Raw genomic sequence first — 55,644 nt, forward strand, 5'->3', positions numbered from 1 at the left:
CGCCCCGTGAGCGGATCCTCGATGAGCGGACGACCGTTCAGCGAGAGCCCGGTCCGCGAATTCCGGGTCGGCCGGTGAGTGGTGAGCGGGCCGCCGCCGGGTCAGTACCCGGATCGGACGGCCCGCTTCCAGCAGGTGGGGCAGCAGCAGGCGGCCGAGCGTGCCGGTGCCGCCGGTGAGCACGATTGGTGTGGTCATACCCGGTCGACCCGCGGGCCGGTCACGATGTGACGTGATTCCGGGTGACGTGAGTCAGGCCACTACCGCCCGTTGAACGCGCGCAGCGTCCAGGCGTCGACCTTGCGCCACGCGGCGCGCAGCAGCTGGCGCGCGGCGGCGGGCTGAACGTAAGGCAGCGGAAGCATGGGCATCTCCTGTTCTCGTGACTTGCTTGTGTCGTGATCACTTGTGTCGTGATCACTTGTGTCGTGATCGCTCTTGTTTGATCGCTTCTGTATCGATCCAGTAACCACACTAGATGACGCTCCGTGATCGTTTCCACCTCTCGGCGTGTGGGGAAAATCGCTGTTACACCGCTGGTCGTGCTGCCCCCGCAGGGCCGTGATCGCCTCGTGCGCCGTTCTGTCCGCGCCGCTCCGAATGCCGTCGAGCCACCGGCACCGCCCGCAGCACCCGAGCCGCCAGCACCGCCCGCACTGCCAGCACCGCCCGCACCGCCCGCACTGCCCGCACTGCCCGCACTGCCCGCACTGCCGGCACCGCCCGAACCGCCCGCACCGCCCGCCTGCACCGCACTGCCCGAGCCGCCGGCCCAGTCGCGGCCCGGCCCGCCACGCCGCAGCCCAGCCCAACGCAACCCGGCCGGCCTACCGCAGCCCGGCCCGGCCGGCCTACCGCAGCGAACTCCGCCCCGTCGCCGACACCGAAGGCGAACCGCTCGAAACCTGCGAGCTCCTCCACTACCGGGACCTCGTCACATTCCGGCGGCTTGGCGGGTCGAGGCGGGAGAGGATCAGTCGTCGACGGGAGTGGTGCGGTGGATGAGCGGGAGTGGCTGAACGGGCAGTTCGAGGTGCACCGGGGGCGGCTGCGGGCGGTGGCGTTCCGGATGCTCGGCTCGGCCGCCGAAGCCGACGACGCCGTGCAGGACGCCTGGCTGCGGGTCGATCGGGCCGGCGCGGACGGTGTGGACAACGTCGGTGCCTGGCTCACCACGATCGTCGCCCGGGTCTGTCTCAATCAGCTGCGTTCGCGCACCCAGCGGCGGGAGGACCCGCTCGATGTGCACGTGCCCGACCCGATCGTCAGCCCGGCGGCCGGTGTCGACCCGGAGCACGAGGCGCTGCTGGCCGACTCGGTCGGTCTGGCGCTGCTCGTCGTGCTCGAAACGCTCACGCCGGCTGAGCGGCTGGCGTTCGTGCTGCACGATATGTTCGCGGTGCCGTTCGAGGAGATCGCGCCGATGCTCGAACGCACACCCGCGGCTGCGCGGCAGCTCGCGAGCCGGGCGCGGCGGCGGGTCCAGGGGCGTCCGACCGCGCCCGATCCGGACGTGGCCCGGCAGCGCGCGGTCGTCGACGCGTTCTTCGCCGCCTCGCGCGGCGGCGACTTCGCGGCGCTGGTCGGACTGCTCGATCCGGACATCATCCTGCGCTCGGACGGCGGCGCGGCGCGCGCGAAGTTCACGTTCACCCTGCACGGTCCTGAGCAGGTCGCGACCCAGGCCCTGGCGTCGTCGCGGTTGTCGCCGTTCGTCTACCCGGCGCTGGTCAACGGCGCCGCGGGCGTGGTCGTCGCCACCGCACCGGACCGCCCGCTGTTCGTGATGGCGTTCACGGTCACCGAAGACCGCATCGTCGCCATCGACGTGCTCGCCGACCCTGACCGGCTGCGCGGACTGGACCTCGCCGCCCTGCGCGCCGGCGGTACCGTCGGGGAATGATCCGAAAGCGGATGCTCATCTCCGGCCGCGTCCAAGGTGTCTACTACCGCGACACCTGCCGTCAGGTCGCGCGGGCGCACGGGGTCGCCGGCTGGGTGCGCAACCTCCCCGACGGCCGCGTCGAGGCCGTCTTCGAGGGCGACGAGGGCCCGGTCGCGGCGCTGCTGACCTGGTGCGGCGACGGCCCGCCGGAGGCGAACGTGACCGGCGTCGAAGCCCGCGACGAGTCGGTCGAAGGCCTCAACAGCTTCGAGATCCGCCGATAGGCACCGCAACCGGCTTCGAAACCGCCGATAGGCACCACAACCGGCTTCGAAACCCGCCGATAGAACGGCAACCGGTCGCGGCGCTGCTGACCTGGTGCTGCGAGGGCCCACCGGAGGCGAACGTGACCGGCGTCGAAGCCCGCGACAAGCCTGTCCAAGGCCTCAACAGCTTCGAGATCCGCCGATAGGCACCGCAAAGTGCCTTCTTCCGGGGGTACCGCCCAATGCCTAGCGTTCCCCACATGACCAGCTACACCGTCCACACCTACACCGCCGCCGAACGTGGCCTGTTCGTCAACAGCTACCTCCTCGAGTCCGCCGACGCCGTCGTCCTCGTCGACGCCGGTCTGCTCGTGCCCGACGCCCGTGCGCTCAAGGCCCGCATCGACGCGCTCGGCAAGCCGCTCGCGGCCGCGTTCGTCACCCACGCCCACCCGGATCACTTCAACGGCCTGCCGTTCGTCGTCCCGGCCGACGTCCCGGTCTACTCGACCGCCGACGTCGCCGCGACGATCGCCGCGATCGCCGAGCCGAAGCGCGCGCAGTGGTCGCCGGTGTACGGCGCCGACTGGCCCGCCGAGCACCGCGTCCCCGAGCGGACCGTCGGCGACGGCGACACCGTGGAGGCCGGCGGCATCGCGTTCACCGTCCACGCCGTGGGCGCCGCCGAGAGCCACGCGGACTCCTACCTCCTGGCCGGCGGCAACGCGTTCATCGGCGACCTGGCGTTCCACGGCGTCCACCCGTACACCGCGGACGGCCACACCGGCGCCTGGCTGTCCACACTGGACGACCTGACCGATCGCCTGGCCGGCACGCTGCTGCACCCCGGCCACGGCCGCCCCGGCACCACCGCGATCCTCGCCGACCAGCGCCGCTACCTGCTCATGTACCGGGAGGCCGTCCAACGCCTGGCCGCCGGCGCACCCACCTTGACCGATGAGGCCAAGGCCGAGCTCACGGCCCTCATGACGAGCTTCCTGCCGAGCGCTCCCCTCGAGTGGATGATCGCCCTGGGCGCGGACGCGGTCGCCGCCGAGCTCACCGGGGTCCCCGCGTAGGGACGATCACCTGGGCGCGGGCGCCGTCGCCGCCGAGCTCACCAGGGTTCCCGCGTGGGAATGATCGCCCTGGGGGCGCGGACGCGGTCGCCGCCGAACTCGCCGGGGTCCCCGCGTAGGGTGCCCGCTCCTGGACGCAGGTCCAACGCCACCGGGGAGTCCGGCGCGCGGTGGTTGAACCCGGGCCGGCCGGCGTACGTGCTGGCTGGTATGCGTCATCTCAGAAGAATCGTGCTCATGCTCGCCGGCGTCGCCGGGCTCGTGGCGGTGGCGGCCGGGCCCGCGGTGGCCGGGACGAGTTTCAACCACGCGTGGCCCGACGAGCGCGGCTGACGCCATGTGGACGCTCGTCCGGCCGGCGTGGCCGGCTCCGGTTCTGATGGCCGTCGGCGCGCCGCGGCGCTCGCTGGTGACCCTCGCGCGGGCGCGGCGGGCGCACCGGCGCGCGCTGCGGCTGGCCAATGCCGAGCGGCACGCGGAGGCGGTGGTCGCGGCGGAGGCGGCGGTGCGGCTGCTCGAGTCGGCGGGCCGGCCGCGGGAGCTGGCGGCGGCCCGGATGACGCTCGGGGACCTGCGCTTCCAGCTCGGTGAGCACGCGGCCGCGGTCGAGGCGTTCTCGGCGGCCGGGGCGGAGGGGCTGCTGCCGCTCGGCAACTGCCTACGGGTGCTGGGGCGGTTCGCGGAGGCCGAGTTCGCCCTCGCGGCCGCGCCGGCCCGGCCCGCGACCCGCAACGCGTTCGGGGTGCTGTGCAAGGACACCGGGCGGTACGAGGAGGCGGCCCGGCATTATGCGGCCGCCCTCGCCGACCCGGCCCTGCACGGGGTCGTCCACCACAACCTGGCCGGGCTCGCCCACGCGCAGGGGCGATACGAGGAGGCCCTCATCGCCGCCCTGACCGCGCTGGTCTGGCACGCGCGGGAGCGCGGCTGCAACTCACCGGAGGTCGCGGCCGACGCGGCGGTGCTGGGCGCGATCCAGCTCGGCCTCGGGCGGCTCGACGACGCGGCCGCCTCGCTGGGCCGCGCTCGGGACATCTGGCAGCGACGGTACGGCCCCGAGCACTACGAGACCCGCATCTGCCGCCGCGGCCTGGCCGCAGTCGAGCGGGCCCGGCAGCGAGCCTGAGGGTCACCCCAGACCGAGCAGACGCGGCAGCGCGCCTGAGGGGTCACCCAAGAACGGAGCCGGGCGTCAGGCCGACTCGAGGACCGCGCGCATCTCCTCGATGCCGACCGACACGCGGGCCTCGACGCCGGGTGCGCGGTCGTGGGGCAGGACGTCGGTCACCCAGACCAGGCGCGACTGCGCGCCGTCGGCGTGGGCGAAGACCTGGAACGCGGCGTGGTGATGGCGCAGCTCCATGCGGCCGGGGCCCTGCACCGAATACGACATGCGCCGTTGCTCGTGATCGACGGCGACGATCAGCTCCCGGACCTCGGTGCCGTCGGGCATCGTGAGGATCCGCTCGTCACCCTCGATCCGCGCGGCCGCGACCCGTCCGGGCAGCAGGCGCCGGTGGACGTTGCCGACGTCCGCGATCGCCGCCCACACCGCGTCCGGGTGCGCCGCCACGATGGTCTCGACCGTCACCGACGCCATGCGCGGCAGTCTACGGCCACCCGACGTGCCGCAGTCTACGGCCACCCGACGTGCGGCGCGGGGGCGGGCGCCGACAGGACCCGGCCGCTGGTGCCGCCGAACGGGTCCTGCGGGTTCCACCGCGCGGCCAGCATGAACAGTGTGCGGCCGTCGTCGCCGCCGAGCATGACCGCGAACGGCGGCCGGTCCAGCTCCACCCGGTCGAGGATCTGGCCGCCCTCCGCGACCCGGATCGCCGCGGTCCCGCCGTCGGACGTCCACACCGCGCCGTCGGCGTCCAGGCAGATCCCGTCCGGGCCGATGCCGTCCGCGAACACCCGCCGGCGGCCGAGCGACCCGTCGGCGGCGATGTCGAACGCGGTGAGGCGGCCGGCGAACGACTCGGAGATGATGAGTGTCCCGTTGTCGGGCGTGACCGCCATGCCGTTGGGGAAGGCGATGTCGTGTCCCTGCTGGTGTACTGTGCCGTCGGGCCTGACCAGCGCGATGAACCCGGGCACATAGCCGGGCCGCTCGGTCAGCGGCCGCGGGTCGTCGGGGTCGAGGTTCCGCATGAACTCGAGCAGGTCGAAGCCGGCCCCGTTGACGTAGATGTTGCCCCGCCCGTCGACGACGAGCTCGTTGAGCCCGGCCGGCAGCCCGGACAGGTCGGCGTGCGGCACCCATGACCCGTCGTCCTCGCGGCGCAGCAGCCGATGCTCCGCGTCCGCGTTCTTCGGGACCACGAGCATGCGGCCGTCCGGCAGCCAGCCGATCGTATGGGGGTCGACGGCGGGCTCGTGCAGTACCACCGCCGCATCGCCTTTGGTCGTGACGGCGATGACCTGTCCGGCTCCCCAGTGGCAGAGCCAGAGCCGGCCGTCGTGCCATCGCGGTGACTCGACCAGGCGCAGGCCGTCGAGCAGCACTCGTGTGTTCGTCATGCCGCCTATACGAACGGGCGGGGCCGCGGATCGACAGCGCGGATCGCGGTCCGGTTGAGCCAGCGGAGGACCTCGTTGGCGTGGGTCGGCGGGGCCGGGATCGGGTGGAAGACGTGCTCGATCCGGCCGTCGGTGACGACCAGGGTCAGGCGGCGGTAGAAGGTGCGGCCGGCGGCCGTGTGCGTCGGGAGGCCCAGGGCGGCGGCCAGGGTCAGGCGCGGGTCGGGGATCAGCGGGTACGGCAGGCGGAGGCGGTGGGCCAGCTCCTGCTGGTAGCCGGCCGACTGGGCGGACAGGCCGAAGACGCGGGCGGCGCCGGCGGTCAGCAGTTCCCCGTGGTGGTCGCGGAACCAGCGGACCTGCTCCGGGTCGCGGGCGCCGGGGATCTCGAGGAGGCCGTCGCGCAGGTCGACGCCGTGGCGGCCGGTCAGCGGGTAGACGAACAGGATCGTGCGGCCGGGGCCGAAGTGGCGGAAGTGCACCGCGTCGCCGTTCGTCGCGAAGACCCGCTCGTCCGGCAGTTCCCGGCCGACCAGGTCGCCCGGCATGACCGCGGCCGACGCCAGGGCCAGCCGCGCCTCCAGAGCGTCGCGCTGGGCGATGAGCTGGCCGATCCGGGTCTGCAAACCCAGAATCGCGCTACGGTACGTCTCCAGGGCCGCCGCCCGCACGTGTGACTCGTCCGCGCCGGCGGCGATGCTCTCGACGAACGGCCTGGTCTCCTCAACGCTCAGGCCGAGGGCGGTCAGTTCGCGGATCTGCACGACGAGTCGTTCGGCGATCGGGTCGTATTCGCGATAGCCGTTGGACAGGCGGCGCGGCACGACGAGACCCACCGACTCGTAGTATCGCAGCGCCCGTATCGTGGTGCCGGAGCGCCGCGCCAGTTCACCCGCGCGCATGCGATCGACCCTAAACCCGGACCCTAGGGTCCGGGTCAAGGTGAGCGTCATCGCGTCGCGCACACCGGCCCTGAGCTGCCAGGATTCCGGCCATGACAACCATCGAAACGGTCACCGCCCGGCAGATCCTGGACAGCCGCGGCAACCCGACGGTCGAGGTCGACGTGCGCCTCGCCGACGGTTCGCTGGGCCGGGCCGCGGTGCCCTCGGGGGCGTCGACCGGGGCCGCGGAGGCCCTGGAGCTGCGCGACGGCGACCCGCGGCGCTTCCACGGCAAGGGGGTGGCGACCGCGGTCGGCAACGCCGCCGGGCCTCTCGCGGACGCCGTGCGCGGACTCGACGCCGAGGATCAGTCAGCGGTCGACGCGGCTTTGATTGCCTGCGATGGTACTGCGACGAAGAGCCGCCTGGGCGCGAACGCGATCCTCGGGGTGTCCCTGGCCACGGCCAAGGCCGCCGCGGCCGCGCGGCGCGTTCCGCTGTACCGCTACCTCAACCCGGCCGCCACCCGGCTACCGCTGCCGATGATCAACATCGTGAACGGCGGTGCGCACGCCGACAACCCGCTCGACTTCCAGGAGTTCATGATCGCGCCGGTGGGGGCGACGACCTTCTTCGAGGCGGTGCGGATCGGCTCCGAGGTCTTCCACACGCTGCGCCGTTCGCTGGCCGCGGCCGGGCACAACACCAACGTCGGCGACGAGGGCGGGTTCGCGCCCCAGTGCACGACGGCCGAGGAGGCCCTCGCGTTCGTCACCGAGGCGATCGCGGCCACCGGCTACGAGCCCGGCACCGATGTGGCCATCTGCCTCGACCCGGCGGCGTCGGAGTTCTTCAAGGGCGGCACCTACGAATACGCGGGCGAGGGGGTGAGCCGGTCCGTCGGCGAGCACGTCGACTACCTGTCCGGGCTGCTGCGGCAATACCCGATCGTCTCCATCGAGGACGGCCTGGCCCAGGACGACCTGGCCGGCTGGCGCACACTCACCGAACGCGAGGGCGCAGCGACGCAGCTGGTCGGCGACGACGTGTTCTGCAGCGACGCCGCGCGGCTGCGGGCCGGGGTCGACGGCGGCTACGCCAACGCGATCCTGGTGAAGGTCAACCAGGTCGGCACCCTCACCGAGGCACTGTCCACCGTGGACGTGGCGCAGCGCGCCGGCTACCGGGTGGTCATGTCGCACCGCTCCGGCGAGACCGAGGACACCACGATCGCCGACCTCGCCGTCGCCACCGGCTGCGGCCAGATCAAGACCGGGTCGGTGTCGCGATCGGACCGCACCGCGAAGTACAACCGGCTGATCCGCATCGAGGAGGAGCTGGCCGGCCGGGCCGAGTTCACGCCGGTCTTCTGAGGTCCCAGTCGAGGTACCAGAGGTGGGCGACGCCGTCCAGGCCGCCGGACAGCGCGTTCCAGTCGGGTGCGAGCAGGTCCACGGCCTGGGCCTCGCCGGTCGGGCCGGACAGCGTACGCACCAGCGTCCCGTCCACAGTGGAGTAGACGCGGAGCCGGGTGTCGCGGCCGGCGGTGATCGCGTAGCGGCCGTCGCCGGTGACGGTGACCGCGTTGACGCCGCCCGGCCGGACGTCGAGCGGGCTGTGCTCGGCCGAGACCGGGGCCCACCGCCGCAACGTGTTGTCGTGGCCGGCCGAGACGAGGAAGTCGGTGCCGAACGCGGCCGAGGTGATCGCACCCCGGTGGCCGGGGTAGGCGTTGACCAGCTCGCCGGCCGGGATCGACCACAGCCGCAGCACCGCGTCGTAGCCGCCGCTGAGCGCGTGCTGCCCGCCGGGGCTGAACGCCACCGTCTTCACCGCGTCCGTGTGCCCGGCGAGCTCGGCGACGACGGTGGCCGTGGCCGGGTCGACGAGGAGCAGGCGGCGGCCGGCGCCGACGAGGGCGAGGCGGCCGTCGGGGCTGAACGCGACCGCCCAGACCGCGTGGCCGAGGCCGTCGAGGACGCCGGTGCACTCGCCGGTGCCGGCCCGCCAGAATCGCGCGGTCCGGTCCTGGCCGCCGGTGAGCACGGTGGTGGAGTCGTGGACGGCGACGGCGTGGACGCGGCCGTCGTGCCCGTCGAGGACCCGGCTGCCGGCGCCGGACCAGACCCGGGCCGTGCCGTCCCAGCTGCCGGTGACCGCGCAGCGCCGGTCCAGGGCGACGGCGACGATCGGCGCGGTGTGGCCGGTCAGCGTCCGGGCCGCCCACGCCGTGCGCAGGCCGGACCGCACGCAGGGGCCGAGCTCCTGCCAGGCGAGGAGGGCCCGCTTGTCCCGCTCGTAGCCGGGGACGGTCCGGGCCGTCCGCAGCGTTTCCAGGGCGTCGGCGCCGGGTCGTCGCGCCGCCTGGAGGAGCTCCTCGAACCGCTGGGCGTCGGCGGCCCGCTCCGCGTCCGTGCGCTCGGGGCTGGGGCGGGCCGGGGCACGGTACACCCCGGGCAGGAACCACCGGCGTTCGATGCCGGTCACGGCGCCGGTCCGGGCGGTGCCGCCGTCGGGGGCGATCCACACGCCGGCGACCTGCCCGCCGGCGGCGTAGGTGCGCAGGCAGCGGCCGGTGAGCTCCCAGTATCGCGCGGTGCCGTCGTAGCCGCCGGTGAGCAGGTGCCGGCCGTCGGGTGCGACCGCCAGGCTGCGCACGCCGCCCCGGTGCCCGCGCAGCGTCCGCACCTCCTGTCCACTGTGGACGTCCCAGACGTGGATCGCCTTGGCGTCGGTACCGATGGCGTATCGGCCGTCCGGTGTGCAGGCGACCGCGTCCGCGCGCAGGTCGGCCGGCCACGCCGCGACGAGCCGGCCGGACCGGGTGTCCCAGAGCCGGAACCCCTCGAACAGGCCGACGAGGGCGAGCCCGTTCGCGGCCGGCGCGACGCAGTTGACGGCCGCGTCCTGCGGCAGCACGGCCGTCACCGCGCGCTCCCGCAGCGACCACACCCGCAGCGTCCGGTCGTAGCCACCGGACAGCAGCGTGTCACCGCCGGGGTCGAGGGCCAGGGCCATGATGTCCCGGTCGTGCCCGTCGAGCACGCCGAGTGACGAGCCGGTCGCCAGGTCCCAGAGCCGGACCACCGCGTCACGGCCCGCGGCCAGCACGCACGATCGTTCTTCATCGATGGCCAGGGCTCGAATCTCACCCTCCGCGCCGGTCAGCTCACGCTCCAGCACCCCGTCCCGCCAGATCCGCAGGACCCGGTCGGCGTGCCCGGTGACGGCGAGGTGACCGTCCGCCGAATAGGCGAGCGCCATGTCCGGAAGGTCTCGGTTGGACCGGGGCGGCGGCAACCACGGGAGGTGCACCTCGGCGGCCGGCGCGGCGTCGGGCCCGCCCCGTTCGCGCTGCACCTCGGCCAGCAGGCCGGCCATCTCCGGCTCGTCGAGCTCGTCGACCAGCTGCTCGTCGGTGATCCGCCCGGCCCGCCACCGCAGCAGCCCGAAGTTGTACACGGCGGCCGGGTGGCGGGGGTCGGCGTCGAGCGCGGCCGCGAACAGCTTCGACGCCGCGGTCGGGTCGCCCGCGTCCAGCGCGGCCAGGGCCAGGTCGTTGAGCTCGTCGGCCGGCATCCGGATATCCTGCCACGCATGGCGTGGTCACCCACGGAGGACCAGAACCGGCGGCTCCTGCGGGCCCGGGACGCGATGGACCGCGACTACGCCCAGCGCCTCGACCTGCCCGCCCTCGCCCGGCTCGCGTACATGTCCGAGGGCCACTTCAGCCGCACGTTCCGGACCACGTTCGGTGAGACCCCGCACCACTACCTGCAACGCCGCCGCATCGAGCGGGCCATGGCCCGGCTGCGCGACCCGGCGAGCTCGGTCACCGACGTCGGCCTCCAGGTCGGGTTCGAGAGCCTGGGCGCGTTCAGCCGCGCGTTCAAGGCCGTCACCGGCGTGTCACCGTCGCACTACCGGGCGCAGCGACGCACCGCGCACGCGCCGGTGTGCTTCGTGAAGACGTGGCTGCGACCGGTCAGTTTCGGCGAAGCCAGGACCGCCGCCCCGCCCGTACGGTGAGGGCATGTTCAACACGATCTCGCTCACCACGGTGCGGGTCCTCGACCAGGACGAGGCCCTCGACTTCTACGTCGGCACGCTCGGCTTCGAGGTGCGCGACGACGTCGACATGGGGTTCATGCGGTGGCTGACCGTCGCGCTGCCGGCCGAACCGGACCGCCGGCTGATCCTGGAGCTGGTCGGCCCGCCGTCGATGAGCGAGGAGACCGCGGCGCAGCTGCGCGACCTGCTCACGAAGGGCGCCCTCGGCGTGGCCGCCATCCTGACCACCGACGACTGCCAGGCCGTCCACGACACCCTCAAGGCGAAGGGCGTCGAGTTCACCCAGGACGTCGAACGGCAGCCCTACGGCATCGACTGCTCCTTCCGCGACCCCTTCGGCAACCACATCCGCGTCACCCAGCCCGTCCAGGGCCCGATCACCGTCACCGACGAGGACATCGCCCGCTGGGCCGGCGACCGCCAGCCGTAGCGCTCGTCACCACGGGAGATCCTTGACGAGCGCCAGCTCCTCGGCCTCGAGCCGGCCGAGGTGTTGTTCGACGAAGGCCAGCCGCTCGGGTGAAAGCCCCTCCGGCCGCTCATCGTCGTAGAGCAGCGCCACGGCCGTTTCGGAGAACTCTTCGCGCGGATGGGTGGCGGCGTATTCGTTCATCGGGTGCTGACCGGCAGCGTAGGTGCGGGCGCACAGGGACTCCCACTCCGCCTGCTCGTCCTTCGTGAGGTGCTTTCCGTAAACCACGTGGGCAACCTCATGGACGAGCGTCCGTCGCAGCAATCGTCGTTCGTCCCCGGCCGGGTGGCCGTCCGGGCTTCCATACAGCTCGATCCTCGGCGGTAGTCCCGGCCGGAACCACGTTGCCCCGACCCAGTTCGGCTTCGGTCGCCGCTCCGGCACGAACCTCACACTGCCGATGCCGGCCAGGACATGCACCGGGAACCGCTGCAGGCCCGGCACCACGAAGCCGGCCGTTTGCGCGTCGAGCCCCTGCAGCTCCATGTGTTGGAGCGCGGCGAAGCGGGCGGTCTCGCGCCGGAGCTTCTCGTCGGCGGCGTCGGCGGCTTTCACGGCCAGGCCGCCGAGGGTGACGGTCCGGGGGCCACCGCCGCCGCAGTTCGCCGACGCGTAGTCGCGGGCCAGCTTGCCGCCGCTCATCAGCTGGGTGGCCGCGCGGGTGCAGGCCCGCGCGGCCGCGTCCAGGGCGGCCGCCGCGGCGTGGCCCGCGGTGCGGTCCCCGGTCCCGGCGATCGTCATCCGCGCGCTCGTCATCGCCAGCTGCCGGGCGTGTTCGTGCAGGGCGGCGGCCAGTCCATCGGTGTTGTCGCCGAGGAACCGCACGGCCTCGCACAACTGCCCCAGCTGGGACTGGCCACCGGTCACAGCGACGCCGCGTAGCGCGCTGCCGCCGCGGCCGCCGCCTGCAGCGCCTGGACGGCCTGGTCCACCTCCTTCTCGGCCGCCTGCAGCGTCGCGATCATGTCCTGGTCGACCCGCTGGGCGCTGCCGCCGATGACGGCGCTGACCTGGCCGACGGCCTGCGAGAACTTGGGTTTGAAGGCGCTCAGGCCCTGTGCCTGGGCGCGGGCCTGCTGGCCGAGCTGGTCGATCTGCTGCTTGAGCTGGTTGAGCTGCGACATGTCGGCTCCAGTTCCTTACCTGATGATGAGTGCGATCACGATCAACGCGACGACCACCAGCACGCCGGCCACCACGGGCCAGGTGTGGCGGTTGCCGCCGCGGTCCGGCGCGGGTGGGGCGGGCGGGGCGGCGACCGGGCGGCTCGCCACGGTCACGAGGTCGGCCACGCTGACCTGCAGCGCCCGCACGGCCTCGGTCACGTCCTGGTCGGTGGCCCGCTCCACCCGGTCCGGCGTCAGCGGCGACGGCAGCAGGCGGGCCCGGTGCGCGGCCGGCAGCGCCGATCGGGCGGTCTCCAGCTGCCGGTCGACCTCCCGGCGGAGGCGGTCGTGGCGGGCGGTCGCCGCCTGCGCCTCGGCCCGCACCCGCTCCAGCTCCCGGCGCCGGCGTTGGGCCTCGGCCTCGGCCTGCTGCTCGGTCCGGGCCGGCAGCGCCGCCAGGTCGCCGATGGCGCGCAGGTAGTCGTCGTAGGCGGTCATCGCTGCTCCCAGTCGACGCGCAGCAGGGTGTTGGCGTCGGCCCGGGTCAACGGGGCCGTCGGCACGATCGTCACCGGGGCCGGGAACTCCTGCCGGTCGTACAGCAGGCCGCGGTTGTCCGTCGGCTGCCAGGTGACTGTGTGCCCCATCAGGTCGACGACGTCGCGCGGGGAGACGCGCAGCGCGAGGACCGCGTCGGTCTCGACGGACGCGTCGAAGCCGAGATGCGTGCGGTACATGCCGACGCTGGTCCACCAGGCGATGAGGTGTGTGCGCCGGGCCGGCCCGTCGCGCAGGACGGCGCGGAGCACCTCGACGTCGCTGACCATGTTCTCGTCGAGGGTCGCGAGGGCGCCGGCCCGGTCCAGCGCCGGAGCCAGGACGTAGTGGGCGTCGCCCGCCCCGGCCGGCTCGGCGAGCCCGGCCGCGATCCGGCGCAGCTCGGCCCCCAGTTCCGTATGGGGCACGACCCGCAGGGGCAGGCCGAGCCGCTCCAGCAGCCAGCCCAGCGCGTCCAGGCCCGGCTCCGCCGCCGCGCCGGGCCGCCCGGGGTCGAGCAGCGTGAACCGGGCGTCTCCGGCCGGGTGCTGCAGCGCGAGGGACACCGCGGCCGCCTGCATCGCCCCGAGCGCGAGGTGCTCGGCCCCGTCGCCGGCCGAGCGGCGGCCGCCGGCGCCGAGGATCGCGAGGTGCCGGCCGGGCTCGGCGGCGAAGACCACGCCCTCGGCCCGCAGCGGGTGGGCGACGGCCAGCCCGAGCAGCCCGATCCGGCCCGCGGCGGGGTCGGCCCGGGCGACCGCCCGCAGGTCGCGCAGCCGCTCCACGGCGTCGACGAGGGTGACCGGGCGGCCGCCCTCGAAGACCTCGGGTGGCGCCGCGCCGGCCGGGCGGGCCAGCCAGCACCGCCGCCGGACGGCGTCGAGGGTGGCGTCGTCGGCCGCGGCGACCGTCACCCGCTGGTTGGCGTCCCGGCGGCCGAACTCGAGGTTCACGATCGCCTCACCCCGGTAGCGCAGCTCGGCCGCGTCGGGGTTGTGCTGGTCGAGGACGGCGCGGGACTCCCCGGCCGAGTTCTTGAACGCGACCCGGATCGGGAACTGGGCGTAGATGCCGTCCTGCTTGGCCAGCAGGGCGGCGATCCCGGAGATGGTCTGGGAGGCCAGCAACAGGTGGATGCCGTAGGCGCGGCCCTGCTTGGCCAGGCGCTCCAGCAGGCCGGCGGCGCGGGTGGTGGTCTCGTCGTCCTCGGCGAACAGGATCTGGAATTCGTCGATCACGACGACGATGCGCGGCATCACCGCGTCGGGCACCCGGGCCCGGTAGGTGGAGAGTTTGTCGCCGTACGGCTTGATGATCGCCGCCCGCCGCCGGAACTCCCCGACCAGGCTCTCGAGGACGGCCACGGCGAACTCCCGGTCGGTCTCGAAGCCGATGACGGCCGCCTGGGGCAGCCAGTCGCGGCTGGCCGGGGTGGACGCCAGCGCGTGGAACGTCACGCCCTCCTTGAGGTCCAGCAGGTACAGCCGCACCTCCTGCGGGCTGTACCGGGCCGCGAGGGCGTGTACGACGACCTTCAGGAAGTTGGACTTGCCCTGGCCGACGGCCCCGGTCACCAGCAGGTTGTGCCGCTGGGTGCGCTCGTCGCCGAGGACGAGCTCCACGGCCTGCGCGCCGGACCGGCCGATGGGCACGCTGATGCCGTCGGCGCTGGAGCGCGGCGGCGTGCCGGGCGGGTCGAGGAGGTCCGCGAGCGGCAGCTCCGGTGCGGCCGCGGCCTCGCCGGCCCGGGCCACCGCCTCGGCCGCCTCGGCGAGCAGCCGCGGCGCGATGGGCGGGTCGAGGTGGACCGCGACCCCGGGCCGCCGGGACCATCGGGGCGACCCGCCGGTCGCGAGCACGTCGACGCCGTGCAGGGCGGCCGCGGCGTCGACCCCGGCCGGGGGTGCGACCGCGGGGTCGTGGTGGATGAGGAAGCTGATCCCGCAGCCGGGGCCGGAGCGCAGCAGCGCGGCGAGGGTCGCGGCCGTCTGCTGGGTGAACCCGGCCGGGAAGTCGGCGATGGCGACGAGCCGGAACTGCTCGATCGGCTGACCGGCGGCGGAGCGCAGCCCGGCGAGGGTCACCGGGCGGCCCTGGCGCAGCTCGTTGATCCGCTGGACCTCGGCGGTCAGCCGCTCCAGCAGCGCGTCGAGGTCGCCGGGCGTCGTCCCGATGTCCCCGAGCAGCCCGCCGCCGGCCCGGCGCAGCGCGGCGAACGGCGCGAACAGGCCGCGCAGCTGCGGGTCGAAGGCGTGCAGGGCCAGCTGGCCGGCGCCGGTGCCGAGCAGCGCCCGCAGGGCGATGGCGTGCAGCGGGCCGAGGTCGCCGCCGCTGCCCTCCAGCACCAGGCCGGCCTGGTCGAGCAGCGGCACCAGCAGCGGGACGGCGGCCTGGCCGGGCACCGTGAGCCCGCCGGCCCGGACGTGGGTGGCGACCGCGAACGGGTCGGCGGACGGCCGCGGCGGGCGGCCCCACGCGTCCGCGGCCGCGCCCGGGGCGAGCGTGCCGACGGCCCGGGTGAGGGCGGCGCGGGCCTGGCCGGCGGCGGCCAGACCCTGTTTCGCGCTGCGCTGCCGGTACCGGCGCAGCTGCTGTTCGATCGCATCCTGACCGGCGGCCACCGCGGCGGCGGTGGCGGCCTCGGCGGCGGCCAGGACGCCGAGGGTCCGGGCGCCGGCCCGGGCGACGCGGCCGGCCGCCGCGGTCAGCGCCGGGACCGGCGTGCTGGTGGGCGTGCCCTGGGTCATGCGGGGGCCGGCCGGGCCTCGTCGGCGCTGCGGTGCCCGACCACGACCTGGGCCGGGCGCAGCACCCGGTTGTCGATCAGGTAGCCGGCCCGCCGCTCGTGCAGGACCCGGCCCTGGTCGGCGTCGGAACGGACCGGCACCCGCTCGACCGCGTCGTGCCGGCCCGGGTCGAACGCCTCACCGAGCGCGGCCATCGGCCGGATGCCGCGCCGGGCCAGCACCTCGCCGATCTCGTCGAGGACGGAAGCGAGCAGGGCGGCCGGGTCGGCGCCGGCCCGGCCGGCCGCGCTGACCCGGTCGGTGACGAGCAGCAGCTCCCGGCACAGCGGCGCGATGAACTGCCCGACCAGCTCGGACCGGGCGAAGTCGAGCTCCTGGCAGAGCCGGTCGTAGAGCTCCTGCCGGCGCCGGTCCTCCAGCAGCCGCCGCTGGAACAGGTCACGCAGCTGCGCGACCTCGTCGGCGAGGGCGGCCACGTCGGCCGTCCCGGTGCTCACTTGCCCCACCGCACGACCTGGCCGGTGAGGTGCTTCGCGGCGTGCTCGTAGGCGGGCTTGCGGTGGCGGGTGACGTAGATCGCCACGACCGCGGCCGCGATGCCCCCGCCGAGGAAGATCCCGCCGGCGACGGCCCCGCCGTCACCGCTGCCGATGCCGCCGCAGAGCCCGCACAGCGAGGCGGCCAGCACGAACGCGTACACCTGCCAGGCGCCGCTGTGCACCCACATCATCTCCCGGCTGGTGTCGGCCAGGCGCTGCAGCTCGGCGACGGCCTCGGCCGCGTCCTTGTCCTTGAGGTTCAGCTTCAGGATCCGCCGCGCGTGCTTCTCGAGCAGGGCCGCCTGCGCCTCCGAGGTCACGATGATCGTGCCGTCGCGGAGCAGGGTGATGGAGGCGCGGGCCGAGGACTCGAGGGCGGCGCCGAGGTAGTACTTGAAGAAGTCGTTGTCCGGGTGCTCCTTGACCACCGCCTCCATGATCTTCAGGGCCTTGTGCGGCTCGTCGGTGGCCAGCTGGACCTGGGCGATGGCGGTGCGGGTCACGGGGTTGCCGGGCGCCTGCCGCAGCGCGATCTCGAACTCGCGCATCGCCTGGGCGTACTTCTCCTGCTGGGCGTAGACCTCGCCGAGGTCCTGGTGGTAGTCGGGCTCCTCCGGGGCGATGCGGATCGCCTCGGCGAACTCGAACTCGGCGTCGGCGGCCTGGCCGAGCAGAAACGACGAGTGCGCGCGGACGAACCACGCGCCGTGGTCGCCGCCGCGCTGGTTGGTGGCCTCGCGGGCGGCCCGGTGCGCGGCGCCGGGGTTGCCCATCTCCAGGTAGGCGCGGGCCCGGTCGAGCCAGTCGGCCTCGCCGTCCGGCGGCGCGGCCTCCGGTGCGGCCTTGCGCTGCTCCGGCAGCCGCCGGTCGTATGCGGTGCGCTGCCCGGCGTTGAGCAGCGTCCGCTCGGCCTCGTCGATGTTGCGGACCCGGGTCTCGGCCTCGCCGCGCCGCTTGGGGTCGGCGCTGGCCTGGCGCTTGATCCAGACCCGCCGCTGCTGGCTCACGGCGGCCTTGATCTGGTCCGTGTCGGCCGTCTCGGGGATCTGCAGGATCTCGTAGTAGTCCACAAACGTTGCGGCAGTCATCAACCCACCTCGGTCGTACGCATCTTGTCGGCCGCCTCGGCGACCTGGTTCTTGGACATGTTGGCGATGTTGGACACCTCGAACGTGCCCAGCGACGTGTGCGCGGTGAGGTCGTTGACCTCGACGAACACGGTCTGGTCGATGTCGTAGGCGTAGATCACTTCGATCGGGGCGCCGGCCGGGTAGGGCGGGATGCGCACCATGAGCGGCTTGTCGCCGGTCGCGTTGCGCACGTAGCCGGGGTCGGTGTCGTCGCCGATCGTGACCTGGATCTCGACCTGGGACTGGTTCTCGTGCACCGTGGAGAAGTAGCTGGGCCGCTTCGCCGGGATCTTCGTGTTGTGCGGGATGATCACGGTGTTCTCCAGCCGGCCGGAGTCCGGGTTGAGCGCGAGCGTGCCCAGGCCGTGCGAGGTGACGTCGCCGATCTCGATGCGGGCGCCGTTCACCGTGAGATCCGGTGCGGCACCGCGCTCGGACTCGATCAGCCGGGCCTGCACCGCGGCGCCGAGCGCGACGATCTCGTCGGGGTGGATGCGCCGCTCGATGGGGCGGCCGATGTCCGTCTCGACCATCCGGCGGACCATCGGCATCCGCGTCGACCCGCCGACCAGCAGGACCCGATCGATGTCGGTCCAGGCCAGCCCGGCGTTGTCGCGGACCATCTCGGCCATCTCCCGGGTCCGGCTCAGCAGTGCCGAGGTGGCCGCCTCGAAGTCGTCCCGGGTCACCTCGAGGGTGATCGGCGCGGCCGACCCGCTCAGCACGACCCGGGCCTTCTCGACGCTGGACAGCGAGTGCTTGGCCAGCACCGCCCGCTCCCGCAGGGCCGCCTCGAGCTCCCCACCGTCGAGCAGGTCCTCCCCGCCGGCCGCCACGAACCGCTCGTTGAGCAGGCGCATCAGCTCGCCGTCCCAGTCGAAGCCGCCGAGGTTGCGGTCGCCGTCGGTGCCGAGGATGTCGAACTGGGCACCGTCGATGCGCAGGATCGTGACGTCGAAGGTGCCGCCGCCGAGGTCGTACACCAGGATCGAGCCGTTGAACCCGGAGGCGAGCCCGTAGGCGATGGCGGCCGCGGTCGGCTCGTTGAGGACCCGCACGACGTCGACCCCGGCGATCCGGCCGGCGTCGCGGGTGGCCTGGCGCTGGGCGTCGTCGAAGTAGGCGGGCACCGTGATGACGGCCTCGGTGACGGGTGCGCCGAGGGCCAGCTCCGCGTCCTCCTTGAGCCGCTTGACGATGAGCGCGGAGACCTCTTCGGGCCGGTAGGTCCGCCCGTCCGTGGCGTCGAACCGCCAGGCCGGGTCGCCCATCGCCCGCTTGACGAACTCGACGACGTCCAGCGGTGCCGTCGTGGCGGCCCGCTTCGCCATGGTGCCGACGAGCGGCACGTCGCCCTGGAACAGCACGACGGAGGGGGTGATGGACTCCCCGTCGCGGTTGGTGAGCACCTCCGGCTGGTCGAACTCGTTGACCACGGCGACCGCCGAGTAGGTGGTTCCCAGATCGATTCCGACAATCTGCGTCAATGTCGTTCTCCAGACTCCAAACGCTGTTTCTGGTACAGCTTGTGCGCGCTTCATCGCCGCCCGACGAAATCGCCGCACGACAATGCACTGGCTCGTTCGGCCGCAATTCGGCGGCTCGGAGCATCGCTCACGGCCGAGCGTGGGTGACGGTGCGATTACAGACAAGGGCCCGCCGCGAGAAAGCGACAATTGCCGACGCGCGGCGCCCGAACCTCCCAACGCGTTCACCCGATCGGACCGCGGCGGCCCGATGACCTGACACGGCGAACGCCCGCCCGGGCAATGCTGGCGGAGGAACCGGTGATGGCCCATCCGAGCTATGGACCCAGGTTTCCCAAAGACTTCGGATCACGTCGATCGAACTGCCGGTAGACCCGCCGGCCCGGAAAGCCGGAATGGATGGGCCATATATTGGTGGTCGCCTCATCCCTTTGCGTGAGCGAGCAGCCCGGCGCCGCCACATATAGTGTTTGGTCGACGTATCGGCGCCGGATGCACAAGGGATGGGTTCGATCATGCAATGTCCGTCGTGCGGCAGTGAGCGGACGCGGGTCAAGGATTCCCGGCCGTGCGGCGGGGAAACGGTGCGCAAACGGGTCTGCGAGGGCTGCGGCCAGCGTTTCTCGACGGCCGAGCGAATCACCGCGGAATATCTCCAGGTGCGCAAGCGGGACGGGCGCACGGAGCCGTTCAGCCGCGCGAAGATCCGCCAGAGCATCATCAAGGCCGCGGCCGGCGTCGACCTGCCGCCCGCGGACGTCAACGCGTTCGTCGACCGGGTCGTGCAGGTGCTCAACCCGGACGCCCCGGACCTGCCGGTCCCGAGCCGCGACATCGGCCGGCTGGTGCTGCAGCAGCTGCACGGCGGCGACGCCCGGATCGAGGTCATCCGGGTCCGGTACGCGATGGTGTTCATGGGGGGCGTCCGCGGTACCGACGGCGGCTTCCAGCGGTTGAGCGACTTCCTGGAGTGGCTCGGCGCGGAGTACGGCCCGGCCCGCCGGCTGCAGCCGGAGTCGACCCCGTGGGCCGTCACGAAACGCGGCGGCCGGGTCGAGCCGTTCCAGGCCGCGAAGCTGTCGCGCAGCATCGGCATCGCCGCCGAGGGCCGGGGGTCCGAGGAGCGCATCCGCAGCATCGCCCTGCACACGACCACCCAGGTGCAGGAAGCGCTGCGCGGGCAGGCGCTGGTGACGTCGCAGCAGATCGCCGCCGAGTCGCTCAAGGCCCTGCGCGGCCTCGACCCCCTCGCCTACCTGCGGTATGCGTCGGCGGTGAAGCAGTACCGCTCGATCGACGACTTCTGGCTCGACGCCTGGGGTGTCATGTTCGCCGACGAGCGCTGATCACGGCCCGTCCGGGGCGGGCGTCCCCATCGTCAGGCCGGCCGCGCGGCCGGCGCGGACGAACTCCTCGCGGGTCGCGTGCATCGCGGCCAGCGCCCGCAGCTTCGTCGCCACGGCCGGCGGCAGCTCGCCCCGCCAGCCGGCCAGCCGGACGAGCGCCTCGGCCCGGAACTCGGCGTCGCCGTGCTCGACGAAGTCGCCGTATTCGCTGATGTAGCGGCCGATCCAGTGCATGAGCCGGCCCAGCTGCCACAGCGCCGAGTCGCGGGCCTCCTCCAGCTTGAGGGCCGCGTGCTCCTCGTCCGGCCACCGCTTGAGCCGCTCGACCGCGATCAGCTCGGCCCGCAGCCCGTAGACGTACTCCCACAGCCGCGACAGCTGCTCCTCCCGCAGCGCGACGTCCGGCGCCGACAGATGCGCGTCGGTCAGGCTGGGGCTGTCGCCGCTGATCTCCGGCCGCACCCGCTGCCCGCCGCGGGGGATGTAGTTCTGGCTGTCCTCGTGCAGCTGGCGGGCGAGCTGCCGGAGGATCTTCGGCACGATGGCCCGGCGGAAGTGGTCGACGTTGTAGCCCGTCACCTCGGCTCCGGCCTGGTATCGCTGCGACAGGTTGTGCCGGCGCGCCTTGCCGCCGACCTTGAACAACACCACCGCCCCCGCGGCCAGGTCGTGCTCGTTGGCCGCCGGCATCTCGGCGATCAGCCGGGCCAGGAGCTCGTTGAGGGCCTTGACCCGGCTCAGCACGTCGTCGGCGTCGATCGACCGGGCCCAGACCCCGCGCAGCCCCAGCAGGTCCTCGTCGGCGCTCTGCTCGGTCGCGGGCAGCCCGTCGCGCATCAGCTTCTCCAGACCCTTGACCAGCTGGTCGAGGGCGGGCGGGCGGTCGTGCGTCAGCAAGGTCATCGCCACTCCGATGTCTGACGGACGGGTGGACCCCCAGTTTGCCCCCACTGGATCACGCTGCCCCGCACGCGGTCCCCGCCGGATGCTCCAAGTCGTTCCGGGACAACGCGTTCCGGCGTCACCGAGGAGCCCCGATCATATGCCCCGCAAGACCCGTCGCGACCTGCTCGGCCCGTGGCCGCAGCGCCGCCAGGAGATCCGCGAGAACGCCCTGCGGGAGCTGGCGCGGCAGCTGCGCGCCGAGCTCCGCGCGGCCCGTGCCTGAGGAGGCCCTGTGACGCCGAATGCGCGCAACGCCTCTCAGCCTGCTCCGGCGCGGTACCGCCGCCTACTGCCGGGCCAATGACCGGCCCGTCGTCCGCTTCGATCCGCGTGCCGTCACCTCCGACGCCCGCACCGGCCGCCGCATCGCCGCGGCCTATCTCGCCGGGCCGGTGGCCGACCCGGCGGCCGTGCCCTCCTACCGGGCGTTGCGGGCCGAGACCGCGGCCCAGTTCGAATTCCTGACCCGGCCCCGCGCCCGCGGTGGTCTCGGCGTCGACGTCCGGGTCGAGCCCGCGGACCCCTACCCGGACGCCGTCGCGATGATGGCCGACCTGCTCGACCGCGGGCGGCTGCGGGTGTACTCCACGGCCGCCGGCGGCAACCCGCACCCGTACCTCAGCGCCGACGACAACGACATGTTCCGCGCGGTGCACGACGCGTTCGGCCACGCGGCGACCGGCCGCGGCTTCGACCGGCACGGCGAGGAGGCGGCGTGGCGCAAGCACGCGACGATGTACTCCCCGCTCGCCCGGCCGGCCATGACGACCGAGACCCGCGGCCAGACCTGCACCTTCATCTACCACTTCCAGGGCGCCCGGTTCCCGGAGCAGAAGATGTTCCTGCTGCCCGCGCGGTTCTGGCGATGACGGCCGGCTGGAGCGCGGTCCGCGCCCTCTACGACCAGTGCCTGCGACCGGCCGGGACCGGCGGCCCGGTGCCGCCGCTCCCGGCCGTCCGGGAGGCGTTCGCCGCGGCGGCGGCCACCGTAGCCGCCCGGTACCGCGGGCACGAGGAGCGGTTCTGCGCGGACGCCCGGGCCGCGCTGGGGACGGGGTCGTTCGCGTGGTACTACCGTGACCCGCGCATCGTGCCCGGACCCGGCCGCCGGGGCACCCGGCCGTTCGAGAGCCTGGTGGAGACTGCGCGGCGGCGCCGGGATGCGGCCGCGTTGCGGCGCCGCCTGGCCGGCCGGGCGACGTCGGCGTGGCTGACCGGTTCGATGAGCTACGGGCCGTTCTGCAGCGTGGGCGGGGCGGTGGCCGGCCGGGCCGGGTCCGACCTCGACGTGCTCGTGGTGACCGCGGACCCGGCCGCGCTGGCCACGACCCCGGCCCGGCTGGCCGGCCTGGCCGGCGTCCACGGCCCGGACCTGGACCACCTCGCGTACCGGATCGCCCGGTACCGGTCCGGGTTCGACCGGCGGGTCACCTGCTTCAGCCACAAGCTGCCCATGTGGTCGTACGGCGGCGACCCGCTCCTGCCGCCGGACGTCGCCGACCCGGCGTATGTGCTCAGCCTCCACGTCGTGCCCGCACCCCTGTGGCGTTGGCTGCTCGCCGGGGACGGGCCGCCGATCCGCGGGCCGGTCGCCTGCCGGCCCGGTGACGTCCACGACTTCCGGGACACCGGTACAACGCGGCCGGAGGCGCACGTGGGGTTCGACGGCTCCGGTCACCGGCGGCCGCTGGCGACGACGGCCGTCGACGGAGGGTATCTGCGGCCGATCATCGCGCACTGCGTCGACGACACGGACCGGTATCACCCCGGGTTCTTCCAGACGATGGTGCGCCCGGAGCCGGTCGTGCTGTGGTCCGGGCCGGCCGGGCCGGCCTCGCCGGCGCGCTATCGGCGGCTGGTGGCGGAGCGGCTCGCCTACGAGCGGCGGGCCCGGCCGGACGAGCTGCTGCGGGGTGCGTTCGCGCACGTGCGCTACCCGTGGCTGCCGGGCCCGGCCGTCGCCGCCCTCGACCGGGATCACGGCAGCGTCCGTCCCGTGCGGAGGCTGATCCGGTGGGTGTGACCGCCGGCCCTGATCACCAGCTCGTCGTCGCCGTGGTCGAGGTGGCCGGCCGGGTTGTCGAGCTGAGCCCGGCCCGCCCGCACCGGCACGGCTTGGAAGTCGGCGCAGTCGGCCCGGGCGGTGAGCATCCCGAGGGCGCCCTGCAGCCCGGCGGCGGTGACCGGGGTCGCGGTCAGGTCCCACCGGGCCAGTTCGGCGGCGAGGGGGCCGGTGCGGGCGGCGACGTGCTCGAGGAGCTTCTGCCGCCACTGCTCCGGCGAGCCTTCCGGGGTGCCACGGTACCGGGGCGGCAACACGGCGACCGGGAACTCCCGGAACACGGTCGGCGCCAGGTGCCCCTGGATTGCTGGTAGTGCAAGGGGTTTCCCTCGGCGGCGGTGGCGGGGACGCCATCGAGCGGTAGGCGGCGCGTGGAGTACAACCGCTGCTTGAAGGGTGTCACGTTGTCGCGGATCGTGCCGCGGGGGTCGAGGCGGTGAACGGTCCGTATCACTTCAGGCCGGTGCCGGCGATGCCGCGGGCGATGTGCCGCTGCAGGAACCGGAACTCGCCGGCGCCGTCGATGCGGGCGGCCTCGATGAGCTCGTCGGGCCGGCCGAGCATGTATTGCCGCAGCAGGAACACGCCGGTCGGGGTCGCGGCCGGCGGGATGATGAGGCCCGCCGCCACGCACCCAGCCCGAGCTCCATGGCGGCGAGCGTAGTTGCACCCTCGGCAGGAATCGAACCTGCGGCCTCCGGCCCCGCATGCCGGCGCTCTGTCCACTGAGCTACGAGGGTTTGGGGTGCCCACCGGGAGTCGAACCCGGACCTTCAGAGTCACAATCTGATGTGCACGAACCCGTACACCATGGCGCACCGTATCCGCGCCAGGGTTCGAACCTGGGCCCTCCGCCGTGTGATGGCGGCGCTCTTCCGACTGAGCCACGCGGACTTGCTGTTCTGTGCCCCGGGCCGGCCTCGAACCGACGACCTCCGTCCTGTCGCGACGGCGCTCCCCCAAGCTGAGCTACCAGGGCCTTACTCCTACGTCGGGCAGGCCGGACTCGAACCGACGGCCTCACGCATCCGAAGCGTGCGCGCTACCTAACTGCGCCACAACCCGATTGCACTTGCTGTTCCGCGCCCCGGACAGGATTCGAACCTGTAACTACCGGCTTCGTAGACCGTCGCTCTATCCGTTGAGCTACCAGGGCTGGCGTCCCGTCGGCCGGAGTCGAACCGGCTGTCTCCTCGTTATCAGCGAGGTGCCTCTACCACGCAGGCCGCGACGGGGCGGTGTTGCGAGCCGAAGGCCGGAGTCGAACCGGCGGCCTCTGTCGTACCAGGACAGCGCTCTGGCCAAAGCTGAGCTACATCGGCGGGTGCGATTGTTGAAGGAACGTCATTCGTCGGAAACCGGGGAGTCGAACCCCGTGCGTCCTGGTCCCAAGCCAGGCCCGGTCACCGTGCCGGTCGTTTCCGCTGGAATGCATTGTTTTTTGCGCAGGATTCAGCCCCGAATGGCGTTTCAGGAATTGCGCACGAAAAAGCCGCCCGGGCCCCGGTCGGGGTGGGCGGCTGAAGGGGAAGCAGGAGTGCTTACCCTCGCCACCGGCCCGTGGGTCGGATCACCGGAATGGTATGCGGTCGGACGGTCGGGATGACGGTCACTCGACGGATGGTGATCGTGGTGGTCATCTCGGCCTCCTTCAGATTCGCTTGCCGGTGCGGTTCGATGAAGACAACAGTACGTCCACAATCGCGGTCCGGCAATAGATTAATTCGGACGATTAGACTGGGGCGCATGTCGGTGCTGGAAACGGCGGAGCAGTATCGGTTCTTCGGTGCGGTGATGGCGCGGGGCAGTTCGCCGCTCTATGAGCGGCTGGCGCTCGCCGCGGCCGAGGACGGTGAGCTGCTGGCGTTGCTGGATGGGTTGCCGCCGGCGAAGCGGCAGCCGAATCTGTTGCTGGCCGCGGTCCGGCTGGTGACGGGGGGCACGCCGGGCGCCTATGCGGCGCTGCGGGCGACGGTGTTCGAGCGGTGGGACGAGCTCGCGGCGGTGATCTCGGCCCGGCGGACGCAGACCAACGAGCCGGGGCGGTGTGCCGGGTTCTATCCGGTGCTGGCCGCGCTGCCGCAGCCCCTCGCTTTGATCGAGGTCGGGGCGTCGGCCGGGCTGTGCCTGCTACCGGACCGGTACTCCTACGAGTACACCGGCACCGACCGCAGCGCCCGGGCCGGGGACGGTGCGCTGGTGCTGCGGTGCCGGGTGGACGGGCCCGCGCCGGCTCTGCCGCACCCGGTGCGTGTGGCCTGGCGGGCCGGGATCGACCTCAATCCGCTCGACGTCGGCGACGACGAGGACGTGCGGTGGCTGGAGGCGCTGATCTGGCCCGAGCAGGACGAGCGGCGGGCCCGGCTCCGGGCGGCGGTCACGCTGGCCCGCCGGGACCCGCCGCGCATCTACGCCGGGGATCTCAACGAGCGGCTCGACGAGGTCGTCGCGCTGGCGCCGGGCGCGGCGACCCTGGTGGTGATGCACACCGCGGTGCTGGACTATGTGCCGGAGCCGGGGCGCAGTGCGTTCGTCGAGCGAGTGCGGGGGCTGCGGGGGCACTGGGTGTCGCAGGAGATGGCGGCGGGTGCGGATGAGGCGGCTTATGTGGTCGCCCTGGACGAGCGGCCCGTGGCGGTCGCCGGCATGCACGGGGCCTGGCGGCGGCCGGTCTGAGGCGCTACAGGGCGATCCAGGTGGCGCGGGCGACGGCTAGAGGTGAGCCGGCTGGACTGTACACAGTGGACAGCGCGTAGGCCTTGCGGCCCTCGCCGCCCAGGTATTGGCCCATGACGACGCATGTGGAGCCGGGGGCGGCCAGGGCGTCGATCCAGACCGCCAGGCGGCCCAGGACGTAGGGGCGGCCCTCGGCGATGACCGACCAGCCGCCGGGGCAGTCGAGGGCGGCCCACATGGTGACCTCGTCGACGTCGGCCGGCACGAGCCAGGGTGTCGCGGTGCGGTCGCCGGAGACGGGGCCGGGGCGCAGGTCGAGGCCGTCGGTGCGGTCGGGGCCGCAGACGTAGCAGGTTGGGAACGGGTGGGCGGACAGGCCGGCGTATCGCTGCGTGGCCGCTTTGGCCTCGTCGAGCGACACTGGCAGTACCACATCCGGCCGTTGCTCTTGGGTCGGTCTTGCCTCGGCTATCAGGTCGGGGCCGTCGAAGCACGAGCCGCCGGCCAGGGTGAGGTCGGTCTCCAGGGGTGGCGGGCGGCGCAGGGTGACCTCGGCCGGGGCCAGGCCGAGAGTGACGGCGAGCAGGCCGGCGCTGTAGCCGCCGTTGCCGGAGCCGGGAGGGCCGTTGTAGCGCGCCGCGATCCGCATGCACCCGGTGTACCAGAAATCTCACTTGAACATTTTGTTGAAAACGTGGCATGCTCAACACATGGAAGAACTCCTGCAGAAGCCGGACCCGGCCGCACGGCGGGCCGAGCGCGTCTACGCGGCCCTGGCCCACCTCACCGCGCGGCACGCGAGCTCGCCCGAGCTGCGCGGCCGGCACGTGCACGCGTCGGTGGCCGCGCCGATCGAGGTGGTGCGGGTGGCCGCGGCGATGGCCGCCGGGTCGGTGCCGCCGGAGCCCGGCGAGCCCCCGCTGGACGACTCCGACCTCGTCGCGGCGCTGACGCTGCTGCCGGACGTGCGGGCCGAGCTCGACACGACGGAGCTGTACCTGCTCCGGCGGGCCCGGGCCGGGGGCATGACCTGGCAGGACATCGCGCTGAGCCTGGGGCTGGGCACACCCCAGGCGGCCCGGCAGCGCTTCGAGCGGCTGGAGGCCAGAGCCCTGTAGACCGCTAAGGAAAAACGGTGGGACGCTGCCGTGGTACCGGGTGCAGGCCGTGCTTCGCCTCATACATCTTCTTGTCCGCCTGGGCGATCAGGGCGTCCGCGTCCAGGCCGCCCGGTGCGGTCCAGGCCGTGCCGATGCTCGCGCGGACGTGCAGGACCGAGCCGCCGAGCTCGAGCGGGGCGGTCTCCAGGGCGGTGCCGAACACGGCCGCCAGTGCGAGGGCGTCCTCGGACCGCGGCACGTCGGCGCAGACGACCACGAACTCGTCGCCGCCGAGGCGCCCGACCACGGCCTCGTCGCCGACCGCGGCCCGCAGGACCCGGGCGACGTGGACCAGGACCCGGTCCCCGGCGGCGTGACCGTAGCGGTCGTTGACAAGCTTGAAGTCGTTCAGATCGACAAAGACGGCGGCGGTACCCCTCCGCGCCGACGCCAGCGCATCGCCCAGCACGGCCAGGGTCGCCGACCGGTTGCGGCAGCCGGTGAGGTCGTCGAGGGTGGCGCGGCGGCGCAGCTCCTCCCGCAGCCGCACGTCGTCGGTCACGTCGGCCAGGCAGATGACGGCTCCGGCGACGCGGCCGTCGGCGGTCGTCAGGGCGCGGGCCTTGGCGCTGGCCCGGCGCAGGCCGAGCTGCGGGTCGCGGTAGCCGTACTCGATGTCGGCGTCGACACCGTCGCGCAGGACGCCGCTCAGGGCCGCGTCGACGGCCGCCCGGTCGCCGGGGATGACGGTCGCCAGCTGCGCCTCGCCCAGCACCTCGCCGACGACGGTGCCGACCATGTGGCCGCCGCGGGCGTTCTGGTACACGACCGTGCGGTCGGCGTCGATCTGGATGACGCTCATCGGCAGCGCCTCGGTGAGCCGGCGCAGCAGCTGCTCGCTGGCCCGCAGCGCCTCCTCCGCGGCCATCTCGTCGGTGATGTCGAGCATCTCGGCCAGGACGCACGGGTCGGCGCCGTGCAGCAGGTTGTGGTTGGTGATCTCGAACCAGACCACGTGGCCGTCGCGGTGCAGGTGGCGCAGGCGGATGCGGCGGGCCTCTCCGGGCGGCACACCGAGGAGGTCCATCCAGGCGGCGATCGCGCGCTGGTGGTCGTCGGGGTGCACGAGCTCCAGGGAGCGGCGCCCGGCGAGCTCACCGGCGCTCCAGCCGAGCACGCGGTGGATCTGCGGGTCGGCCTCGATGACGACCGCGGCCTGATCCTTGCGCATGGTGACCAGGCGCGGCCGGATGTCCTCGTGCTCCAGGACGGTGACGCCGTCGAGGTCGGTGATGATGAGCACGATCACGCCGTACCGGTGGGTCACGTCGATCATGTGCATCCAGGCCGGCCGGTCCGCGGCCGACCGGGGCCGGAACCGGCAGGTGGCCCCGCCCTCGGCGAGCAGCCGGTGCCAGGCCTCGATGATCTCGGCGTGGTCCGCGGGCAGCGCCAGCCCGAGCGCCGAGGCCGGCCCGGCGATCGGCCGCAGCCCGGTGGCTCGCAGCTCCTCGGGCAGGTTAACGAACAGCCCGGTGGGCCCGACCGCGCCGATGAACGCGCCGGGGTGGTGCGCGATCGTCGCCTGGAGCACCGCGTCGCGGTCCGCGGGCTCGACCCTGGTGTCGGCCATGACCCGACATCGGCACGGCCCGGGCGGACTCAAGCCATCGGACTGTGCCGCCGGTCACGTCGGGCTCTGGGGCAGACTCCAGCGCGTGAGACGTGCGACGACGCTGCTGGTGGTGCTGGTGCTGGCCGCCGCCTGCCGGGACGGGTCCCGGCCGGTGCCTGAGCCCTCGATCGGGCTCACGCCGTTGACCGGGCCGGTGGTGCGGATCATGCCCCTCGGCGACTCGATCACCGAGGGGCGCACGGCGAACGGTGCCGGCGCCTACCGGGTCGCGCTGTGGAAGCGGCTCACCGCGGCCGGGGTGCGGGTCGACTTCGTCGGGTCGCTGCAGTACGGCCCGGACGACCTGCCGGACCGCGACCACGAGGGACACTCCGGGTATCGCATCGACGAGGACGACGCCCGCGCGACGGAGTGGGTGCGGGCGGCCGACCCGCGGATCGTGCTCATCCACCTCGGCACCAACGACGTGCTGCAGGACTACGACCTGCCCGGGGCGCCGCAGCGGATGGCCCGCCTGATCGACCACGTGCTGGCGGCCGCGCCCGGCGCCGACGTCTTCGTCGCGTCGCTGCTGCCGCTGAAGGACCGGGCGGACCAGACGCGGGCGAACACGTTCAACGCGGCGCTGCCCGGCGTCGTGCGCGACAAAGGCCCCCGGGTCCACTTCGTCGACATGAGCGCGGCCGGCATCACCCTCGACGACCTGCCCGACGGCATCCACCCGGCGGCGGCCGGGTTCACGAAGATGGCCGCGGTCTGGGCCCGCGCGCTCACGCCGATGCCCCGGGGCTGAGCTCCCCGGGGCATCGACATCATCTACCGCAGCCGCAGCCGGCGCGGTCGGACCAGGGCCACCCCGGCCACCAGCATCACCAGGCCGGCCAGCGCCAGGGGCCCCGCCGGGGCGCCGGTGACGGCCAGACCGGTCGGCGACGCCGCGCGCGGGGCGACGGTGACAGTCAGCTTCATCGCCCGCGGGTTGCCCGACGGTGCGACACCCTGCGCGACGAGCGTGTGCACACCGGCGGCGAGGCCGGCCGGCACCGTCACCGGCTTGCTGAAGTCGCCGTTACCGTCGGTGACGACCGTACCCAGCGTCAACGGCACCGAGTACAGCGTGATCGTCGCCGTCGAATGGGCGGCGAACCCGGTGCCGATCACCACGATCTGCTGACCGGGCGCGGCCGTGTTGATCCGCCCCTGGTCCGTGGTCAGGTTGAGCGGCGTGTCCGGCGGCGCCGACGGCACGACCGGGGCGGCCGGGGTGACCGGGTCGCTCGTCGCCGGTTCGGAGGCACCCGCGGCCGAGTTGGCCACGACCGACACGGTGTACTGCACGCCGGCCGTCGCCCCCAGCACGCAGCTGAGCGGGTCGGCGTCGGTGACCAGCGTCGTGCACGTGGCCGGTCCGGGCGAGGCGGTGACCGTGTACCCGGTGACCGCCGAGTCGTGCGGCGTGGCCGTCGTCCAGCTCACGTTGATCGACGACGTTCCGGGCGTGGCCGTCACCGGCGCCGGTGCGCTCGGCGGGGCCGGGCACACGACGGGCATCTGGTAGAAGACCTTCCGCAGGCTCCTCACGCCCCGGACGCCTTGCTGGCCCCGCACGCCTTGCTGGGCCTGCTGGCTCTGCTGGGCCTGCACGCCTTGCCGGGCCTGCTGGCTCTGCTGGCCCCGCACGCCTTGCCGGGCCTGCTGGCTCTGCTGGCTCTGCTGGGTCTCCGCCTGGGCGGTGGGGTCGGTGTACGTGTACCCGCTCGGGATCGACGTCGAGCCGGACCCGGTCGTCAGCGAGACCGTCACGGCGCCGGCGGCGTGCGCCGGGGTGACCGCGGTGACCTGGGTATCGCTGACGACAGTGACCGAGGTCGCCGGGTCGCCACCGAACGTCACGGCCGAGGTGCCGGTCAGGAACGCCCCGGTGATCGTCACCGCGGTACCACCGAGCGTGACCCCGGACGTCGGCGCGATCGACGACGCGATCGGCGGCAGGACGATCACCGGGATGCTCGGCAGGACCGGAATGCTTGGCAGGACCGGGATGCTCGGCAGGACGATCGGCGCTGTGTAGGTGAACGAACCGCCGCTCGCCGACGACACACACGCGCCGATCGCGACCCGGACGAGCACCGGCCCGGCCGTACCCGCGGGGGTGACCGCGGAGATCTGGGTCGGGCTGTCCACGGTGAACGACGTCGCGTCGGTGCCGTTGAACGTCACCGCGGTGGCGCCGGTGAACCCGGTGCCCGTGATCGTCACCGACGTGCCGCCGGTCGACGGCCCGGTGAGCGGGCTGATGGTGGTGACCACCGGCTGCCCGGTGACGCTGGCGAGCGCGGGTGCGACGCCGGGCGTGTGCGGGTGCGGCGCGGCCAGGACGGCGGCGAAGCCGGCCGCCAGGAGGCCGGCCAGCATGAGACTGGGCAGCGGCGACCCCCGCCGCCGAAACACCTTGATCAACGAAAATCCCCCGTATGTACGACCCTGACAGTGTGAGGCGACCGTACTCGTCCGTACTGTTGCTTACGCGCAAATATCCGAAAAATACGCATAAAAGGGACGAGACCCCAACGAACGCGCACCACCCAACCGCGCACCAAACCCCCGCACCGCGACCGCCGAGCGACGAGCGAACGTAAAGCACCGGGCAAGCAGACGCGCGCGACAAGCAAACGCACGGCGAGCAGACACGCAGCCAAACAGCCGCACAATGAGCGAACGCACGGTCAGCGAGCGCGCAGCAAGCAGACGCACGACGAGCGAACGCACGACGAGCAGATACACAGCCAAACAGCCGCACGGTCAGCGAGCGCACGCTCAGCGCGGTGAGCGAGCGCACGGTGGGCGGTGAGCGAGCGCACGGTCAGCGTGGTGAGCGAACGCGCAGTCAACCAAACGCACGGGTGAACAGATGCGCAGTGAGCGAACGCGCAGCCAACCAAACGCACGGGTGAACAGATGCGCAGTTAGCCAACGTGCGGCCGAGCAAACGTGCGGTGAGCAAATGCGCGATGAGCAAACGCGCAGCCGAGCCGCCGCCCAAGCAAGCAAGCAGACGAGGGGCAAGCAAACGTGCGGCAAACGGACGCGCGGGGGAACAGACTTGCGCGCTCGCGGGCGGGCATGGGGGCGGCGTCGTACGGGGATTCAGTGGCCGCAGACGGTGTTGAGGATTGTGTTCCAGTTGTCCGGGACCGTGTCGTCGCGCCAGGCTACGTGTTGGTCGGGGCGGATCAGTACCAGGCGGCGGCCCCAGCTGGCTCGGACCGCCGGGTCGTCCAGTTTCAGGTAGCTGATCGGTAGGCCGCTTGATTCGGCGGCCTCGACCAAGGACTTACCGTCGCCGCCGGCTGTCAGGTCGACCAAGGTCAGCTGCGGGCCCAGGCGGTCGAAGAGTTGGCTGCCGTCGGCCAAGCGGACGGCCGGAGGGCGGCCGCCCGGCCAGGTGCTGGGCGTGATCTCCGGGCCGTGCGGCGGGGGTGGGGTGCCGAGTTCGGGCCACACGATCGGGGAGGCGGCGTAGCGGCCGCTGTAGCCCAGGCCCAGGTCGTCGGTGAGGGCCGGTTCGCCGCGCAGGAAGCCGGCCAGGTAGTCCTGCGGCGCGCCCGCGGCCGACAGGCGGCCGAAACGGCGGCGGGTTTCCAAGGCGCGGGCCAGCAGTTCGCGGTCCATGAGGGCGTGCGGGCGGCGCTCGGCCTCGTAGCTGTCGAGCAAGGCCGGGCCGGCCCAGCCGTTGACCGCGGCGGCCAGTTTCCAGCCCAGGTTGACGGCGTCGCCGATGCCCGTGTCGGGGGCGTCGCCGGCCGGGCGGAAGCCGTGCGCGGCCTCACCGGCGAGGAAGATCGGGCCGCGACGGTACGCCCGGGCCACCGGCAACGTGTCGGCCCACTCCTGCACGCCCAGCACCTCCGCCGCCGAACCCAGCAGCTCAGGCAGATCGTCGGAGCCGCGCGGCAGATGGGCGGCCCACAGGTGGCGTTCGGGCCGCGACAGCAGCGTCGCGCCGCCTACGACCAGCGTGGACAGGCCCGGGCCGCGCGAGTGAAGAGCCAGATCCGAACTGCGGAAAGCGATCGCACGGTACTCCACGTGCGCCCCCGGCATCGCGTCGAACTCAATGCCCGCCAACCGCCGCACCGTGCTTTCGGCACCGTCGCAGCCGACGACATACCGCGCCCGGATCGTGCACCGGGAACCGTCGCTCGCGCACAAAGCCGTCACAATCGCACCGTCCACGCCGACCCGCGCACGAACACCATCCACGTCCGCCCGCACACCACCACCGTCCACGTCCGCCCGCACACCGGCACCGTCCACGCTGGCACGCACACCAGCGCCGGCACGCACACCAGCGCCGGCACGCACATCAGCGCCGTGCGCGTCCATGCGCACATCAGCACCGTTCACGCGGACACGCACATCAGCACCGTCCACGTCCGGGCGCACACCGGCACCGCCAGCATCCCCACGCACACCAGTGCCGGCCCGCACACCAGCGCCGTCAGCATCCGCCCGCGAACCGGTACCGGCCTGCGAATCGGTACCAGCTCGCGAACCGGTACCGGCCCGCGAATCGGTGCTGGCCCGTACGTCGATGCAGGTCCAGCCCTCCCGCAGGTCGACCAGCGGCGACGCCGCCAAAGCCATACGCAACTGCTGCCGCAGCCGGGACTCGGCGATCGGCTGGTGGTGTTCGGCGGGGGCGCTGCCGTCGTTGACCGTGGCGTACCGCTGCCGCAGTTGATTCACCGACGGCCGCTGCGCGATGAGCACCGGTGGGCGGTCGAGGCGCTGCCGCCACACCAGGTCGGTGGCCGCGTCGGCGTCGAGGCCGGCCGCGCGGATGCCCGCCGTGAGCCCCAAGCGCCGCAAAAGCTCCATGCTGCGACCGCCGAGGTGCGCGAGTCTGTCCGGTTCGGGGGCGCCGCCCGAGTCGAGGATCATGCTGGCGACGCCGTGGTGTGCCAGTTCGAGGGCGAGCACGGCCCCGGCCGTTCCCGCACCGACGATCAGCACGGGCGTCTGCAGTACCGTTGCCGCAACCACTCGCAGATTGTGCGACCTGCAAAGATCGTGCAGTACAGCCGTTCGGCCGACCGGTTCCGCTCCCATACTTTCGACCGGTACGCGCAAGAAGCCGGTTCCGTAGCCTGGAGCCGGTGAAGGCCTGGGACCGGACGGTGGACGCGGCGCTCGTGTGCGGCGGCGGTGTGCTGCTCGCGGGCACGGCGGTGGCACTCGGGGCCAGCTGGGGCGGGCTCTACTGGCTGCCGGGCCTGCTCGCCGGGGCCGCCGTCGTCGTGGCCGCGCTGTTCCGGCGCCGCCGGCCGTTCGGAGCGACCGTCATAGGGCTGATTTCGGGGGTACTGGCGGTGGCCGGGGCGCGCATCGGCGGGTTCCCGGTCGAGCCGCAGCCGGGCCTCGCCCTCGGCCTGGCCGTGCTGGTCGGTGGCGCGGTCCGGCGCCTGGACCCGAGACGCGCGGCGGTGCTGGCCGGCGCGGCCCTGATCGTGCTCGCGGCGGGCCCCCTGATCTCGGCCCGGGCCTCCTCCGGCGGCTCCACCGTCGTCGCCGTGGCCGACGTGCTCGTCTGGGTCGCCGGCGCGGGCGGCGGCCTGTGGCTGCGACTGCTCGCCCTCCACAGACAGGAGCTGGCTTCGGGGGTACGGCGGGAAGAGCGCCTCGCCCTCGCCCGTGAACTGCACGACGTCGTCGCCCATCACGTCACCGGCATCGTCGTGCAGGCGCAGGCGGCCCGGGTCGTGGCCCGGCGGCACCCGGAGCGCCTGGAGGAGTCGATCAACGGTATCGAGGCGGCCGGCTCCGAGGCCCTGACGGCGATGCGCAGGATCGTGGGCCTGCTGCGTGACACCGCCGACGCCGCACCGGCGAGCGGGGCGACCGAGCGGCTGGACGACCTCGTCCGGCGCTTCGAGTCCGGGCGGGCGCGGGCAGTACACCTGGAGCTTCCGGAGGCCACGACGACCTGGCCGCCCGAACTGACCAGTACGGTCTACCGGATCGTGCAGGAGTCCCTCACGAACGTCGCCCGGCACGCACCCCAGGCCGGCACCGTCAGCGTCCGCGTCACCCAGTCCGCCGCGGACGTGACCGTGGCCGTCACCGACGACGCCCGCCCGCCCCGCCACGCGTCCCCGGGCGGTTTCGGCCTGATCGGCATGCGCGAACGCGTCGAAGCGCTCGGCGGCCACCTGCACGCCGGCCCGCACACCCCGCACGGCTGGACGGTCGTCGCGAGGCTGCCCAAATGAACACCCAGGAGCCGAACGACATGCGCGAACGCGTCGAAGCGCTCAGCCGCCACCGGCACGCCGGCCCGCAGACTCCGCACGGCTGGACGGTCGTCGCGAGGCTGCCCAAATGAACACCCAGGAGCTGAACGACATGCGCGAACGCGTCGAAGCGCTCAGCCGCCACCGGCACGCCGGCCCGCACACCCCGCACGGCTGGACGGTCGTGGCGAGGCGGCCGCGATGACCATCCGGGTGCTGATCGCCGACGACCAGGCGATGGTCCGCGGCGGGCTGCGGCTGATCCTGGAGGACCAGGACGACATCGAGGTGGTGGCCGAGGCCGCCGACGGGGTCGAGGCGATCGAGGCGGCGCGGCGGCTGCGGCCCGACGTGTGCCTGGTCGACATCCGGATGCCGCGCCTGGACGGCCTGGAGGTGACCCGGGCCCTGGCCGGGCCGGCGGTGCCGGCCCCGCTGCGGGTGATCGTGGTGACGACGTTCGACCTGGACGAGTACGTCTATGCGGCCCTGTCCGGCGGCGCGGCCGGCTTCATCCTGAAGGACGCCGGGCCGGCGCTGCTGATCGAGGCGGTGCGGGCCGCGCACGCCGGCGACGCGCTGGTCTCCCCCACGATCACGGTCCGGCTGCTGCGGCACCTGAAACCGCCGCCCAGCAAGGTGCTGTCCGCGCACCGCCTGTCCGACCGCGAGACCGAGGTCGTCCGCCTGATCGCCCGCGGCCGCACGAACCAGGAGCTCGGCGCCGCCCTCTTCATCTCGATCAGCACCGTGAAGAGCCACGTGTCGACGATCCAGACGAAGCTGGGCCTGCGCAACCGCGTGGAGATCGCCGCGTGGGCCTGGGCGCACGGGGTCGCGTCCGACACCTGACGTTGCCAAGCCGCTCCCACGAGGCCTAGATTGCATACAATTTGGGCTGGCGGTGGGACGGAGTGAGCTGATGCGGATCGACATTGTCGAGGTGGGGCCGCGTGATGGGCTGCAGAACGAGGCGGCGATGGTACCCACCGACACGAAGATTGCGTTCATTCGTCGACTGGCGGCGGCGGGCGCCCGGCGGATCGAGGTCACCAGCTTCGTGCGGCCGGACCGGGTACCGCAGCTGGCCGACGCCGAGGATGTGCTCGCCGGCATCAAGGACCTGCAGGACGTCACCGTCAGCGCGCTGGTCTTCAACGAGCGGGGGCTGCAACGGGCCCGCGCGGCCGGGGTCGACGAGATCAACCTGGTACTGGTCGCCACCGACAGCTTCTCGCTGCGCAACCAGGGCGCACCGGTCGCCGCGGCCGTCGCCTCGTCACGCAAACTGGCCGCGCAGGCGCACGATCTCGGCATGCGCGTGACGCTGACCGTCGGCGCGGCGTGGGGCTGCCCGTTCGAGGGCGAGGTCGAGCCCGCGCAGGTGCTGCGGATCATCGAGGCGTTCTCCGGCGGTGCGGGCTTCGGCGGAGCCGGCTTGGGCGACGGCGCGAGCCTCCACGGCGCAGGTCTCCACGACGCAGGCCTCCGCGACGCAGGCCTCCGCGACGCGGGTCTCGGCGGCGCGAGCCTCGGCGACGCCGCGAGCCTCCGCCACGGCGCGAGCCTCCACGACGCAAGCCTCCGCGACGCGGGTCTCCACGGCGCGAGCCTCCGCGACGCAGGCCTCCGCGGCGCGAGTCTCGGCGGCGCGAGCCTCGGCGGGGGCGCGAGCGGCGGCGGGGGCGCGAGCGGCGGCGGTGGCGGGGGCTTCGGGGGCGTGGACGAGGTGTGCTTGGCCGACACGATCGGTGTCGGGACGCCGGGGCGGATCGCCGCGCTCATCGGGGCCGTGCGCGAGGTGACCGACCGGCCGATCCGTTGCCACTTCCACAACACGCGCAACAGCGGGTACGCCAACGCCTACGCCGCCATCGCCGCCGGGGCCGTGGCACTGGACGCGAGCGCGGGCGGCATCGGCGGGTGTCCGTTCGCGCCGCGGGCCACCGGCAACATCGCCACCGAGGACCTGGCGTGGGCGCTGCACCGGGACGGGTATGAGACCGGGCTGTCCGTCAAAGGGTTGATGGACGCCACCGCACTGGTGGAACGTACGCTCGGCAAGCAGGTACCCGCACAACTGGGTCGCACCGACCCGTTCCCACCGGAGGCGGCAAGCTGAACGCGGTCGAACACGCCTACGCGGCGCTGCGCCGGGGCATCCTGGACGGCACCTATCCCCCCGGCGCCCAGCTCGGCGAGGTCGAGCTGGCAGGCCACCTGGCCGTCTCCCGCACCCCCGTCCGCGAGGCGATCCGGCGCCTGCACTCCGAGGGCCTGATCGAGGTCTTCCCCAACCGCGGCGCCTACGTGCGCACCTGGACCCGGGCCCAGCTCGACGAGCTGTTCTCGGTCCGCGCCCTGCTCGAGGGCCACGCCGCCGGCCTGGCCGCCGACCACGCCACCGATGACCAGCGTGACGCGATGGCGAAGCTGTGCGACGAGATGGACGCGGCCGCCGCCACCGAGCCGGCCGACATCCAGGCGGTGGCCGCGCTCAATGACCGGTTTCACGCCCTGGTCCACGAAGCGTCGGCCAACTCCCTGCTGCCCGGCATGATCCGCACCCTGATCCAGGTCCCGGTCGTGGTCCGCACGTTCATCGGCTACTCGCCGTCGCGGCTGCGGATCAGCCTGCAGCAGCACCGCGAAATCCTGTCCGCCGTCCGCCGCCACGACGCCCCGTGGGCCGAGTCCGCGATGCGCACCCACATCCTCTCCGCCCGCCACGAACTGGACTCAGCGCTGGAGTAGCGAGCGACCGGCCCAGGACTTGACATAGTTGGTAACACGAACCATCCTAAGATGGTTGGTGATACGAACTACGTCTTTTGGAGGGCACTGTCATGCACGCCGCTGTCGTCACCTCGTTCGGCACCCCGCCCCGCTACCAGGAGCACCCCGAGCCCGTCGCCCGCGGCCGGGACGAGATGGTCGTCGACGTCCTCGCCGCCGCCCTGCACCCGCGGACCCGGTCACAGGCCGACGGCTCGCACTACACCAGCACCGGCGAGCTGCCGCTGATCCCCGGCATCGACGCGGTCGTCCGCGACCCGAAGGGCAAGATCCGCTACACCGTGCTCGACGACACGACCCTCGGCACCCTCGCCGACCGGACCGTCATCGAGGCCGACCGCAGCGTCGTGCTCCCCGACGGCATCGACCCGGTCCTGGTCGCGGCGGCGATGAACCCCGTGATGTCGTCGTGGGTGGCGTTGCAGCGGCGCACCGAGTTCCACCGGCGGCAGAAGGTCCTGATCCTCGGCGCGACCGGGAACGCCGGGCGGATGGCCATCCAGGTCGCCAAGCGGTTCGGCGCCGGGCAGGTCATCGCGGCCGGGCGGGACACGGCCCGGCTGGAGCGGCTGCGGGCCCTCGGCGCCGACGTCGTCTGCACGTTCGACGAGCTGACCCGGGCCGCCGACGTCGACGTGGTCATCGACTACGTGTGGGGCGAGCCGGCCGCGCGGGCCATGGTCGACATGCTCACCGCCCGGGCCGACCGCGCCGCCCAGCTCACCTGGATTCAGATCGGCTCGGTCGCCGGCCAGGACGCGCCGATCCCGTCGGCGGCGCTGCGCTCGGCGCGACTGCAGATCGTCGGCAGCGGCATCGGCTCCGTCCCCGGCCGGGACTTCCTGAAGGAGATGCCCAAGATGGTCGCGGCCGTCACCGCCGGCGGTTTCGACGTGCGGGCCCGGGCCGTGCCGCTGGCCGAGGTCGAGCAGGCGTGGACGGCCACAGCCAGCACCCCCGACCGCATTGTCTTTGTCCCTTAAACCGACTCCGGGCCCAGCATCGTCCGCAGGTGCTGCCGCAGCTGGCGGCGCTCGGCCGGTTGCAGCGCCGCGAGGGGCGGGGCCAGCAGCTCGACCAGGCGCGCGTAGGCCGGGACAGCGAGGGCCTCCCCCGCCGGCGTGATGAACACGTCGACGGCCCGGCCGTCCGTCGCGTTCGGCGCCCGGGTCAGCAGCCCCCGCTTCTCGGCCCGGTCGACCAGCCCGGTGATCGTGGACTTCTCCAGCCCGAGGTACTCGGCGAGCTCCGAGATCCGCATCCGCCGGTCCCGCAGGATGCCGAGCACCCGCAGCTGCGTGAGCGACAGGTCATACTCCGCGCCGACCCGGTTGAGGGCCGCCATGACGGCGAACGCGGTCTGCGCGAGTGCATCGATGAGTTCGTCGTCGTCCATGTTTCCCTTTGGAGTGACCATCAGCCGTGCCGCCGTCGAGATTCCCTGAACCGGAGCGTACGGCGTCCCGCACCACCGGACCCGCACCCCCACCCACGCTCCCCCGGGAACTCGAGCGGCGGCCTCATGAACCGACCGGCAATCAACGACGAATCGCAATCTTTTCTTTCGCCGCCGGCGCCACGACCCGTTACCACCGAATAGCGACCACGACGAACCGCGCAGCAAACCACGGACCCTGCCACCGATCGGGTAACCAAACAACGGTCGTAACCAAAGCTACTCCGGTATTTTCCCACCGGCCGAGCTCACATCGCGGTGCCCCTACGACCGAAGTAATGAGCGCCACATATGCCACACGAAATAGGTGGATGTACATGATCTCCGGGTCTGGGAGAATGGGGGCATGCGGGGGCAGATGAGCTTTTTCAACCAGAGCGAGACGGCGACAATGCGCGACCGGACCCGATCGCGGAAATACAGCCCGATGGTTGAGGAGTTCCGGCGCGTGCACAAAGAACAACGCGACTGGGGCCTCGAGCGGCGGCACGAGGCGAAACTCCGCCGGATCTATGGCGACAACGTGCCCGTGACCAAGGAGGAGTGGATTCAGGCCCGGGCTGCCCGGCTCGCGCCGGTTGCTGAGCCGCCGGAGCCGGTCGCTGAGCTGCCGGAGCCGGTCGTGGAAGTGTCGGAGCAGGTCGACGAGCCGGTGGCCGCACCCGATGTCGAGAACGTTCGTGACGTCCAGCCGGACGCCGTCGTCGTCGCCGAGCCGCGGCGGATAGTCCGCTTGGAGCGGCACCGCGATGTGAGCTCGGCCGATGGGAACTACCGGAGTAATTTTGGTTACGACCGATGGTTGTTTGCCCGATCGGTGGCCGGGGTTCGTGGTTTGCCGGCGGGTGCGTCGTGGTCGGCACTCGGTGGTGGCGGCGCGGGGGCGCCTGCGGCGACAAGGACAGAATTCGGTTCGTTGTTGGTTCCGTTCGAGCGCCTTTGGTGCGGCGGGATCTTCAGCTGCGAATAGTGATCACTTCGGCCACCGATCGGGCGGCCAGACTCGGCCGAGCTCACATCGCGGTGCCCCTCGAAGCGGTGCCCGTCGAAGCGGAACAGTTGCCCTGCTCCGGTAGGTGGCACCGCGGCGGCCGGGCCACCTACCGGAAAGGTGTTATGCGGTGTAGGCCTTGACCTCCAGGAGGCCTACCGAGTTGGTGCCGTTGGATTGCAGGAGTACTCGTAGGCGGGTCGTCGACACCGTGGTGAAGGTGACGGTGTTGTACGTGTTCGCATTGATCGAGTAGGCGGAGGCGCCGGGGACGTCGGCGTAGGTGGTGCCCGTCCAGTACTGGAGTTTCCAGGAGCTGGGGACGTCGATGCCCTGGTTGTCGTCGAAGAGGTACACCTGGGCCTTGTTCAGGGATTGGGCGCTTGACCACTGGAGTTCGGCCCACTGCTGGCCGCTGTTGGGCCAGGTGCCCCACCTCGGGTTCACGGTGTCGTTCGAGGAGGTCGGGTCGATGCCGTCGTTGATGGCGTTCACCGACTCCCACGACGAGGTGTAGGACGCGGACGGGGTCGCCTGGCCGGCCACGTTGACGCCGGAGGTCGGGGGTGGGGTGGTGGTGCCGCCGCCGATGGCCAGGTCGGCGCTGGCGAACGTGGTGAAGGACGGGTTGATGTCGGTCTCGCCCCCGCCGCCGTCGCACTTGCGGTCCGGGTTGAAGGCGAGGTAGGTGCCGGAGCCGCAGGCGATCGCGAACTCGGCGTCGCCGCCGACCACGATGTTGCCGGAGAGGTTGGCGCCGTTCTGGATCAGGGCGTTGTCCTTCACGATGGCGTTGCCGCCGACCGTGCCGCCGTTCACCCAGCCCAGGCCCTCGATGCGCGCGTTGCCGGTCACCGTGCCGGCGTAGACGGCGGCCTTCGGGCCCACGTAGGCGGTCGATGCGACGCTGGCGTTGCCCGCCACCCAGCCGCCGCCGTTGGCGTGCCAGTGGCCGCCGTTGGTCGCGGCCGGCTTCACGTAGCCGGGTTCGAAGCCGGACGGGGTGGCACCGGAGACCCGGAACTCGTAGGGGAAGCGGCGGGCCTTGTTGTAGCCGTCCAGGAACGCGTAGTGCGGCACCGCGTTGGGCGTGGCCGTGACGACCAGCCAGACGTCCTTCTCACCGGACTGCAGCTGGAAGTCGATCTGGCCGTCGGTGCCGACGACCAGGCTCGAGTACCGTGGCGTCCCGTTCTTCACCGCGACCAGGCCGAACGTCCAGCCGCTGGCGCCCGTCTCGCTGTGGCCCTTGAGGCGGAGCTTCACCAGCCCGCCGTCGGTCGCCGGGACCAGCTTGATCTTGTTGAAGCCGTAGTCGCTGGGGGCGACGCGGGAGTTGATGCGGAAATGGCCCAGGGAGGCGTCGACCGCTTCGACATTGCCGCCGTTGTAGGCGTTGTTGAGGAAGCCGGCGCCGTAGACGTTGTTGATGAACGGCATCAGCGTCGACTTATTGCCGAAGTCGTACGTCACGGTGCGGGTCGCGTACTCACCCACCCGGCGGTTGAGCTCGGCCTGGGTGATGCCCGTGATCCGGCGGTACACCTCGAGCGGATGTTCGTTGCTCTTCGCCTCGTTCCAGATGCGGTTGAACATCGCGAGGCCGTCGCGGTCCTTGATGTATTGGGCCAGCATCCAGTTGCCGTAATGGTGGCGGCTGGAACTGTAGTAGAGGTTCTCCGAGCGCAGCCAGCGGCTCAGGTCACCGGCGGCCGTCGTGGGCAGCGCCTGCATGGCCATGAACTCGGCGCTGGTCTCCCAGAACGTGCCCGCGCCGGCGTCGGTGAAACCGTATCCGGAGCGGCCCAGGAACGTGTAGTTCTGGAACACGTGCCCGAGCTCGTGGGCGAGACCCCACGATCCCGGCAGCGCCGCTTTCGGATCGATGTTGATGACGCCGACCTTGCCGTCGACGGAGCCACCCGTGGCCCACGCGTTGAGTTCGGTGCGGTTCCACGTGTTCGTGACAATGACGATGATTTTGTACTGTGCGAGCAGCCCCTGTTCGGGCGTGAACTGCATCTGGTTCACGTAGAAGGAGTACAGGTTCTCCAGCTGCGTGACGATGCTGTTCGGGTCGAAGTTGTAGGGCGACGGCGCCGACGTGGGCGTAGTGCCCGACTTCTCACCCCAGAGCAGGATGAAGTTGTTCGACTCCTTGGTGCGGTTCTGCGCCCACGGCACTTCGCCGGTCTGGGTCCAGCGGGCCGGGATGTAGACGGACTTCGTGGCGGCCGCGGCGGGCCGGGTCTGCAGGGCGACGAGGGCGCCGGCGATCACCAGGAGCGCGATCACCGGCGCCAGCCAGACCCGCCGACGTAGACGGGGGTGAATGGGGGTCATAAGCCACAACCTGGCCCGAAAACCTTTTCGGCGCAAGAACGGCCTGGGAGCACGCGGGAAGCAGGCCCCCAGGCCCGAAAATTACATCAGTAGGCGGCGGTGAACTCGGCGGTCGCGCCCTGGCCGGTCGCCCTGACCGTGACGGTGCCGGCCGGGATGGACGCGGCGCGGGTGTTGAACGACTGGTAGGCCGACTTCCCGGGGGCCACGCCGGTCACCGTCCGCGAGCCGTACGAGGTGATCAGCTCCAGGGTCAGGGGTACGTCGCTGTCGTTGCGGGCGTTCACGGACACGTACATCGTCGTGCCGATCTTCTGGGTCCGCGCGGTCACCTCCACCGCGAAGGTGGCGAGCTCGGCCCGGGCCGCGTTGGCCGCCGCCACCACGGTGTCCTGCTCGGCCGCGCTGAGCAGGGTGGACGCGAGGGCGGTGACCGCGTCCACGAACTGGCTGTGCGAGGCGAACGGCGCCTGGTCCCACAGCAGGTCCAGGAACGTCGGGCCGTCCGTGCCGGGCGACGTGACCCCGCTGACGGGGACGTCGTAGTTGGGCAGGCCGTCGTCGCGTTTGCGGTTGGGGACGCCGGAGTCGACGGAGCCGAAGACGATCGTCGGCTCGACCCGGCGGAAATAGGACGACGTGGCCTGGTTGTCGCTGATGTAGTACGGCCGCAGCGTGAACCCGCCGGCGGTGAACGTCCGGTCCCCGGCCGCCGTGACCGTGCCCGCCGTGACGGCCGCGCGGCTGTAGTCGCCGTCGCGCTTCAGGAACCTGTACAGCGTCAGGTCCCGGCTCGCGGCGCCGAGGATCTGCAGGAGCACCGGGCCCCAGAACAGGTTCTGCGACTCGGGCCGGTCGATGGCCCGCTCGACGTGGATGACGAACGGGATCCGCACGTCGACCACGTCGCCGGGGGTCCAGCTGCGGCTCAGCGTCACGTAGGTGCCGGGCCGGGCGTCGAGGTTCTGGACGACGCCGTTGACGGCGACCGTGAACCCGCGCCGGCACCAGCCGGGGACCCGCAGTTTCAGGTCGAGCGGGCCGGTGCCGTCGACGGTCAGCTTCGTGCGGTCCTCCCGCGGGTACGCGGTGGCCTGCGTGACCGTGAAGCCCCGCTCGGCCCACGTCAGCGTCGAGGGTGCGTAGAGGTTGACCCACAGTGCCGAGCCGTCGTCGGACTTGAGGTAGATGGTCTCCTGATACTTGGTGTGGTTCTCCAGGCCGGTGCCGCCGCAGCAGGTGCCGGTGTTGCCGTAGCTGCGCACCGTCCCGGCCGCGAGGGGCTGGAAGTAGGTCACCTGCGGGTCGCCGGTGGACGTGCTGTCGTTGCGCGAGCCCGGGATCATGTTGAGCAGGCCGCGCTCGTAGTAGTCCATGTACGCCGGGTCGTGCTCGTGCAGGAACAGGTTGCGGGCCAGCTTCATGACGTTGTAGGTGGTGCAGGTCTCGGCGCCGCTGGTCGCGACCGCGTTGGCGACGTTGTCGCGGTTCTGGAACAGCTCGAGGTTGTTGTTGGAGCCCGGGTAGTTGCCGCTGGTGCCGCCGTGGGCGAACATCCGGTGCGGCACGATCATGCCGTAGAAGTGCTTGGCCGCGGTGAAGTAGTCCTGGCCGCCGCCGTGCTCGAAGATGCGCAGGTAGCCGATGAACTGCGGCACGTGCGTGTTGGCGTGCAGGCGCTCGGCACGGCGGCGGCCGGGCCGGTTCTGCGGCGTGACGACGAGGATGTCGCGGTTCTCGACGCAGGCGCCGAACAGCGACTCGCGGTTGTCGAAGCACTTGGCGGTGTCCAGGTGCCTGGCGTCGCCGGTGAGCGCGGCGATCTCGGGGAAGACCTCGTTGGCGCCGCCGAACTCGCCGCCGATGTACAGGTCCCACATGTAGTTGAGGTCGGCGCGGGTCAGCGGGCCGGTGTAGCCGGGGTGGTTCTTGTCGCCGATGGTCAGCGCCAGGTGGGCCCAGTCGGCCATCTTCGTGACGACGTCGAGGGCCTGGGCGTTGCCGGTGTGGTAGTAGGCGTCCAGCAGCCCCCGCATGATCTTGTGCTGGGTGTACCAGGGCGCCCACGTGTTGGTGTCGGCGTTGCCGCCGTAGACCGCCCAGCGCGGCGGGCCGAGGCGCAGCACCGCGTCCTCCGGGATCGCGCCGAGGTAGCCGGGGTAGGTCGGGACCCAGTCGGCGGCGCCGGCGGTGGAGGCGGCCACGATGCCGGCGTCGCGGCCGTTGGGCGAGGCGTCCTTGAGCGCGGTCCCGTCCGTCTCGTCGAAGCGGTACCAGGCGATGTTCCCGCCGCCCGTGGAGCCGGCCGGCGAGTCGAGCAGGGTGAGCAGCTCGGTCTGGGTCAGGGCCCGGTCGAAGATGTGGAACTCGTCGACGGTAGCGTCGAGGAACGGGTCGCCGTACTGCGAGCGGCCGATCCACCGGTTGCCCGGGTTGCCGAGCCGGGACGGGTTGAGCGTCATGGCGGTGTTGGTGCCGACCGGCTGCGCGTTGACGTACATCGTGCCGGTGCCGCCGCTCAGGGTGACCGCGATGTGCACCCACTGGTTGACGGGCAGCGCGGCCGTGCCGTTGATCTGCTGCTCGCCGCCGGAGCCGCCGACGGTGATGGCGAAGCGCGGGACGTTGCCGGTCACGCCGGCCCGCGGGGTCAGGAACATGTTGATCGCGGTGCTCTGGCCGAAGTCGAACAGCCGGGTCCAGCTGCCCGTGGAGGCCAGGTTGAGCCAGGTCGCGATCGTGAAGTCGGTGAGCTGGTTGATCGCCTCCTGGGGCAGGGTGCAGTACTGCGCCTTGCTGGTGCCGTTGAGCTTGAGCGCGTTGCCGAACCGGCCCGGCACCCGGCCGATCGCGGGCGCCGGCTGCTCACCCCCGCCGCCGGGCGTGGTGCCCATCCGCGCGGTGATCGCGGTCTGGCACGCGGCCAACTCGTTGACCATCCAGTCGAGCTTGCTCTTGTAGACGGCCTCGCCCTGGTCGGCGTGGGCCTGGGCGAGGGCGGTCAGGTAGTGCCCGGCCCAGTGGCCGCTGAGCAGGCCGCCGTCCTCCCAGCCGCCGGGGACGTTGACGCCCGCCGGGTTGGTGCGCCCGGCCTGGTTGTTGAACAGCACGAGGAAGCGGCGCTCGTCGTAGGCGCGCAGGAACGCCTTGGTGCGGTCGCGCTTCTCCTGGAACAGCCCGCCGCCGAGCTTGACCTCGCTGAGCTGGAACGGGCGGACCGGGGCCGTGCCACCCGGGCCGGGCTGCGGGGGTACGGCCGCGAAGGCGGGGACGGCGGCGGTGACTTCGGGCGCCAGCGCGGCGGTGGCGGCGCCGAGGGCCGAGGCTTGCAGCAGGGTGCGACGCTTGATGGAGGTCATCAACTGTCCTTCGCGGAGAGGCGGCCTTCCTGGCGGGCCTGCTCGATCAGCCGGACGAAGCGGCGACGGCGCAGGCGCCAGGCGAGGATCGATGCGGCGACAACGAGTACGACGAGCAGCTGGGGCCAGGGGATGAGCCAGGAGCCGGCCGAGACGGTCACGGGCGGGCCGGCCCCGGTGATCGTGACCGTGGTCGTAACCCGGCCCAGCGCCCACACCCCGCCGACGGTCGCCCGGTCGCTGCGGGCGCCCTTGGGCAGCAGTTCGCCGCCGCCGGCGTCGTGGCCGCGGGAGTTGAACCACCCGGCGACCTCGGCCCGGCCGCGGGGCTCGACCCGCACGTTGCCGGAGTTGGTGGTCGTGTATCCGATGTGGACGGTGCCGGCGCGCAGCGGGTTCCAGGACCGCTCGTAGCGGACGGTGAGCTGCGTCGCGGTGACGGCCGGGGTCAGGGTGCCGGTGGCCCGCAGCATCACCCGGAAGCCGACCCGGCTGTCGACCGAGACGGTGCCGGAGGTGCTCAGGATCGACGCGGCGATGCCGGCCGGGTGGTCGCCGGGGGTGGCGTCACGCGGGACGGTGATGGTGAACGGCACCACCTTCGTCTCGTTCGGGCCCACGGTGACGCTCTTCTGCACCGCGATCCACGTGCCGCCGTCCTTCGACGGCTGGTCCGCGGGCAGCATGTTGAACCGGCCCTTGTCGGTGAGGTACCCGTCCGCCGCCGACAGTGCGAAGACGGCGGACGCCTTGCCGATGTTGCGCACGGCCAGGTGCTCGGTGACGACCTGACCCGGGTCGAGGCTCGGCTCGATCCAGCGCCGGCCGTCCGGGCCGCGCTCGCTCGCCGGCTGCACCGTCCACGTCGTGGTCGCCTCGGCGAACGCCGGCGCCGGCGCGGCGACGGGTATCAGGGGCGCGGCCAGGACCGCGGCGAGCACTGCCGCGGTCCGGCCGGGGATTCGGGACATCGCCTACTCGAACAGCGAGATGGTCAGGGTCGCGTGGTAGGAGCCGGCCGCGACGTCGGACGGGGTGCGCAGGTACAGGTCGGCGTTCACGTCGTACGAGCCGCCCGTGACCGCGGCCGAGTCGTACGTGGACACCAGCAGCTCCTGGTCCTTGAGGCCGACGTTGTTGCCGGGCTGGGTCGGGTCGTCGAGGACCGTGACGACCTCCTCGCCCGCGCTGACCTGGCCGGTGTCGCCGCCGTCGACCAGGCGCGGCTTCCAGCCGAAGTGGTCGGCGGTGATGGCGGGCTGACCGGCAGTACCCGTGAAATTGCTCGAAGTTCCCAGCACGGCCCAGCTCGCGCCGGCCGGGATCTCGTCGCCGGTGCGGGTGTCGGTGACGGTGACCGTCGGCAGGGTGCCGGTGAACTGCCGCACCAGGGGGGTGGAGCCGTTCTCGGACAGGCTGACCGCGTTGGCGGCGACGCTGAGCGCGAGGACGCCGGGCTGGTGGATCGTGGGGATGTCGACGGTCACCTGGACGTCGCTGGAGTCACCGGGATCGGCGGCGGCGACACCCGCGAAGGTCGCGCTGCCGGCGAACACGGCGGCCGCGGTGGCCAGATGGAGTCGAGCGCGTGCGTTCATGCTGCTCCTAACAGGAGAGGGCGCCGTAAGCGGCGGTGAAGGGGGTGGTGCCGGCAACGTTCACGGTCACGGTGCCGGCCGGGATGGACGCGGCCCGGGCCGGGAAGGACTGGTAGGCGTGTGCTCCGGGGGCGACGGCCGCGAAGGTGCGGCCGCCGTACGGGGTCTCGACGGCGATGTCCACCGCCGCGGCCTGGGTGTTGCGCGCCTGCACGGCCAGGTAGGCCCGGCCGGCGATGCACCGGGGCTGGGCCGTCACCTCGAGGGCGAACTCGTCGGCGAAGACCCGCCACTCGGTGATCGCGACCGCCGAGTAGGTCGTGCCGTTGCCGTTGGCGTTGACGGTCGCCCGCAGCTTCGACGTGACGACCGGGGTGAACGAGACGGTGTTGAACGCGGTCGTCGAGGTGCCGAAGGCGCTCGCCCCGGCCACGTCCAGCCAGCTCGCCCCGTCCCAGTACTGCAGCTTCCAGCCGTCGGGCTCGGCCACACCGTCGCCGGTGCCGCGGTCGGAGTCCTGCCAGAACTTCAGCTCCGCACCGGTGAGGCGGATCGGCCGGGCCCAGTCGTACTGGACCCACTGCGTCGCCGGCCGGGTGCCGGACCAGGTGCCCCAGATCTGGGCCTGGGCCGGGTTCGCCGGGTCGGCGTTGTCGTTGAGCGCGGTGACGCTGTTCCAGGACGCCGTGTAGGACGCGGTCGGGGTGCCGATCGGGCCGACGTTGCCGGACAGCGGCCCGGAGATGTCGGCCGGGATCGTCACCGCCTTCGCCGCCTCGACGTTGCCGGCGTTGTCGGTGGCCCGGAACGACACCGTGTGCTTGCTCGCGTCCGGCGCGGCTACGGGCCTGCTGTACATCGTCCAAACGCCGGTGTCCAGCATGTATTCGATCCGGGCGATGCCCGCGCCGGCATCGCCGGCCGTCACCGTGACCGTGCGCGCGTCGACGGTCGCGCTGCTGGCGGGTGCGGTCGCGTCGATGCGCACCGGCAGCGTGGTGGCCGCGGACGTGTTGCCGGCGCGGTCGGTCGCGGCGGCGGTCACGGTGTGCTGGCCGTCGCCGTTCACGGTGACGTCGGTGTACCGCACGGGCGAAGCGCTGACCGGCGCCGCGCCGTCCACGGTGGACTGGATGGTCATCCGGCCGCCGCGGTCGTCCACCGCGGCCGCGCGGACCCGGACCGCCGAACGGAACCAGCCGTTCGTCCCCGCGCTGCCGCTCGGGGTGAGGGTCAGCGCCGGGGCGGTCACGTCACCGGCGGTGTCCCCCGGCGAGACGACCGTGACCTGGGCCGTGACCTGACCGGCGGCGTAGCCGAGCACCGAGCCCTTGACGGTGACCGGGCCCGGCTCCGCCGCGGTGATCGGGTCCCAGTACACGGGGATCGGCAGTGTTTCGGACCCGAACGTCACCGGCAGCGTGCCCGGCAGCTCGGCCTCGCCGACCTCGACGGTGATCGCCGGAGCCGTGACCGACGCGGGCTGCGCGGCCAGGACCTTCCACTCCTCGACGGCGACGGCCGAGAAGGTGCTGCCGTTGGTGGAGGCGTCGAACGTGGCCCGCACCTGCGTGGTGGTGACCGGGTCGAACGTGGTGTTCTGCCAGCCGGCCGTCGACGTCGGGTAGCCGCTCGGATTCGGCACGTCCGCCCACTGCGCGGTGGCGAGGTTCCAGTACTGGATCTTCCACTTCGCGGGTGCGGCCACCCCGACGCCGCTGCCCTGCGGCTGGTCGTTCCAGAAGTCGATCTGCGAGCCGGCGATCCGCATCGGCTGGTCCCAGGTGTACTGCACCCACTGCTGCGCCGGGTTGCTCCCGGTCCAGGTGCCCCACATGTCCGGCGGGAGTGGGTTGGCCCGGACGAGCTCGTCGTTGAGGGCCTTCACCCAGTACTGCGTCGGCACCGGGTCGTTGGACACGGTGACCCTGGCCTCCTGGGCGATGTTGGCCCGCGGGCTCCGGTCGCGCTCCTTGACCGGGGTCGGCGTGACCAGCCGCATCCGTGGCGGCGACTGGGCGTCGTCCCACTCGACCTTGTCGATCGCGACCGAGCGCCGGAAGTGTCCCCCGCCGGCCGCGTCGGCCGTGTGGTACGTGATGTACCACTGGCCCCGGAACTGGATGATCCCCGGGTGGCTGGTCGTCGACGACACCGGCGCGAGGACCGTGCCGCGATACGTCCACGGCCCGGCCGGGGAGGCAGCGGTCGCATAGGCGATACAAGCGTGATAATTCGCGGGGGTACAGGCTGAGGCCGGACCGGCGTTGTTGCCCGCGTAGGCCAGGTAGTAGGCGGACCCGCGCTTGAAGATCCAGGGCGCCTCGAAGAAGCCGGTGAGCCCGCCGACCGTCGCCTGCGTGCCGACCGGCGTCTTCATGTCGGCCTGATACTCGAGCATGCGCAGCTGGCCGAACGTGCCCCACCAGACGTACACGTGCCCGTTCTCGACCAGGATCGTCGGGTCGATGTTCTGGATCGTGTTCGCCGTCGGCACCCGCTGCGAGATCAGCGGGCCCCCGAGGTAGTCCGTCCACGGCCCCGTCGGGCGGTCGGACACGGCCAGGCCGATGGCGAACTTGTCCGCGGCGGTGCTGGTGCGCTCGCTGACCGGCAGGTACCAGTAGTAGCGGCCGTCGGGGCCCTGGACGACCTGGCCGGCGTAGGCGCGCCCGGCGGTGGCCCAGCTGAACAGTGTCTCCGGGCGGGCCAGCGACGGGTAGTGCGTCCACTGTCCACTCTGGACGTCGGACGTCCTGAGGGCGCCCCACTCGTTCATCTGGAAGTCGTTGGTGGCCGGGCCGGCCTCGTCGTGGCCGGTGTAGATGTACAGGTCGTCGCCGGCGACGAGCGGGGCCGGGTCGGCCGTGTAGTAGCTGCCGTCGGCGAGGATCGGGTTGCCCTGGTGGGTGAAGGTGTATGACGTCGGGTCGGCGGCCGCGGCCGGGCTCGCCGGGCTGACCAGCAGCCCGGCCAGCACCAGCCCCGCCACCGCCGCGAGGCGCAGCTGTCGCACGGGGTGTCCTAACAGGTGACGGCGGGGTAAGGAGCCTTGATCTCGCTGGTACCGGCCGGGCCGGTGACGGTCACGGTGGCCGAACCGGCCGCGACCGTGGCGGTGCGGGCGTTGAACGACTGATAGGCGGACCGCCCCGGGGCGACGCCGGTCGCCGTGCGCGCCCCGAACGGCGTCGACAGCGCGATCGTGAGCGGCTCGTCGTCGGCGTTGCGGGCGTTGACGGAGGCAAAGGCGGTACCCCCGAAGCATTGGGTCTTGGCTTGGACCTCGACCTGGTATTGCGGCGCCGCCCCGTTGTCGAAGACCTCCCACTCCTGCACGCCCGGGGCGCCCTTGCCCTCCTCGGCGCCGCTCGCGGTGAGCAGGGCGCGCAGGCTCGTCGTCGTGACGGGCGCGAACGTGACGGTGTTCCAGTCGGTCGCCTGTGTGCCGTACGCGCTGGGCTGCTCGACGTCGGCCCAGACGCCGGCGGCCGTGCGGTACTGCAGCTTCCAGGCGCTCGGCGGGGCCACCCCGAAACCGTCGCCGTCGATGTCCTGGGTGAACCAGACGCGGCTTCGACCGACGGTGACCGCGGTCGGCCAGTCGAGCTGGACCCACTGCTCGCCGACCTGGGGCCAGGTGTTCCAGACGTCCTCGTTCGGCCCGATGGGGCCGGTCGGCAGGACACCGTCGTTGATGTTGTCGGCCGTGACCCAGCCCGGGGTGTACGACGCGGAGGCGGTCGCGGTCAGGGCCACGTTCTCAGGCTCGGCGGCGTTTGCTTCGGCCCGCGCTCCGGCGTGGGCCGTCGCCGGGATCAGGACAGTGAGCAGCAGGCCGGCTGTCGCGGCCGCCGCGCGGAGGCTTCTCACGAACTGGCACCTTTCGAAGGGGTGGCGAATTCGTTGTGCTGCAGGTCGGCCCGCGCGACCTGATCCCCGTTGCGGGCGAGCACCTGGACTTGGGCCTCCTCGGAGAGGACCCAGGCGATGAAGTTCCAGGCCTGGTCGGCGTGCTTGGCGTCGCGGGAGATGCCGATGTCGTCGCTTTGTTGCTGGCCGTCGCTTTGTTGTTCGCCGTCGCTCGTCGTGAGCACGAACGGCAGTGCGTGCTGCGCGCCGCCTTTCGTCCCGGCCTGGACCGCCGGCTGATTGAGCTGCGCGGCGAACGGCAGCCGGGCCACTCGCGCCGTCAGGTCCTGGTAGAGCCCGCGCCCGGTCCAGCCCGGCACGTCGGCGACGCTCCCGGCGAGCAGGTCGGGCAGGGCCCCGGCGGTGGCGGCGGCGTCGGCGCGGGCGGGAAGGTCGGGCAGAAGGGTGAGCTCGACCTGGTTGGTGTGGGTCGCGTTGTAGGCGTCGACGAGCAGCGTGGCCTGGACTTCGAGCTGCGCCCGGGCCCAGAGCACGAGCCGCCCACCACCGTCGGCCCCGTCGACCGGCACCGGCGTCGGCGCGGGCGAGCCCTTCCCGGAGCACCCCCCGAGGAGCACGATCAATGTGAGCGCTACCAACTTCGCCCGACCGCCGCGCACCACCACTCCTCTCGAAAACCTTTTCGGGAATGGTGGCAACACGTTACGGCCGTGTCAACGGTCTATTTCCGCCGTTCGAAAGCGTGAGCCAACCGTGACCCGCCCCGCCGCCACGGCCGCGATCTCGAAACCTTTTCGGCACGCCGCCCTGACGTGCGCCGGAAGCGCTCCCAAGCCTGTCCCGCCAAGCGACAACCACGAATGCCACAGCTCCCGGCCCGCCAACCACTCCGTCGGCCTGACGTATCCGACTTTTCGCCCGACGGGCGATTCACCGCTTCGGCGCATTTTGGAGCAAGCGCTGGCTTTCGACCCCTCCACCCACAACCACAACCGGCGTCACGGGGCGGGGTTGTGGTGGGTACCTCAGAGGTTGGGGGTGCTCTGTACCAGCGCGTGCTTGGGCCGGCTGCGCGTCGCCAGCGCTGCGGCGGCCGTGGCGGTGGCGGTTGCGGCGGCAGCGCTGGTGGCGGCATCGGTGGTGGCTGGAGTGGCGCTGGTGAAGGTCGGGTCTTCCTGCGGCCGGCCGAAGAGGTAGCCCTGGAAGTAGCGGTAGCCCATGCGAGCCAATGCCTCCGCCTGCTCCGGCGACTCCACGCCCTCCGCGATCGCGATCAGGCCCAAGTGCGCGGAGACGTCGATCAAAGCGGTGGCGATGACTGAGTGGCCGCCGCCGGCCAGGTCGTCCACGAAGGACTTGTCGACCTTCAGGACGTCGACGGGGGCGGTGCGCAGGAGGCCCAGTGAGGAGTGGCCGGTACCGAAGTCGTCCAAGGCGATGCGCACGCCCAGGGACTTGATCGCGCGCAGGGCTGACAGGGCGGTCGAGCTGTCGAAGACCGCGGTTTCGGTCACCTCGACGGTGAGGTTGGCGGCGGGGAGGGCGGACTGTGTCAGTACCGACGCCAGAAAATCCGGGAAGTCCGGCTCTGACAGCTGCCGGGCCGACACGTTCACCGACACGTAGCCGGGGGCGTCGGGGCCCAGTTCGGACCGCCACGCCTGCATCCGGGCCGCCGCTGTGCACAGGATCCACGCGCCCAGCTCGACGATCAGGCCGTTGTGCTCGGCGACGGGGATGAACTCGGCCGGGGACACCAGGCCGCGCTGCGGATGGCGCCAGCGGACCAGCGCCTCCACCGCGGCCGTGCGGCCCTCAGGCAGTGCGACGATCGGCTGGTACACCAGGAAGAACTGTCCCTCGTCCAAAGCCGTGCGCAGCTCGGCGCCCAGCTGGGCGTGCCCGGTCGCCCGCTCGTCGAGGGCCGGGTCGAAGCGCAGGTGGCGGCCGCCGGTCTCCTTCGCCGCGTACATCGCGACGTCGGCCCGGCGCAGCGGCTCGAACGGATCGTCCGTCGAAGCGTCGTCGGCGACACCGATGCTGGCCCGCATGAGGAGGCGGTGCGGGCCGGCCTCCAGCGGACGGTCGAGGGAGGCGACGATGCCGGCCACGATCCGATCCGCGACCACGGACGAGGTGCCGGGCAGGTAGACGGCGAACTCGTCGCCGCCCAGCCGGGCCACGGTGTCACCGGGTCTGGCCAAGCTGGTCAGCCGCTGGGCAACGGCGGTGAGCAGGCGGTCGCCGACGCCGTGGCCGAGGCGGTCGTTGACAGCTTTGAAGTCGTCGAGGTCGATGAGCGCGATGTGCGACCCGGAGCCGAGGCCCGCGCGGATGCACGCCTCCAGGGCGCGGCGGTTGGCGAGGCCGGTGAGCTCGTCGCGCATGGCGAGGGTGCGCACCTGGTGCACGAGGCCGGCCATGCGCAGCACCGACAGCAGGAACAGCACGGCCGCGCAGAGCCCCACGGCCAGCCACTCGATGTGCCGGGGGTCGCGGAAACCTTCGATCACCAGGACCGCCGGGGCCAGCAGCGACGAACCCGCGAACAGGACCAGCCGCAGACCGCCGGCGGCCACGGTGCCGTCCCGCGCGGCCGCCGCCCGGCCCCGGACCGACGGGTGCAGCGCGGCCGCGGCCCAGAAGACGTAGGACAGCATCCAGCCGGCGTCGAAGGCCCCGCCCTGATACTCGGTGTACGAGGTGACGACCGAATACGCGATGTCGGCCGCCAGCAGCAGCCCGAGCGCGACCACCAGCAGGCGGGTGCTCGCGTCCCGGGCCGAACCGGAGCCGAGGAGCCGGGCCACGAGGGCCAGCAGGAGGACGTCCGCGGCCGGGTACGCCATCGCGATCACCCGCGTCCCGACCGTCGACGAACTGTCGTTGGCGATCGGCTGCATCACGAACGTCCACAGCACGAGCCCGGTGCCGGTGGCGAAGATGAGCGCGTCGACCGCCGCGGGCCAGCCCGGACCGCGGGAGCGGCGCCGGCCGAGCATGAACAGGGCGCCGAACAGGAAGGTGTACGCGCTGAGGTAGAACACGTCCGCGAGTGACGGGAACGGCTCGGTGTGCCGCACGTGCTCGTAGTACGTGTAGATCCAGTCACCGGCCGACCACACCCCGGTGCCGGCCGCGCTCAGCCGCCAGGCGACGCGGCGGGTCCGGTCGGTGTCGCGGGCGCCGGCGAGCATGACGAACGCGGCGACGGTACCGATGCTGTTGTACACACAGGCCTGGGCAACGGACCCGGCGGGCAGCAGGAAGTAGCCCCCGACCGCCGCCACTCCGGCGAGGAGCCACCACAACCACTGCTTCGGCCGCACCTGGCCTCTATCGGCAGCGGCGGGGCCCGGCTGAGTGTGATCGCTACCATTCCCGCATGGCCCTGCTGCATCGCGCGACGATCACCCCCGGCAAGCTCGACCTGCTGGCCGCCTGGCTGCCGTCCCAGCCGTGGTACACCGGCCCCGCCGAGCCCACCCTCGAGCGGGTCGGCGCCTGCCGGTTCGACGACCCCGACGGGCAGGTCGGCCTGGAGACACTGCTGGTCCGCGCGACCGCCGACGGCCCCGTCTACCTGGCGCCCCTCACGTACCGTGACGCTCCCCTCCCCAGCGCCACCCTGGTCGGAACCACCGAGCATTCGGTGCTCGGCCAACGGTGGGTCTACGACGCGGAGACCGACCCCGTCTACATCGCCGCCCTGACCACGGTGATCCTCACGGGCGGGACGGAGGCGCCCGAGGAGATCACGGACGAACACGGCACACGGGCCCCACGGACACCGCTGATGTCGGTCCACGGGACCGGTTCCAATGCCGCGGGGGTACTCCCTGAGGCCGATCGGGCCGTGGAGCTGATCCGAGTGCTCGACGGCTCCACCCCGCCCGACGGTCCCGCGCTGGTCTCGGATTTCGGCGTGCTGGCGGTTGTCCGCAGCGCGTAAAACTCTCGCGTCGGTAGTTCTCCGGTTCGAGTCATTTAAAAAGTCCCGAAACCCGGTACATTCCGAACATGACCGTCGATCGGGCGACACCGGCCACGTCGGCGGAGACCTGGTCGGCCGGCGCCGGCTTCCGGGCGGTGGCACCGGCCGCGCTGGCCCGGGCCGTGCTGCTGGGCCGGGGCGCGGCCACGCTCACCGCGGCCGGCACCGCGCTGCGCCTCGTCCCCGACGCGCGCTCGCTCATGCTGGCCGCGGCCGTGGCGGTGCTCACGAGCGCGGCGGGCCTGGCGGTGCTGGCCCGCAACCCGTACGTGGTCCGCCACCCGGTCCCGGTCCTGGCGATCGACGGCCTGCTGACCGTGGCGATCCTGGCCCTCGACCCGGGCATCGCGTACTTCTGCGCGGCCGCCGGCGCGTCGGCCCTGGCCGGTGTCGTGATCGGCCTGCGCGCCCTGCCGCTGGCCGCCGCCCACGCCGCCCTCGGCTACCGGG

51 protein-coding genes, 8 tRNA genes and 2 pseudogenes (1 of these 61 running past the window's edge) are annotated in these 55,644 nt (G+C 72.5%); 24 read left to right on the top strand and 37 right to left on the bottom strand.

What is annotated here, in order from left to right:
• Positions 1-198 (bottom strand): NAD-dependent epimerase/dehydratase family protein (locus tag ACIA8L_RS32825; protein WP_395910489.1); only part of this gene is annotated, 198 nt, incomplete at its 3' end.
• Between the two features lie 799 nt (positions 199-997).
• Between ACIA8L_RS32825 and ACIA8L_RS32830 the strand changes: the two genes are divergently transcribed.
• The 5 genes from ACIA8L_RS32830 (at position 998) to ACIA8L_RS32850 (ending at position 4,356) form a co-directional block, all read left to right on the top strand.
• Positions 998-1,903 carry a sigma-70 family RNA polymerase sigma factor gene (locus ACIA8L_RS32830; protein WP_395910491.1) on the top strand — a complete coding sequence of 302 codons (906 nt, stop codon included), beginning with the start codon at positions 998-1,000 and terminating at the stop codon, positions 1,901-1,903.
• Positions 1,900-2,169, top strand: a complete 270-nt coding sequence (locus tag ACIA8L_RS32835) for an acylphosphatase (protein ID WP_395910493.1) — start codon at positions 1,900-1,902, stop codon at positions 2,167-2,169. Before ACIA8L_RS32830 ends, ACIA8L_RS32835 begins: the two co-directional genes overlap by 4 nt.
• A 242-nt stretch (positions 2,170-2,411) precedes the next feature.
• Positions 2,412-3,230 carry an MBL fold metallo-hydrolase gene (locus ACIA8L_RS32840; protein ID WP_395910494.1) on the top strand — a complete coding sequence of 273 codons (819 nt, stop codon included), beginning with the start codon at positions 2,412-2,414 and terminating at the stop codon, positions 3,228-3,230.
• 210 nt (positions 3,231-3,440) lie between these two features.
• A complete protein-coding gene (locus ACIA8L_RS32845; RefSeq protein ID WP_395910496.1) occupies positions 3,441-3,563 on the top strand; it encodes a hypothetical protein in 123 nt (40 codons plus the stop codon).
• A gap of 4 nt (positions 3,564-3,567) precedes the next feature.
• A complete protein-coding gene (locus tag ACIA8L_RS32850; protein ID WP_395910498.1) occupies positions 3,568-4,356 on the top strand; it encodes a tetratricopeptide repeat protein in 789 nt (262 codons plus the stop codon).
• A 66-nt stretch (positions 4,357-4,422) separates the two neighbouring features.
• Here the strand turns inward: ACIA8L_RS32850 and ACIA8L_RS32855 are convergent, their stop codons facing one another.
• The 3 genes from ACIA8L_RS32855 to ACIA8L_RS32865 are packed head-to-tail and all read right to left on the bottom strand — an operon-like array spanning position 4,423 to position 6,655.
• Positions 4,423-4,830, bottom strand: coding sequence for an SRPBCC family protein (locus ACIA8L_RS32855; protein WP_395910500.1), 408 nt, complete (start codon positions 4,828-4,830; stop codon positions 4,423-4,425).
• A gap of 35 nt (positions 4,831-4,865) precedes the next feature.
• Positions 4,866-5,753, bottom strand: coding sequence for an SMP-30/gluconolactonase/LRE family protein (locus ACIA8L_RS32860; RefSeq protein ID WP_395910501.1), 888 nt, complete (start codon positions 5,751-5,753; stop codon positions 4,866-4,868).
• 5 nt (positions 5,754-5,758) lie between these two features.
• Positions 5,759-6,655 (bottom strand): MerR family transcriptional regulator, encoded by an 897-nt coding sequence (locus ACIA8L_RS32865; RefSeq protein ID WP_395910502.1) that lies wholly within the window; start codon positions 6,653-6,655, stop codon positions 5,759-5,761.
• Positions 6,656-6,747: 92 nt separating this feature from the next.
• Between ACIA8L_RS32865 and eno the strand changes: the two genes are divergently transcribed.
• Entirely contained in the window at positions 6,748-8,010 is a 1,263-nt protein-coding gene (gene eno, locus ACIA8L_RS32870; protein WP_395910504.1) for a phosphopyruvate hydratase, read from the top strand.
• On the opposite strand, the gene ACIA8L_RS32875 is transcribed toward eno, so the two are convergent.
• Positions 7,994-10,216, bottom strand: a complete 2,223-nt coding sequence (locus tag ACIA8L_RS32875) for a hypothetical protein (protein ID WP_395910505.1) — start codon at positions 10,214-10,216, stop codon at positions 7,994-7,996. The two genes, eno and ACIA8L_RS32875, sit on opposite strands and share 17 nt — an antisense overlap.
• Positions 10,217-10,234: 18 nt before the next feature.
• Between ACIA8L_RS32875 and ACIA8L_RS32880 the strand changes: the two genes are divergently transcribed.
• Positions 10,235-10,666 (top strand): helix-turn-helix domain-containing protein, encoded by a 432-nt coding sequence (locus tag ACIA8L_RS32880; protein ID WP_395910507.1) that lies wholly within the window; start codon positions 10,235-10,237, stop codon positions 10,664-10,666.
• 4 nt (positions 10,667-10,670) lie between these two features.
• Complete coding sequence (locus ACIA8L_RS32885; protein ID WP_395910509.1) at positions 10,671-11,138, top strand: VOC family protein; 468 nt, start codon at positions 10,671-10,673, stop codon at positions 11,136-11,138.
• A 6-nt stretch (positions 11,139-11,144) separates the two neighbouring features.
• On the opposite strand, the gene ACIA8L_RS32890 is transcribed toward ACIA8L_RS32885, so the two are convergent.
• From ACIA8L_RS32890 to ACIA8L_RS32920, 7 genes are read right to left on the bottom strand one after another with little or no spacing between them, the layout of a single operon-like run.
• Positions 11,145-12,047 (bottom strand): hypothetical protein, encoded by a 903-nt coding sequence (locus ACIA8L_RS32890; RefSeq protein ID WP_395910510.1) that lies wholly within the window; start codon positions 12,045-12,047, stop codon positions 11,145-11,147.
• Entirely contained in the window at positions 12,044-12,304 is a 261-nt protein-coding gene (locus ACIA8L_RS32895) for a hypothetical protein (protein WP_395910512.1), read from the bottom strand. Before ACIA8L_RS32895 ends, ACIA8L_RS32890 begins: the two co-directional genes overlap by 4 nt.
• 15 nt (positions 12,305-12,319) lie before the next feature.
• Complete coding sequence (locus ACIA8L_RS32900; protein ID WP_395910514.1) at positions 12,320-12,784, bottom strand: hypothetical protein; 465 nt, start codon at positions 12,782-12,784, stop codon at positions 12,320-12,322.
• A complete protein-coding gene (locus ACIA8L_RS32905) occupies positions 12,781-15,570 on the bottom strand; it encodes an FtsK/SpoIIIE domain-containing protein (protein WP_395910516.1) in 2,790 nt (929 codons plus the stop codon). The genes ACIA8L_RS32900 and ACIA8L_RS32905 overlap by 4 nt, the downstream gene beginning before the upstream one ends.
• Positions 15,567-16,067 (bottom strand): nucleotide exchange factor GrpE, encoded by a 501-nt coding sequence (locus ACIA8L_RS32910; protein WP_395910517.1) that lies wholly within the window; start codon positions 16,065-16,067, stop codon positions 15,567-15,569. The genes ACIA8L_RS32905 and ACIA8L_RS32910 overlap by 4 nt, the downstream gene beginning before the upstream one ends.
• The gene (locus tag ACIA8L_RS32915; protein ID WP_395910519.1) at positions 16,064-17,197 is read right to left on the bottom strand and encodes a tetratricopeptide repeat protein; all 1,134 of its coding nucleotides are present in this window, start codon (positions 17,195-17,197) and stop codon (positions 16,064-16,066) included. Before ACIA8L_RS32915 ends, ACIA8L_RS32910 begins: the two co-directional genes overlap by 4 nt.
• On the bottom strand, positions 17,197-18,726 hold the full coding sequence (locus ACIA8L_RS32920) for an Hsp70 family protein (protein WP_395910521.1): 1,530 nt from the start codon (positions 18,724-18,726) through the stop codon (positions 17,197-17,199). Before ACIA8L_RS32920 ends, ACIA8L_RS32915 begins: the two co-directional genes overlap by 1 nt.
• A 515-nt stretch (positions 18,727-19,241) precedes the next feature.
• Here ACIA8L_RS32920 and ACIA8L_RS32925 point away from each other — a divergent pair.
• Positions 19,242-20,072, top strand: a complete 831-nt coding sequence (locus ACIA8L_RS32925) for an ATP cone domain-containing protein (RefSeq protein WP_395910523.1) — start codon at positions 19,242-19,244, stop codon at positions 20,070-20,072.
• On the opposite strand, the gene ACIA8L_RS32930 is transcribed toward ACIA8L_RS32925, so the two are convergent.
• Positions 20,073-20,975: a hypothetical protein gene (locus ACIA8L_RS32930; RefSeq protein WP_395910525.1), complete on the bottom strand. Its 903-nt coding sequence runs from the start codon at positions 20,973-20,975 to the stop codon at positions 20,073-20,075.
• 139 nt (positions 20,976-21,114) lie between these two features.
• Between ACIA8L_RS32930 and ACIA8L_RS32935 the strand changes: the two genes are divergently transcribed.
• The 3 genes from ACIA8L_RS32935 to ACIA8L_RS32945 are packed head-to-tail and all read left to right on the top strand — an operon-like array spanning position 21,115 to position 23,040.
• Positions 21,115-21,240: a hypothetical protein gene (locus ACIA8L_RS32935; protein WP_395910527.1), complete on the top strand. Its 126-nt coding sequence runs from the start codon at positions 21,115-21,117 to the stop codon at positions 21,238-21,240.
• Positions 21,241-21,259: 19 nt separating this feature from the next.
• Complete coding sequence (locus ACIA8L_RS32940; protein ID WP_395910529.1) at positions 21,260-21,886, top strand: hypothetical protein; 627 nt, start codon at positions 21,260-21,262, stop codon at positions 21,884-21,886.
• The gene (locus tag ACIA8L_RS32945; protein WP_395910531.1) at positions 21,883-23,040 is read left to right on the top strand and encodes a hypothetical protein; all 1,158 of its coding nucleotides are present in this window, start codon (positions 21,883-21,885) and stop codon (positions 23,038-23,040) included. The genes ACIA8L_RS32940 and ACIA8L_RS32945 overlap by 4 nt, the downstream gene beginning before the upstream one ends.
• Here ACIA8L_RS32945 and ACIA8L_RS32950 read toward each other — a convergent pair.
• The 10 genes from ACIA8L_RS32950 to ACIA8L_RS32995 all read right to left on the bottom strand — a co-directional run bounded on the left by ACIA8L_RS32950 (position 22,995) and on the right by ACIA8L_RS32995 (position 24,401).
• Positions 22,995-23,360, bottom strand: a complete 366-nt coding sequence (locus ACIA8L_RS32950; protein ID WP_395910533.1) for a hypothetical protein — start codon at positions 23,358-23,360, stop codon at positions 22,995-22,997. The two genes, ACIA8L_RS32945 and ACIA8L_RS32950, sit on opposite strands and share 46 nt — an antisense overlap.
• Before the next feature lie 169 nt (positions 23,361-23,529).
• Complete coding sequence (locus ACIA8L_RS32955; RefSeq protein WP_395910535.1) at positions 23,530-23,709, bottom strand: ABC transporter permease subunit; 180 nt, start codon at positions 23,707-23,709, stop codon at positions 23,530-23,532.
• Positions 23,710-23,746: 37 nt separating this feature from the next.
• Positions 23,747-23,819 (bottom strand) — tRNA-Arg (locus ACIA8L_RS32960).
• A 1-nt stretch (position 23,820) separates the two neighbouring features.
• Positions 23,821-23,898, bottom strand: a tRNA-His gene (locus ACIA8L_RS32965).
• Positions 23,899-23,900: 2 nt separating this feature from the next.
• A tRNA-Val gene (locus ACIA8L_RS32970) sits at positions 23,901-23,973 on the bottom strand.
• Positions 23,974-23,984: 11 nt separating this feature from the next.
• A tRNA-OTHER gene (locus ACIA8L_RS32975) sits at positions 23,985-24,058 on the bottom strand.
• A 12-nt stretch (positions 24,059-24,070) separates the two neighbouring features.
• Positions 24,071-24,144 (bottom strand) — tRNA-Pro (locus ACIA8L_RS32980).
• 18 nt (positions 24,145-24,162) lie between these two features.
• Positions 24,163-24,235, bottom strand: a tRNA-Arg gene (locus ACIA8L_RS32985).
• Between the two features lie 5 nt (positions 24,236-24,240).
• Positions 24,241-24,314: transfer RNA gene (locus ACIA8L_RS32990), tRNA-Ile, on the bottom strand.
• Positions 24,315-24,325: 11 nt separating this feature from the next.
• Positions 24,326-24,401: transfer RNA gene (locus tag ACIA8L_RS32995), tRNA-Thr, on the bottom strand.
• A gap of 424 nt (positions 24,402-24,825) precedes the next feature.
• On the opposite strand from ACIA8L_RS32995, the gene ACIA8L_RS33000 reads away from it, so the two are divergent.
• On the top strand, positions 24,826-25,755 hold the full coding sequence (locus ACIA8L_RS33000; protein ID WP_395910537.1) for a DUF2332 domain-containing protein: 930 nt from the start codon (positions 24,826-24,828) through the stop codon (positions 25,753-25,755).
• A gap of 4 nt (positions 25,756-25,759) precedes the next feature.
• Here ACIA8L_RS33000 and ACIA8L_RS33005 read toward each other — a convergent pair whose 3' ends face one another.
• Positions 25,760-26,404, bottom strand: coding sequence for a hypothetical protein (locus ACIA8L_RS33005; RefSeq protein ID WP_395910539.1), 645 nt, complete (start codon positions 26,402-26,404; stop codon positions 25,760-25,762).
• Positions 26,405-26,465: 61 nt separating this feature from the next.
• On the opposite strand from ACIA8L_RS33005, the gene ACIA8L_RS33010 reads away from it, so the two are divergent.
• Positions 26,466-26,873, top strand: a complete 408-nt coding sequence (locus ACIA8L_RS33010; RefSeq protein WP_395910540.1) for a DNA-binding protein — start codon at positions 26,466-26,468, stop codon at positions 26,871-26,873.
• Between the two features lie 4 nt (positions 26,874-26,877).
• Here ACIA8L_RS33010 and ACIA8L_RS33015 read toward each other — a convergent pair whose 3' ends face one another.
• Positions 26,878-28,488 carry a diguanylate cyclase gene (locus ACIA8L_RS33015; RefSeq protein WP_395910542.1) on the bottom strand — a complete coding sequence of 537 codons (1,611 nt, stop codon included), beginning with the start codon at positions 28,486-28,488 and terminating at the stop codon, positions 26,878-26,880.
• A gap of 85 nt (positions 28,489-28,573) precedes the next feature.
• Here ACIA8L_RS33015 and ACIA8L_RS33020 point away from each other — a divergent pair, with 85 nt between their 5' ends.
• Positions 28,574-29,284, top strand: coding sequence for an SGNH/GDSL hydrolase family protein (locus ACIA8L_RS33020; RefSeq protein ID WP_395910544.1), 711 nt, complete (start codon positions 28,574-28,576; stop codon positions 29,282-29,284).
• A gap of 23 nt (positions 29,285-29,307) precedes the next feature.
• Here the strand turns inward: ACIA8L_RS33020 and ACIA8L_RS33025 are convergent, their stop codons facing one another.
• The 3 genes and pseudogenes from ACIA8L_RS33025 to ACIA8L_RS33035 form a co-directional block, all read right to left on the bottom strand.
• A complete protein-coding gene (locus tag ACIA8L_RS33025) occupies positions 29,308-30,942 on the bottom strand; it encodes an IPT/TIG domain-containing protein (RefSeq protein ID WP_395910937.1) in 1,635 nt (544 codons plus the stop codon).
• Positions 30,943-31,638: 696 nt separating this feature from the next.
• Positions 31,639-32,619 carry an FAD-dependent monooxygenase gene (locus tag ACIA8L_RS33030; protein WP_395910939.1) on the bottom strand — a complete coding sequence of 327 codons (981 nt, stop codon included), beginning with the start codon at positions 32,617-32,619 and terminating at the stop codon, positions 31,639-31,641.
• A gap of 27 nt (positions 32,620-32,646) precedes the next feature.
• Positions 32,647-33,603, bottom strand: a pseudogene (locus tag ACIA8L_RS33035) (FAD-dependent monooxygenase); the annotation flags it as partial.
• Positions 33,604-33,650: 47 nt separating this feature from the next.
• Here ACIA8L_RS33035 and ACIA8L_RS33040 point away from each other — a divergent pair.
• From ACIA8L_RS33040 to ACIA8L_RS33065, 6 genes and pseudogenes are all read left to right on the top strand, one after another.
• Entirely contained in the window at positions 33,651-34,763 is a 1,113-nt protein-coding gene (locus ACIA8L_RS33040) for a sensor histidine kinase (RefSeq protein WP_395910546.1), read from the top strand.
• 222 nt (positions 34,764-34,985) lie between these two features.
• On the top strand, positions 34,986-35,636 hold the full coding sequence (locus ACIA8L_RS33045) for a response regulator (protein WP_395910548.1): 651 nt from the start codon (positions 34,986-34,988) through the stop codon (positions 35,634-35,636).
• 70 nt (positions 35,637-35,706) lie between these two features.
• Positions 35,707-36,906, top strand: coding sequence for a pentapeptide repeat-containing protein (locus ACIA8L_RS33050; protein ID WP_395910549.1), 1,200 nt, complete (start codon positions 35,707-35,709; stop codon positions 36,904-36,906).
• Positions 36,903-37,085: pseudogene (locus ACIA8L_RS33055) on the top strand (GntR family transcriptional regulator); the annotation flags it as partial. The gene ACIA8L_RS33050 and the pseudogene ACIA8L_RS33055, both read left to right, overlap by 4 nt.
• Before the next feature lie 9 nt (positions 37,086-37,094).
• Entirely contained in the window at positions 37,095-37,538 is a 444-nt protein-coding gene (locus ACIA8L_RS33060) for a GntR family transcriptional regulator (RefSeq protein ID WP_395910551.1), read from the top strand.
• A gap of 92 nt (positions 37,539-37,630) precedes the next feature.
• Entirely contained in the window at positions 37,631-38,563 is a 933-nt protein-coding gene (locus ACIA8L_RS33065; protein ID WP_395910552.1) for a zinc-binding alcohol dehydrogenase family protein, read from the top strand.
• Here the strand turns inward: ACIA8L_RS33065 and ACIA8L_RS33070 are convergent.
• Positions 38,560-38,976, bottom strand: coding sequence for a MarR family winged helix-turn-helix transcriptional regulator (locus ACIA8L_RS33070; RefSeq protein WP_395910554.1), 417 nt, complete (start codon positions 38,974-38,976; stop codon positions 38,560-38,562). The two genes, ACIA8L_RS33065 and ACIA8L_RS33070, sit on opposite strands and share 4 nt — an antisense overlap.
• Before the next feature lie 406 nt (positions 38,977-39,382).
• On the opposite strand from ACIA8L_RS33070, the gene ACIA8L_RS33075 reads away from it, so the two are divergent.
• Positions 39,383-40,006 carry a hypothetical protein gene (locus ACIA8L_RS33075; RefSeq protein WP_395910555.1) on the top strand — a complete coding sequence of 208 codons (624 nt, stop codon included), beginning with the start codon at positions 39,383-39,385 and terminating at the stop codon, positions 40,004-40,006.
• 144 nt (positions 40,007-40,150) lie between these two features.
• Here the strand turns inward: ACIA8L_RS33075 and ACIA8L_RS33080 are convergent, their stop codons facing one another.
• The 8 genes from ACIA8L_RS33080 to ACIA8L_RS33115 form a co-directional block, all read right to left on the bottom strand.
• Positions 40,151-42,370 carry a DUF6055 domain-containing protein gene (locus tag ACIA8L_RS33080; RefSeq protein ID WP_395910557.1) on the bottom strand — a complete coding sequence of 740 codons (2,220 nt, stop codon included), beginning with the start codon at positions 42,368-42,370 and terminating at the stop codon, positions 40,151-40,153.
• 86 nt (positions 42,371-42,456) lie between these two features.
• A complete protein-coding gene (locus ACIA8L_RS33085) occupies positions 42,457-45,729 on the bottom strand; it encodes a beta-L-arabinofuranosidase domain-containing protein (RefSeq protein WP_395910558.1) in 3,273 nt (1,090 codons plus the stop codon).
• Positions 45,729-46,700 carry a hypothetical protein gene (locus tag ACIA8L_RS33090; RefSeq protein WP_395910560.1) on the bottom strand — a complete coding sequence of 324 codons (972 nt, stop codon included), beginning with the start codon at positions 46,698-46,700 and terminating at the stop codon, positions 45,729-45,731. The genes ACIA8L_RS33085 and ACIA8L_RS33090 overlap by 1 nt, the downstream gene beginning before the upstream one ends.
• Positions 46,701-46,703: 3 nt before the next feature.
• Entirely contained in the window at positions 46,704-47,327 is a 624-nt protein-coding gene (locus ACIA8L_RS33095) for a hypothetical protein (protein ID WP_395910562.1), read from the bottom strand.
• Between the two features lie 7 nt (positions 47,328-47,334).
• Positions 47,335-50,343 (bottom strand): family 43 glycosylhydrolase, encoded by a 3,009-nt coding sequence (locus ACIA8L_RS33100; protein ID WP_395910564.1) that lies wholly within the window; start codon positions 50,341-50,343, stop codon positions 47,335-47,337.
• A gap of 8 nt (positions 50,344-50,351) precedes the next feature.
• Positions 50,352-51,200, bottom strand: a complete 849-nt coding sequence (locus ACIA8L_RS33105; RefSeq protein ID WP_395910566.1) for a hypothetical protein — start codon at positions 51,198-51,200, stop codon at positions 50,352-50,354.
• Complete coding sequence (locus ACIA8L_RS33110; protein WP_395910568.1) at positions 51,197-51,859, bottom strand: hypothetical protein; 663 nt, start codon at positions 51,857-51,859, stop codon at positions 51,197-51,199. The genes ACIA8L_RS33105 and ACIA8L_RS33110 overlap by 4 nt, the downstream gene beginning before the upstream one ends.
• 366 nt (positions 51,860-52,225) lie before the next feature.
• Complete coding sequence (locus ACIA8L_RS33115; protein WP_395910569.1) at positions 52,226-54,529, bottom strand: putative bifunctional diguanylate cyclase/phosphodiesterase; 2,304 nt, start codon at positions 54,527-54,529, stop codon at positions 52,226-52,228.
• Between the two features lie 56 nt (positions 54,530-54,585).
• On the opposite strand from ACIA8L_RS33115, the gene ACIA8L_RS33120 reads away from it, so the two are divergent.
• Both ACIA8L_RS33120 and ACIA8L_RS33125 read left to right on the top strand, forming a co-directional pair.
• A complete protein-coding gene (locus tag ACIA8L_RS33120; protein ID WP_395910571.1) occupies positions 54,586-55,152 on the top strand; it encodes a hypothetical protein in 567 nt (188 codons plus the stop codon).
• Between the two features lie 68 nt (positions 55,153-55,220).
• Positions 55,221-55,644, top strand: the 5' portion of a protein-coding gene (locus ACIA8L_RS33125) for a sensor histidine kinase (protein WP_395910573.1). It continues 773 nt past the right edge of the window; the window shows 424 of its 1,197 coding nt (coding positions 1-424); it begins with the start codon at positions 55,221-55,223; its stop codon lies beyond the right edge, outside the window.

It is taken from the genome of Dactylosporangium sp. NPDC051541, from assembly GCF_044454505.1.
GTDB lineage: Bacteria > Actinomycetota > Actinomycetes > Mycobacteriales > Micromonosporaceae > Dactylosporangium.

What these genes read in the sequence shown, in the direction of transcription:
- ACIA8L_RS32925 (WP_395910523.1), top strand. Translation starts at nt 19,242, where the DNA reads ATGCAATGTCCGTCGTGCGGCAGTGAGCGGACGCGGGTCAAGGATTCC.
- ACIA8L_RS33045 (WP_395910548.1), top strand. Translation starts at nt 34,986, where the DNA reads ATGACCATCCGGGTGCTGATCGCCGACGACCAGGCGATGGTCCGCGGC.
- ACIA8L_RS33120 (WP_395910571.1), top strand. Translation starts at nt 54,586, where the DNA reads ATGGCCCTGCTGCATCGCGCGACGATCACCCCCGGCAAGCTCGACCTG.
- ACIA8L_RS33085 (WP_395910558.1), bottom strand. Translation starts at nt 45,729, where the DNA reads ATGACCTCCATCAAGCGTCGCACCCTGCTGCAAGCCTCGGCCCTCGGC.
- ACIA8L_RS33015 (WP_395910542.1), bottom strand. Translation starts at nt 28,488, where the DNA reads ATGGCCGACACCAGGGTCGAGCCCGCGGACCGCGACGCGGTGCTCCAG.
- ACIA8L_RS32895 (WP_395910512.1), bottom strand. Translation starts at nt 12,304, where the DNA reads ATGTCGCAGCTCAACCAGCTCAAGCAGCAGATCGACCAGCTCGGCCAG.
- ACIA8L_RS32915 (WP_395910519.1), bottom strand. Translation starts at nt 17,197, where the DNA reads ATGACTGCCGCAACGTTTGTGGACTACTACGAGATCCTGCAGATCCCC.
- ACIA8L_RS32845 (WP_395910496.1), top strand. Translation starts at nt 3,441, where the DNA reads ATGCGTCATCTCAGAAGAATCGTGCTCATGCTCGCCGGCGTCGCCGGG.
- ACIA8L_RS32840 (WP_395910494.1), top strand. Translation starts at nt 2,412, where the DNA reads ATGACCAGCTACACCGTCCACACCTACACCGCCGCCGAACGTGGCCTG.
- ACIA8L_RS32850 (WP_395910498.1), top strand. Translation starts at nt 3,568, where the DNA reads ATGTGGACGCTCGTCCGGCCGGCGTGGCCGGCTCCGGTTCTGATGGCC.
- ACIA8L_RS33010 (WP_395910540.1), top strand. Translation starts at nt 26,466, where the DNA reads ATGGAAGAACTCCTGCAGAAGCCGGACCCGGCCGCACGGCGGGCCGAG.
- ACIA8L_RS33005 (WP_395910539.1), bottom strand. Translation starts at nt 26,404, where the DNA reads ATGCGGATCGCGGCGCGCTACAACGGCCCTCCCGGCTCCGGCAACGGC.
- ACIA8L_RS32935 (WP_395910527.1), top strand. Translation starts at nt 21,115, where the DNA reads ATGCCCCGCAAGACCCGTCGCGACCTGCTCGGCCCGTGGCCGCAGCGC.
- ACIA8L_RS32875 (WP_395910505.1), bottom strand. Translation starts at nt 10,216, where the DNA reads ATGCCGGCCGACGAGCTCAACGACCTGGCCCTGGCCGCGCTGGACGCG.
- ACIA8L_RS32930 (WP_395910525.1), bottom strand. Translation starts at nt 20,975, where the DNA reads ATGACCTTGCTGACGCACGACCGCCCGCCCGCCCTCGACCAGCTGGTC.
- ACIA8L_RS33090 (WP_395910560.1), bottom strand. Translation starts at nt 46,700, where the DNA reads ATGTCCCGAATCCCCGGCCGGACCGCGGCAGTGCTCGCCGCGGTCCTG.
- ACIA8L_RS33050 (WP_395910549.1), top strand. Translation starts at nt 35,707, where the DNA reads ATGCGGATCGACATTGTCGAGGTGGGGCCGCGTGATGGGCTGCAGAAC.
- ACIA8L_RS32945 (WP_395910531.1), top strand. Translation starts at nt 21,883, where the DNA reads ATGACGGCCGGCTGGAGCGCGGTCCGCGCCCTCTACGACCAGTGCCTG.
- ACIA8L_RS32860 (WP_395910501.1), bottom strand. Translation starts at nt 5,753, where the DNA reads ATGACGAACACACGAGTGCTGCTCGACGGCCTGCGCCTGGTCGAGTCA.
- ACIA8L_RS32835 (WP_395910493.1), top strand. Translation starts at nt 1,900, where the DNA reads ATGATCCGAAAGCGGATGCTCATCTCCGGCCGCGTCCAAGGTGTCTAC.
- ACIA8L_RS32905 (WP_395910516.1), bottom strand. Translation starts at nt 15,570, where the DNA reads ATGACCCAGGGCACGCCCACCAGCACGCCGGTCCCGGCGCTGACCGCG.
- ACIA8L_RS32880 (WP_395910507.1), top strand. Translation starts at nt 10,235, where the DNA reads ATGGCGTGGTCACCCACGGAGGACCAGAACCGGCGGCTCCTGCGGGCC.
- ACIA8L_RS32940 (WP_395910529.1), top strand. Translation starts at nt 21,260, where the DNA reads ATGCGCGCAACGCCTCTCAGCCTGCTCCGGCGCGGTACCGCCGCCTAC.
- ACIA8L_RS33000 (WP_395910537.1), top strand. Translation starts at nt 24,826, where the DNA reads ATGTCGGTGCTGGAAACGGCGGAGCAGTATCGGTTCTTCGGTGCGGTG.
- ACIA8L_RS32865 (WP_395910502.1), bottom strand. Translation starts at nt 6,655, where the DNA reads ATGCGCGCGGGTGAACTGGCGCGGCGCTCCGGCACCACGATACGGGCG.
- ACIA8L_RS33080 (WP_395910557.1), bottom strand. Translation starts at nt 42,370, where the DNA reads ATGACCCCCATTCACCCCCGTCTACGTCGGCGGGTCTGGCTGGCGCCG.
- ACIA8L_RS33075 (WP_395910555.1), top strand. Translation starts at nt 39,383, where the DNA reads ATGCGGGGGCAGATGAGCTTTTTCAACCAGAGCGAGACGGCGACAATG.
- ACIA8L_RS32885 (WP_395910509.1), top strand. Translation starts at nt 10,671, where the DNA reads ATGTTCAACACGATCTCGCTCACCACGGTGCGGGTCCTCGACCAGGAC.
- ACIA8L_RS33095 (WP_395910562.1), bottom strand. Translation starts at nt 47,327, where the DNA reads ATGAACGCACGCGCTCGACTCCATCTGGCCACCGCGGCCGCCGTGTTC.
- ACIA8L_RS32855 (WP_395910500.1), bottom strand. Translation starts at nt 4,830, where the DNA reads ATGGCGTCGGTGACGGTCGAGACCATCGTGGCGGCGCACCCGGACGCG.
- ACIA8L_RS32900 (WP_395910514.1), bottom strand. Translation starts at nt 12,784, where the DNA reads ATGACCGCCTACGACGACTACCTGCGCGCCATCGGCGACCTGGCGGCG.
- ACIA8L_RS33065 (WP_395910552.1), top strand. Translation starts at nt 37,631, where the DNA reads ATGCACGCCGCTGTCGTCACCTCGTTCGGCACCCCGCCCCGCTACCAG.
- ACIA8L_RS33070 (WP_395910554.1), bottom strand. Translation starts at nt 38,976, where the DNA reads ATGGACGACGACGAACTCATCGATGCACTCGCGCAGACCGCGTTCGCC.
- eno (WP_395910504.1), top strand. Translation starts at nt 6,748, where the DNA reads ATGACAACCATCGAAACGGTCACCGCCCGGCAGATCCTGGACAGCCGC.